This window comes from Arenibaculum pallidiluteum (assembly GCF_017355985.1).
Lineage (GTDB): Bacteria > Pseudomonadota > Alphaproteobacteria > Azospirillales > Azospirillaceae > Arenibaculum > Arenibaculum pallidiluteum.
The window spans coordinates 112,310-164,887 of record NZ_JAFIQU010000014.1; the positions used below are offsets into that span (position 1 = coordinate 112,310).

Consider the following 52,578-nt stretch of genomic DNA (forward strand, 5'->3'; position numbering starts at 1 on the left):
GACGCTCCTGCGCTCGCGCCTCGAGGCGAGCGAGCTTCAGGCGGCCGCGGTGCTGGGGCGGCACCTCCAGCAGCTGAAGGGATGGCGCCGGATGCTGGTGCGCTTCGCCGGCATCGACGCGTGAGCACGGCCGCGGCCGGGCGGACCGCGGTCCGCCCGGGCCGGCATCATGCGATCCGCGCCGGCGCAGCCGCCGGCTTGGCGGCGCGCAGGATCATCCCGAACAGGTCCCGCGGCTCGTCCGGGTCGGCCAGCATGTCCAGGTTCTCGTAGAGCCCGGTGCCCGCCACCTTGTCCCGGACATAGCGCAGGGCAGAGAAGTCCTCGACCGCGAAGCCGACGGAATCGAATAGGGTGATCTGCCGCGGGCTCCGCCGGCCGGGCGCCTGGCCCGTCATCACCTTCCAGAGCTCGGTCACGGGATGGTCGGATGCGAGTTGCTGGATCTCGCCCTCGATCCGCGTCTGGGGGGCGTATTCCACGAAGATGTCGGACCGCATCAGGATGTCCCGGTGCAGCTCCGTCTTCCCGGGGCAGTCCCCGCCGACCGCGTTGATGTGCACCCCCGCCCCGACCATGTTGTCGGTCAGGATCGTGGCATACTGCTTGTCCGCGGTGACCGTGGTGATGATGTCCGCGCCCTCGACCGCCTCCTCGGTCGAGCGGCAGGGGACGATGTCGAAGCCGCGGCCGCGCAGGTTGCGCATGCACTTCTCGGACGCGCCGGGATCGATGTCGTAGAGCCGAAGGCTGCGCACGCCGAGCAGGGCCCCGAAGGCGAGCGCCTGAAACTCCGACTGCGCGCCGTTGCCGATGATCGCCATGCACCGCGCACCGGGCGGCGCCAGGTGCCGGGCCGCCACGGCCGAGGTGGCGGCCGTGCGCAGCGCCGTCAGGATGGTCATCTCCGACATCAGCACGGGGTATCCGTTGCCGACATCGGACAGCACGCCGAAGGCCGCCACGGTCTGGCGTCCCTCGCGCGCGTTCTTGGGGTGGCCGTTGACGTATTTGAACCCATAGACACGGCCGTCGCTGGTGGGCATCAGCTCGATGACGCCCTCGGCGCTGTGGGTGGCGAGGCGGGGCGTCTTGTCGAAGGCCTCCCACCGGCGGAAGTCCTCCTCGACATAGTCGGCGAGCTCCGTGAGGAAGCGCTCCACCCCGATGTGCAGCACCAGCTTCATCATGTGGTCGACGCTGACGAAGGGGACGATGTTCAGGTTGGGGATCACGATCGGAAGCTCCTCGTGGGATAATCCAGGACGCGGCGGCCCATCAGGCTCGCCAGCAGGTCCACCATCAGGATCGCGGTGCGCCCGCGCTCGTCGAGGAAGGGGTTGAGCTCCACCAGCTCGACGCTGCTGACCAGCCCGCTCTCGTGCAGCATCTCCATCACGAGATGCGCCTCGCGGAAGGTGGCGCCGCCGGGCACGGTGGTGCCGACGCCGGGCGCGATGCCGGGGTCGAGGAAATCCACGTCCAGGCTGACATGCAGCAGGCCGTCGGCTTCCGCCACGCGCTGCAGGAAGGGGCGCAGCAGCGGCGCGATGCCGTGCTCGTCGATCCGGCGCATGTCGTGGACGGTGATCCCGGAATGCTCGAGCGCCCGCCGCTCCGCGGGATCGACGCTGCGGATCCCCAGCATGCAGACATTGGCGGGATCGAGGCATGCCGGCGGCCGCGGGAAAAAGCCGTCGAAGCCCGGGCGCCCGGTGGCATAGGCCATGGGAACGCCATGGAGGTTGCCGGTCTCCGACGTCTCCAGGGTGTGGAAGTCGGGATGGGCGTCGAGCCAAAGCACGAACAGCGGCCGGCGCATCTCCGCCGCCCGCAGCGCCAGCCCGGTCAGGGTACCGGCGGCAAGACAGTGATCGCCGCCCAGGAAGATCGGCATGGCGTCCCGGCCAGCGCTCGCCTCGTAGGCGTGGCGGGCCAGCGCGGCTGTCCATCCCGCGACCTCCGGAAGGAGCTTCAGCGCGCCGTTGCCATGGGTCATGGGCCGCAGCGGCACCGGCGCCACGTTGCCGAGGTCGGCGACCTCGTAGCCGAGATCGGCCAGGGACTTCGCGATCCCGGCGGCACGGAAGGCGCTCGGCCCCATCTCGCAGCCGGGACGTCCGGCGCCGTCCTGCACCGGAACGCCGATCAGGCGGCATTGCGTCACGTGTCGAAGGCTCATCTGAGGGTGTCTTCGGCTGTTCCGCCCGCCAACAGCAGACCACAGGCGCGCGGCGGATTGGACAGGCCAATTTGACAGGATTGTTGAAGTGGCTTAGCAAAATGCGTGGTTACGCTTCTCAGATCGGCGGAGGCGGCATGCAGACGGAGATGGACGCGCTCGACGAGCGGCTGGTCACCCTGCTGCGCCATGACGGGCGGAGCAGCATCTCCGAGCTCGCGGCGGCGCTTCGGGTGTCGCGGGCGACGGTGCGCGCGCGGATGGACCGGCTGCGGGATTCCGGCGTCATCCTGGGCTATACCGTGATCCTGCGCGCCGACACGGTGGAGGCGCCAGTCCGCGGGATCATGCTGATCGAGGTCGAGGGAGCGTCCGGCGACCGCGTCGTGCGGACCCTGAGCGGCTTTCCCGAGATCCTGGAGATCCACAGCACCAATGGCCGCTGGGACCTGATCGTGGAGCTGTCCGCCTCCAGCCTGCCGGAACTCGACGCGGTCCTGCGCAGGATCCGCCTGGTCCCGGGGATCACGAGCAGCGAGACGAACCTGCTCCTGAACACGCCGCGCAGCACCCGGGCCCGCCTGTAGGCCCCCGTCTGAAGGCCCGTCGCCCGCAAAAACTGTTCGCTTCCTTCGCAGTGGTCGGTATGGTTCCCGCAACCGCAGGTGACGCGGCAGGATCGGACGGATCATGGATCACCAGGGACGGCAGGAGCGGAGACGGCGCTGCATCGGCCTCGTGGCCGGCGCCCTCGCCTTCCTCGTGCAGGTGATCGCATGGTCCTGGTTCCCGGCCATGACGGCTTCGGCCGCCGAAACCGTTCCGATCTGCTCGGCGGACGGCATCACCTACCACGTGGTTCAGGTGGACCCGGACGCCCCGTCCGGCGAGCAGCCGGCGGGCAAGGGCGGGCACGGCTGCCCGCTGTGCCCGCTGGTCTCCGGCCTGTCGGTGCCGCCGCCCGACGCCGTTCTGGTCCTGCCCGCCGCCATGGTGCGGCAGGGCAGCATCGCCCTTCCCGGCGAGCGCATCGCGGCCGGCTGGTTCCTCTCGACCCTCCAGGCCCGCGCCCCGCCGACGGCGGCCTGACGCCGCCCGAGCTGCGCGCCCGAGGTTCCGGCGGGCACGGCGGCGATCCCCGACGCGGATCCGCGTTCGACCGGCGTGTCCCGCCGCGAACGCGTTCTCATCCATGCCACGCAGGTGCGCCCTCGGCGCACGTCCTCGCAGATGCGCCTCCGGCGCACGTCCTCGCAGATGCGCCTCCGGCGCACGGAGACAGCCATGCGATTCATCGCACGCCCCATCGCCGCGGCGGCCCTCGCCGCCTCGCTCGCAACCCTCCCCGCGCATGCCCGCGCCGCGGACATCGAGGTTCACCGGGCCTGGACCCGCGCGACCCCGCCGGGCGCCCCGACCGCTGGCGGCTACATGGTCGTGCGGAACACAGGTGCCACCGGCGATCGCATACTCGGCGGCTCGACGCCGATCGCCGAGAGGGTCGAGGTCCACGAGATGGCCGTCGTCGACGGCGTCATGAAGATGCGGGCCCTGGCCGACGGCCTCGCGGTCCCGGCCGGCGGCGAGGTGACCCTCGCGCCCGGCGGCCACCACCTCATGCTGATCGGCCTGAGGGATTCGCTGAAGGCCGGAACCACGGTTCCGCTGACGCTGACCTTCGAGAAGGCCGGCGATCTCCGGCTCGACCTCTCCGTCGCCGCGATCGGCGGCATGCCGGGTCACGGGGCCGCCGCCGCGGGAGGCCAGCCATGAAGCTCCGGTCCATCCTGCCGCTCCTGGCCGTCGCCTTCGTTCTGGTCCTCTCCGCGATCGCGGTGGTGGCGACCTTCGGCCTCGGGCAGCGCCCCGGGACCACTGCGCGGGACGCGGGCGTGGCCGATATCGGCGGCCCCTTCCGCATGCTCGACCAGAAGGGATCGGCCGTGACCGAGGCGGACCTGCTCGGCAAGCCGACGGTGATCTTCTTCGGCTTCACCTTCTGCCCCGAGGTGTGCCCGACAACGCTGCACGAGCTGACCACGGCCATCCAGGAGCTGGGGCCCGATGCCGATCGGCTCAACTTCGTCTTCGTGTCGGTCGACCCCGAGCGCGACACGCCGGAGCAACTCGCCCTGTATCTCTCGGCGTTCGATCCGCGCATCCGCGGCTTCACCGGCACGCAGGAGCAGGTGGACGGGATCGCCAAGGCCTATCGCGTCTATCACAGGCGCGTGCCGACCGGCGATGGCAGCTACACCATGGACCATACGGCGACCGTGTACCTGATGGACGCCGACGGCCGCTTCTCCGGCACCATCGCCTATGCCGAGAACCGCGACACCGCCCTGGGCAAGCTGCGCCGGCTCGCCGGCCTGAGGGCATGAGCGGCGCCATGGACGCAAAGCCGTCCGGCGCCGCGGGACGCAGGGCATGACCTTCCGGCGGCACGGGCGGGACCGGGGCGGCATCGGCCTTACGGCCGGCGCGCTCGCGTTCCTGTGCCAGATGATCGCCTGGGCCTGGTGCCCCATCGCGGGACCGGCGAACGTGGTCCTCGTTCCCTTTTGCACGCCGGACGGCATGGTCCATCGCGCCGTCTCGGCAGAAGACGGCAAGCCGGTCCCGGACGGCGGCGGGCCCGCCGGCAAACGGTCCGATGCGCCCGAATCCGGATGCCCGCTGGGGGCCCTGCTCTCGGGGCTTTCCGCTCCGCCCGCCAATATCACTCTCGTTCCGCCGGGCACCCCGCCCCGGCATGGCGCTCCCAGCCTGGCCGGCCAGACCGTCGCCACCGGCTGGTTCCTTTCGACGCTCCAGGCCCGGGCACCGCCCGCGGCCTGAGAGGCCGCATCGGCGCGGGCTTGCGGGTTCCACCCGCCCTCACCGCCCGTCCCGCAGTCGCTGCTCACCCATCCCCCGGACTTCAGCGCGCGCCGGCAGGCGCACGCGCCTCGTCACGACGGCTCCGTCCCGTTCCCCTGGCGTCCGCGCCGGAAACGGGCTTGCCGCTTCTCTGCCATCAGGCGGCTTCCATGCCGCCCTACCGAAGGTCCATGCCATGTCCACCCAGGCTCTCGACCAGGCCCGGCCCATTCAGGCGCCGGGCAGCGTGTCCGACCTCTATCGCGCCGTCTGGCGCTGGCATTTCTATGCGGGGCTGCTCGTCCTGCCCTTCCTGATCATCCTCGCGGCGACGGGCGCGCTCTATCTCTTCCGCGACGAGATCGACACCCTCGTGCATGCGGACCTGAAGCAGGTCCGGGAGCAGGCCGTTCAGCCGCTGCCGCCCATTGCCCTGGTGGAGAGGGCGCTGGCGGCGCATCCGGGAACGGCGGTCAAGTTCATGCCGGCGTCATCGCCCGCCAGCTCGGCGGAAGTCACCGTCGCGACGGAGGGGAATGCGCGGATCGCGGTCTATCTGAACCCCTATGACGGTCGCGTCCTGGGCAGCCTCCCGGACAGGGGGACGGTCATGTGGATCGTGCGCGAGATCCACAGCCTCGCCTTTCTCGGGCCGGTGGCCCAGGGCATGATCGAGATCGCGGGCGCCTGGTCGATCATGCTGGTGGGGACCGGCGTCTATCTCTGGTGGCCGCGCGGCCAGGCCGGCGGCGTGGTCAGCCTGCGCGGCACCCCGCGGCGGCGGGTCTTCTGGCGCGATCTCCATGCCGTGACTGGGGCCTTCGTCGGAGTGGTCCTCGTCTTCCTCGCGGCGACCGGCATGCCCTGGTCGGTGCTCTGGGGCGCCAAGGTCAACGAATGGGCCAACGGGCAAAACTTCGGGTATCCCGCGGGCGTCCGGGTCGCCGTGCCGATGTCGGACGAGCACCTGAACCACATCGCCCCGACGACCTGGTCGCTGGAGCAGGCGAAGGTGCCGGAATCGACGCCTCCCGGATCGACGGCCCCCACGGGCGAGCCGATCGGCCTCGACCGGGCCGTCGCGATCCTCGACGGCCTCGGCCTGCACGCGGGCTACGTCGTCAACCTGCCGCGCGGCCCGCGCGGGGTCTATACCGGCTCGGTCTACCCCGACGACCTGTCGCGCCAGCGGGTCGTCCATCTCGACCAGTACTCCGGCCGCCCGCTCATCGACATGAGCTATGCCGATTACGGCCCGCTGGGCAGGGGCCTCGAATGGGGCATCAACGTCCATCTCGGACGGGAGTTCGGGCTGGCCAACCAGCTCCTGCTGCTGGCGGCCTGCCTGGCGATCATCGTCCTTTCGGCCTCGGGGGCGGTCATGTGGTGGAAGCGGCGTCCCCGGGGATCCCTCGGCGTGCCGCCGGCGCCCGCCGACCGGGCCAAGCTGCGCGGGGTCGTCGCCATCCTGGCGGTCGGCGGCATCGTCTTCCCCCTGGCCGGCCTCTCGCTCGTCGCGATGCTCGCCCTGGACCGGCTGGTGACGGCACGCCGCCGGACGCGCACCGCCTGAGCGGCGGGGAGCCGGCGCGCGCTGCGCGCCGGCACGGCGATCACCGGTATCGGCCGGCCTCGATGGCAGAGGCCGGCCGACGCTGCCGGCACAAAGCGCAGCCCACTCATACGACGGTGTTCGGCCGCTGCCGGTGGCTCGAACGGGCCTGCGGAGGAGTCCAGCCTCTAGCAGAACGGCTCACGCTTCTGCGCTGCTGGCTGCGAGCGTTCGGGCATCCCGATCCCGGGCCGATCGAAGAAGTCGTCCCAGAGAGCATCGGCCGGCACGATGACTCGCCGGCTACCCTCGCGCAGGATCACGACTTCCTTGATGCCCTTCGGAAAGAACACGTCCTTCGGCAGGCTCACCGCTTGGCGGCGGTTTGACTGAAACAAGGTCGTTCGGACCGCCATACGGCACCTCTCGAGGCTTGTATGGCCGGCACATTCCGTGCCGGGGACGCACTGCGGCATCCAGAGTTACCACGCGTTCCAATGGGGCATCGCCGCCGCAATCCATCGCCCCTATCCACCGAAGCGCTCGGTCCGGATCGTGGCGGGGTCGAGGCCGAGATCGAGGAGAGGGGCGGTGACGGCCTCGACGAACGGGTTCGCCCCGCAGACGAAGGTCAGGCGGGGGGGACCGCCGAGGCGGGCGAGCGCGTCCCCGAGCATGGCGGCATCGACGCGCCGGCCGGCATCCTGCGGCCGGCGTGGCCGGTCCCGGGAAAGGGCGAGCACGAGATCGAAACCGGCTTCGGCCTCGTCGCGCCGCAGCAGCTCGTCGCGGGCGATGAGGTCGTCCCAGCCGCGGGCCGCGTAGAGGAGCAGCGCCGGCACGTCCGGCGCCGCGAGCGCGCGATGGCGCAGGATCGACAGGAGCGGGGCCACGCCCGAGCCGCCGCCGACCAGCAGGAGCGGCCCACCATCGGACGCCTGCCAGGCGAAGTGTCCGCCGAAAGGGCCCCGGATCTCGATGGCGTCGCCCGCCTCGGCGACATCATGGAAGTACGGGGAGACCTCGCCGTCGTCGAGCCGTTCGACCACCAGCTCGTAGACGCCCTCCTCGGCCGGCGCCGAGGCGACGGAGTAGCTGCGCTGGGCTTGATAGCCGTCGGGGGCCGTCAGGCGGATGTCGAGGTGCTGGCCCGGCGTGAAGGGACGCCAGTGCTGAGGGCGCAGGAAAAGGCTGCGGACGCGCGCGGTCTGCTGCGCAATCCGCTCGATCACCGCCTCCTGCCAGGGCACGGGACGGCCGGCATCCGCCGCGGCGTCCACCCTCAGTCGCCCGAGAAGCGCTGCTCGCGCCAGGGATCGCCGTAGATGTGATAGCCCCGCAGCTCCCAGAAGCCGGGCTCATCGCGTTCCGTGAACTGCAGGCCGTTGATCCACTTGGCCGATTTCCAGAAGTAGAGATGCGGCACGAGGAGCCGCGCCGGGCCTCCATGATCGGGAGTAAGCGGCCTGCCGTCGTAATGGGTCGCGACCATCGCCCTGCCGCCGACGAGATCGGCCACGGGCACGTTGGTCGCGTAGCCGTCGAAGGAATGGGCAAGGGTGAAGGGCGTCGGGGGCTCGATCCCCGCATCGGTGAGGAGGTCGTCGACGAGCACGCCCTGCCAGGGCGTGTCGAGCTTCGACCATTTCGTGACGCAGTGGATGTCCCTGGTGACGCTGGTCTGGGGCAGGGCGTTGAACGCCTCCCAGGTCCAGCGCTTCACCGGCCGCGGGCCGACCTTCAGCGTAAACGACCAGTCCTCCAGCGACACCCGCGGGGTCGGGCCGGCCGAGAGCACGGGGAAGTCCGCGGTGAGCGACTGGCCCGGGGGAATGCGGTCCGCCACCTCCGATGCGGGCCTACGGCCGGTGAAGCCTCGCGTGACCATGGGACGCCTCCGTGCTTCGTCACGTGCGAATTGAGGATCGATCGCCGGACTCTACCATCAACGCGGGCGAGCGGGCGATCCGTCCGACGGAGTTGCTCCCGGTCACCGATGCGTGGGTCGCGGCGGTCCGCCCGTCTACCCGGCCTCGTCCGGCGACGCGTCGCGCGGCCAGTGGCGGCGGAGCTTGGCCGCGCAGACGACGAGCGGGACGGACAGGGCGAACCAGCAGATCCCGTGCCAGTACCCATCGCCGAGGATGGCCGCGACGAGGCCGAGGAGGGACAGCACGGCGAGCGCCGTGGGCATGAGCCAGACGCCGCTCATGCCTGGCTCTCCGATGCGCCGCGCGCTGGGCTCCCGATCGGGGCCCGCCGCGTGCGCGGACGCTTCAGCCAGGCCACGAAGCCGGTGACCGTCACCGCCCCGACGATCACCGTGAAGAGCGCCCAGATGATCTGCAGCGGCAGGCCGCCGTAGTCGCCGAAATGGAAGGGCCCGGAGAACAGCAGCGCCGTGACGTACCAGGGCATGTCCGCCTTCTCGACCACGGCACCCGACCGGGCGTCGACCATGGCGACGCTGAGGATCTTCTCGGTGAGCTCGGTATGGCCGCGCACCATCACGCTGAAATGACGATCGCTGGAATAGGTGGTGCCGGGATAGGCGACGAAGGCGAGGTCCTTGCCGGGAAAGGCCGCCAGGCCCGCCTCGGCCGCCGCGTCGACGGTGATGGTCGCGCCGTCCATGGGGCCGGTGTGGCGGCCGGACATCGCGGCCAGCTCCGTCGCCTGCCAGTAGCCGATGATCAGGGGCGAGAAGGAGAGGATCGCTCCCGTCAGGCCGACCACGAAGGCCCAGACCAGGGTGGCGATCCCGAAGAGGTTGTGGAGGTCGATGTTGCTGATGCGCACCCCGCGGCCGAAGCGCAGGATCCCGAAGGCCAGCTTCTTCATGAAGGGCCCGTAGACGACCAGCCCGCTGACGGTGCTCGCGACGAACAGCAGGCCCATGACGCCGACGAACATCTGCCCGGCGAAGCCGGTGAACAGATCGACATGCAGCTTGAGAAAGAAGCCCGTCAGGGACTCCTCAGGCGGCTTCACCACCTGCGTCGCACCGGTGTAGCCGTTCAGCGCCACCCAGCGCCCGTCCTGGAAATCCCGGACGCCCGGAGCGCTGACGAAGACGTAGGTGAGGCCCGGCTCCTCGGGATCGAGCGAGACGAACTTGGGAAGAAGCGACGGGTCGGTTGCCTGCGCGGCGTCGGCCAGCGCACGCAGGGGCAGGCGGGGCTGCCCCTCCGCTGCGGTGGCGTCGAAATCGTCGCCCATGAGGTGTTCGATCTCGTGGTGGAACACCAGGATCAGCCCGGTGACGCAGAGCACGAGCAGGTTCAGGGAGCAGACGAGGCTGGTCCAGCGATGGACGAGGCGCCAGCCACGCAGGGTTCCAGGGGTCATGGCGGTGGTCCTTGCTTGGGGTGGAGCGGGGAAGCCGTCACCAGCGATAGCGCAGCCCGGCGGTCACCGTCCGCTCGTAGCCATAGGCGCACCAGTCGCCGAAATAGCAGGAGGCCACATGCTCGTTGTTGAGCAGGTTCTTGGCATTCAGCGCGACCTCGGCCCCCACGAGCTTCGGCGAGAGCAAGCCGAGATCGTAGGAGAGCGCCGCGTCGACCAGCGTGAAGGACGGCACCTTGAAGGTGTTCGCGTCATTCGTCGTGCTGCCGGTGTAGCGCAGGCCGCCGCCGATGCTCAGCCCGCCGAGCGCCGAGCCCTCGGGCATCCGGTACATGGCCCAGCCGGAGGCCTGGTGGCGCGGCACCGCCGCCAGCCGCTTGCCTTCCAGCCCGCCGTTGTCGCGGGTGTACTCGGTGTCGAGGTAGGTGTAGGTGCCGATGAGGTCGAGCCCCTGGGTCAGTCCCACCCGGGCCTCGAGCTCCACGCCGCGCGAGCGCGCCTCGCCGGTCTGGACCGAGAAGCCGGGATGGTCGGGATCGGCCGTCGTGAGGTTGCTGCGGGTGATCTCGAAGACGGCTGCCGTGAACAGGCTGTTGAGCCCCGGCGGCTGGTACTTGACGCCGATCTCGTATTGGGTGCCCTCCTCGGGCTCGAAGAGCCTGCCCGAGAAATCGGTCCCGCTCTGCGGCGTGAAGGACTGGGCGTAGCTGGCATAGGGTGCGATGCCGTTGTCGAAGACATAGGTCAAGCCGGCGCGGCCGGTCAGCGCCTCGTCGGACTGGCGGGTCGTGCCGAGTTCGTTGGTCCTCTTGGTCCTGACCCAGTCACTGCGGCCCGCGAGCGTCAGGATGAAGCGGTCGAGCCGAAGCTGGTCCTGCAAGTAGAGCCCGTACTGGTTGCCCTCGACATCCGTCCGGTTGGTCGGCGGCGGCGTGACGTCGATCCCGTAGACCGGCTCGAAGATGTCGAGCGACGGCGCGACGCCGAAGCCGGGCGCATAGTTGGCGTCCAGCCGTTGATAGTCGAAGCCGGCGAGCACTGTGTGCCGGACGGCACCCGTCGAGAAGCGCCCCTCGACCTGGTTGTCCAGGGCGTAGGAATCCCCCTCCTCGCGCGAGGTGGCGATGCCGCGGAACAGCGTCCGATTGTCGGGAGCCAGCCCGTTGGCATAGATGCTGTCATAGGCGACCTCGTTGTGCAGCCAGCGGCCGTTCAGGCGGACGCTCAGCGCGTCGTTGAGGCGCTTGTCGAAGGCATAGCCCAGCGAGGACATGCGGCGGTCGAATTTCTCGAAATTCGGGTCGCCGTCGTAGAAATCGACGGGGATCTTGCCGAGCGGGTTCTCGAGCACCGTGCCCTGCGGCGGGACGCCGCCATAGGAATTGCCCTCGGGGTCCCGCTGGTAGAGACCGAGGAGCGTCAGGCTGGTGTCGGCGTCGGGGCGCCAGGTGAAGGACGGCGCGATGGCGACCCGCTCGTTCTCGGTCATCCGGATCTGGCCGTCCTCGCTGAGGCCGACGGCGGTGAAGCGGTAGAGGAACCGGCCGCCCGCATCGATGGGCCCCGAGAAATCGGCGGTGCCGCGCAGGTGGTGGTTGTTGCCGATCTCGATCCCGACCTCGTTCTGGGGCGTGGCCGTCGGGCGCTTGCTGACCTGGTTGATCAGGCCGCCGGCCGGCGACTGGCCATAGAGGACGGAGGACGGTCCCTTCAGGACCTCGATCCGCTCCATCAGGAAGGGATCGAGCTGCGGCGCGGCGTACCAGATATCCTCGAGCTTGAGCCCGTTCCAGTAGGTGTCGGCGTCGAAGCCCCGGATCTTCAGCTGGTCGTAGCGGGTCGCGACGGCGCCGCGGGTCTCGGGCGTCACGCCCGCCGTGTAGCGCACCACCTGGTTCAGGGTCTGCGCGTTCTGGTCCCGGATCTGGTCGGCCGGGATGATCGAGACGGATTGCGGGGTCTCGAGCACGGGGGTGTCGGTCTTGGTGCCGGTCGCCTGCTGGTTGGCGACATAGCCCGTCACGGGCGACAGCGCCGTCTCGCCCTGGCCGGTCACCGTCAGGGTCGGCAGCTCGATCGCCTTCTCCGGCGCGCCGGCGGCGGCGTCCTGCGTATGGCCCGGACCGGGCGTGAAGACCCCGGCCAGCACGACGGCACCCAGCGCGCCCCTCCGAATCAGCTTGCCTTCCCCTGCCCCTGACCGCATATCGCCTCCGGTTTAAGCGAATGAGAATTGTTCGCGTTGCAAGGCTACTAATGCAAATAACTCGCATTAGCAATATGCTGCGCCGCGGATACTCCCTTCGACTTGGCCGACGCCCATGCGGCGTGCGGGGCCCGGGCCGCGGCCCGCGGGACGAAACCGCAGGGATTGGGCGGCAGGAGGCGCGTACCGGCATGGCCTGCCGGTCACCTGGCCAGCCGGTCCCTGGAGCATCCCGGCCGTCCGGGACACTGGGCGCGCGGCAAGGTCTGCAGTTCCGGATCCTGGCGCAGGCGGCGGAGTGATCGCGATGCGGGCGGGGTCGGACGGAGCGCCGGGGGCGTTCTACGGCGCTGGCTGCCCCTCCCGGTGTCGGGCGAGATAGACGCGGTCGTCGGCCGTCGAGAACAGCACGGCGAAGACGATGCCCAGGGCCACGCCGAGGATCGACTCGAGCGCTCGCTCCACCGGCATGCCGACCGCAGTGGCCGGTGCCGCGATGTAGGTCATGATCAGCGCCATGGGGGTCACGGTGATCTGACCGAGGGCGTAGTTGTAGCCGATCACCACTTCCGTGACGAACTGGAACAGGACGACCGCGGCGATCAGCCCCCACAGCGGCAGGTCCTGCGCCAGCACCGCCCAGGCGAGGAAGACGCCGACCAGTGTCCCCGCCATGCGCTGCAGGGCCCGGCTCATGGTCACATGCAGATGCGCCCCTTGCAGGACGGCCAGGGCGCCGATGGCGGCCCAGGAGGGATGCGGCCATCCGGCCGCCTGCGCAATCAGCGCCGCCGCCGCGGTCCCGGCCGCGATGCGGCCGGCCGCGATCACCTCGTGGCGGAAGGGCCGGTGCGGTGCCTGCGGCAGGACCAGCACCTCAAGCTCGGCGGAGCGCAGCCGGTCGGTGATCCGGCAGACCACCCAGGCCACGGCGCCGCCCGCGGCGGCGGCGAGGGTCTGCTCGGCCGCTGCGTGCCAGGAGGCGACCGGGCCCAGGGCGCCAGCCGACGCGAAGGTGACGATGATGGGCCCGGGCCCGCCGAGCCGCCAATGGGCGATGGCAAGCGTGGCACCTCCGGCAATGAGGGCGAGGAGCAGCAGCCGCTCCACCGGCGACGCCCCGGCCGAGGAGGCCAGAGACTGCAGGAGCACGCCGCCCGTCAGCAGCGCCGCGCAGATCGTCACGATCGTCATGCGTCGCTGCACGGGCGCGTAGCGGCCGAACAGGGATGCCAGCGCCCCCAGCGCCGGAAACGCGATCAGGTGCTGCCACGGGGTCGCGCAGATCAGCAGCGTCGCAGCCAGCGCGGACAGCGCCGCCTGCCCCCCGGCGATCAGCGCGATGCGCAGGGACGGCTGGGGCGTGAGGGCTATCACCTCGCACAACTGGCGCAGCGTCACCAGATGGCGCGCCGTCCTCCTCCGGGAGATGTCGTTCATCGTGTCGTCCATCGCGCACATGACCGCGTCCACAGCGGCGTGCCGAGGTAACCGCCGCAGGGCCGGTCTCGGCACGGCGGTGCGGGACGGCGAATGCGTTCACACGCGGGTCGTTGCGCCCGCTGGCGCGTTCCCATGGTGGCTGATTGCACGGATGCGCCGGTGCGGTGCTTCCCGCGCGGAGGAGCGTGGCCTTGATCATCCGGAAGCGCCCGTCGGCGTGGCGCCTGTTCTTCGTCGTCCGCGGCTCCATCGTCCCGCAGGTGAGCAGGCAGATCCTCGCGACCATGCTGACGGCGGCGCTGGTCACCTATTTCCACGACTCGATCGTCCGGCTGAACATGACCTTCACGGCCGTTCCGTTCACGATCATCGGCCTGGCGCTGTCGATCTTCCTGGGGTTCCGGAACAGCACGGCCTATGACCGCTACTGGGAAGGCCGCAGGCTGTGGGGCGAGCTGACCATCGCCTGCCGGAGCCTGGCCCGCCAGGTCCTCACCGCCGTGATGCCTGTTCCGGGGGACGACGCGCGATCCGCCGACCGCGTCCAGCGCGCCATGATCTACGACGCCATGGCCTTCGCCCACGCGCTTCGCCACCATCTCCGGGATTCTGATCCGCGCGCCGACCTGGCGCCGCTCCTGGGGGCGGAGGCGCTCGAGAGGGCGCTGGCCTCGGTCAACCCGCCCGAGGCCATCCTCCGCGACCTCGGGCAGGAGCTGCGCGACTGCCTGGCGAGCAGGCGCATCGCGGAGCCGCTGGCCGCGAACATCGATGACACCCTCGGCATCCTGGAACGCGTCCTCGCGAGCTGCGAGCGCATCAAGACGACGCCGGTCCCCTTCTCCTATACGCTGCTGCTCCACCGCACGGCGTATCTGTATTGCTTCCTGCTGCCCTTCGGCCTCGTCGACACCGTCGGGCTGGCGACGCCGATCGTCGTCGGCCTGGTCTCCTACACGTTCTTCGGCCTGGACGCCCTCGGCGACGAGATCGAGGAGCCGTTCGGAACCTCGCCGAACGACCTGCCGCTGTCGGCGCTCAGCCGGATCATCGAGATCAACCTGCGCGAGGCTCTGGGCGAAGCCGACCTTCCGGAGCCGCTGCTTCCCCGGGATTTCCATCTGAGCTGATGCCACCGCGAAAGCCGTCCGGCGCCTCCGCCGCGACGGATGCGGCCCGCCCTACCCCGCGCTGAAGCCGCCGTCCACGGTCAGGCTCGTCCCGTGGACCATGGCGGCCTCGTCGCTGAGCAGGAACGCGACCGCGGCCGCCACCTCGTCGGGCTGGGCGAAGCGCCCGAGCGGGATGCGCGCCAGCATCGGGCCGGATTTGGCGGGATCGCTCCACGCCTTCTCCGCCATGGGCGTCAGCGTCACCACCGGGTTCAGGCTGTTGACGCGGATCCCGTGACAGCCGAGCTCGCGCGCCATGACGCGCGTGATCGCGTCGAGCGCCGCCTTGGACGCGCAGTACGCCGTGTGCTCAGGCGTGCCCACCGTCGCGGCCAGGCTGGAGACGTTCACGACGGCGCCGGGCCTTCCCCGCCGGACGAGGTCGCGCGCGACCTCCTGCGCCAGGATCATGGGGGCGCGGGCGTTGACCGCCATGGTGCGGTCGAAGGATTCGACGCTGGCCTCCAGGAACGGCTCGAGCTCGACGATCCCCGCGCAGTTGACCAGGAGGTCGACGGGCAGCGCCTCGCGGACGGCCCGCCGCGCCGCCTCGGCATCGGCAAGGTCGACGGCGACGGTGGCGCAGCCGATCTCGGCCTTCAGCGCATCGAGGTCGGCCTGGCTCCGCGACAGGGCAACGACCGCCGCCCCGCGGGCGGCCAGGAGCCGCGCGACGGCGCGCCCGATTCCCTTCCCGGCCCCCGTGACGAGGACCCGCCTTCCCGAGAAGTCCATGAGCCCCCTATTCGAGATTCGTGTGCCGTTCCCGCATGGCGGCGGCGCTGATGCCGAGCCGCTCGCGCAGCCGCAGGACGAGGATTTCGAACATCACGTACTGCGCGCCCTCGAAGGCGCTGCCCATGGACAGGATGCGGCTCGCCCCGGCGCCGGTATCGTTCGCCATGGTCTGGGCCGGAAGGCACAGGACCAGGTCGGCCGCGCCGGCCGCCGCGCCGCCGGGCTGCGCCGTGACGACGGCGGTCCGCGCGCCGGCGTCCTTCGCCGTTCCCATCAGCGCCATGACGGTCGAGAAGGATCCGGGGCCGGCGCTCGCCACCAGGAGATCGCCCGCGCCGATCGGCGGCGTCGTCACGTCGCCCACCACATGGGCGTCGAGCCCGAGATGGAAGAGCCGCATGGTCAGCGCCCGCATCATCAGCCCTTCGCGCCCGACGCCGTAGAGCGCGATGCGCCGCGCCGAGGCCAGGGCGTCCACGAGCGCCCCCGCCTGCCCCTCGTCGACGCCGGCCAGCCCCGCCGCGATCTCGTGGCAGGCCTGCCGGGCCAGCTCCGCGATGCCCTCCGCCATGGCGCGCTCCATTTCGTCCCTCAGTCCGCGAGCAGCCTGCCCGCGCTGTCCTCGTCGGTGACCAGGACCTTCACATAGCCCCCGCGCAGCGCCGCCCGGGTGATCGCAAGCTTGCGCACCCCGCCCGAGACCAGCACCAGGCGCCGGATGCGCCGCAGGTCGGAAAGGCTGATCGCGACGGTGCGCCGGTTCATGGGGTGGTCGACCAGCGCGCCGCCGGCGTCGAGGAAATGGCCGAGCATGTCGCCGACGGCGCCCGCCGCCTTCAGCGCGTCCGCCTGGCCTGGCTCCGCAAGGCCGTAGCTGACCACCAGCGATTCGTCCATGTCGCCGACGGTCACCAAGGCGAGGTCGGCGGCGACGGCCTTCTCGTAGGTCTCGCGGATCGCGTCCTGCTCCAGGATCGTGTCGCGGGCCCCCTCGCTCGACGCGTAGATCGGCGCCGCGAAGAAGTACCGGTCCGCTCCGATCTTCTCGGCGAGCTGCCAGACGAGCTCGAAGGTGTTGATGCTGGAGCAGTGCGAGAGCCCGCCCTGGAGCGAGACCACCGCGGCCGAGGACAGGCGCTTCTTGGGAAAGGACCGGATCACGCTGCGCAGCGTGCGCCCCCATCCCATGGCGATGGTGTCGCCGTCCCTCAGCGCCTTGGCGAGCCAGGTGCCTGCGCCGACGCCGATCGCGTCGCGTACCAGCGCCTCGGTGTCGGGGGTCGGCACGACGACCGCGTCCTCGAGGCCGTAGTGGGCCACCAAGCCGCGCTCCAGCTCGACGCAGGACGAGATGGCGCTGTTGATGGTGATCTGCAGCAGCCCGGACTGGTGCCCCGCGGCGAGCAGCCGGTTCACGCGCGCACGCGTCAGGCCGAGGCGGTCCGCGATCTCCTGCTGGGTCAGGTTGCTGACGTAGTAGAACCAGGCCACGCGTGCCTGGAGGTCCGTCTCGGTGTCGGCGTCCCCGCGCGCGGCCGCCTGCCCGTCATGCATGTCCATCGGCCCCTCGGCTCCGCGGGTCGCCCCTACTTCACGGCGCCCATGGTCAGACCTTGCACGAGCCGCCCCGAGACGATCAACGCGAAGACGATCATCGGCAGGACGATCAGCGTGCCGGTCGCCATGATCTCGCCCCAGGGCAGCTCGTAGCCGCTCATGAAGCTCGTGGCGGCGACGGGCGCGGTGCGCGCTTGGCTGCGGGTCAGCACCAGCGCGAAGAGCAGCTCGTTCCACGAGAAGATGAAGGCGAAGATCGCGGAGACCGCGATGCCGGGCATCGCGAGCGGCAGGCTGATGCGCCGGAACACGGTGAAGCGAGAGGCGCCGTCGAGCAGGGCCGCCTCCTCCAGCTCGGGCGGGATGCCGCGGAACTGGTCCGTGCAGATCCAGACGACGATCGGCAGCGTGAAGGTCAGATAGAGGAGGATCAGGACCAGATGCGTGTCGATCAGGGACAGCGAACGCGCCACCAGGAAGAACGGCACCGCGAGCACGATCGGGCTGACCATCCGGTTGGAGATGAACCAGAACCACAGGTCGCGCTTGCCCCGGAACTCGAACCGAGCGAGCGCGTAGGCCGCGGGCGTGCCGAGCCCCACCGCCAGCACCGTCGTCGCGGTCCCCACGATCAGCGAGTTGACCAGCGTCGCGCCCACTTCCTTCGTGAAGAGCGCCGCCGCGTAGTGCTCCAGGGTCGGCGTGAAGAGCCACACCGGCGGGTTCGCCAGCGCGTCCGCCTGGCTCTTCAGGCTGGTCGTCACCATCCAGTAGAAGGGGAAGACCGAGAACACGAAGATCGCCGCCAGGGCCAGGAAGTGCCAGACCGTCGCGGCGACGGGCGCGCGGCCAGCCGCCTCGGTCTCCAGCCCGGCCGCGGTCGAGGACGCCGCCATGATCAGACCTCCCTGTAGACGAACTTGATGTACAGGCGCGAGAGCACGATCGTGATCACCAGCAGGATCACGGCCTGGGCCGATGCCAGGCCCTGGTCGAAGACGCGGAACGCGACGCGCTGGACGTAGATGCTGATCAGCTCGGTCGCCGTGCCGGGTCCGCCGCGCGTCATCACGAAGACCGCGTCGAAGAGCTTCAGCACGTCCGCCGTCCTGAGGATCAGGATCGCCGTGATGCCCGGCAGCAGGTACGGAAGCTGCAGGTGCCGGAAGATGCTCCAGGCGCTGGTGGTCTCCAGCCGGGCGGCCTCCTCGGTCTCGCGCGGGACCATGGTCAGCCCGGCCAGCAGGATCAGCGCGCAGAAGGGCGTCCATTGCCAGACGTCCATGATGGCGATCGCGACGAAGGCCAGCGTGGGATCGCCGAGCCAGTCCACCGGCGGCAGGCCGACCCAGGACAGCGCCTGGTTCGCGACGCCGAACTGCCGGTTGAAGATCAGCCGCCCGATCAGCCCGACGACCGCGTAGGTGGTGGCGATCGGGATCACCAGCGCGACGCGCGTCAGCGCCCGCATCAGCCCCAGCCCGGGACGGTGCAGCGCCAGCGCGAACAGCACGCCGAGAGCCAGCTCGGCCGGCAGGACGAGGGCCAGGAACGCGAAGGTCCGGCCGACCGCGCCCCAGAAGGACGGGTCCGACAGCACGGCCACATAGTTGTCGAGGCCGACGAAGGGCGTCGGCGCGTTGGGGCGGGCGAGGTTGTAGCGGTGGAGCGAGTTCACCACCGCGACGCCCAGCGGGTAGATCCCGACGGCGGCCAGCGCCAGCACGGCCGGAGCCAGGAACCAGACGGCGGGGGACAGCCGCATCCGGCCGGGCCGAGGGCCGGCCGCGCCCATGGGGTCCTCGGTGGGACCCTCGGCGGGCAGGGGGTCGACAGTCGTCGCCATCGCGCGGAAACCTCCGGATGGAAGGGGACGGCGCCCGAGCGCCGTCCCCGCTCTCAGGTCACTTCAGCAGGGGCTTCTTGCCCTCGTAGTAGCCGGCTTCCTGGAGGACGGCCTCCATGCGCTGGCCGATCGCCGCGGCCCCGTCCTTCACGGAGACCTCGTTCAGCATGATGCGCGTGCCCCATTCGGCCACGATCTCGGTGATCGAGGCCCATTCCGGGAAGCGCGGCCGGTAGTCCGGCACGCCGCCCTGCCAGGACGCGACCATGGGCTTCACGAACTGGTACTTGTCCTCAAGGCCCTTGTAGGCGTCGACGCGGCCGCTGACGCCGCCGGCCTCGATGTAGGGCACGGCCATCTTGGCCGAGGTCAGCCACTGGATCAGCAGCCAGGACGCAGCCTGCTTCGCGGCGGGCGACTGGGAGCTGACGGCCAGCGAGAAGCCACCGAGCGCCGGCTTCAGCCCGGCCGGGCCGGCGGGCTCCGTCGTGATGGCCAGGCAATCCTTCACCTTGGACTTGGTCGGGTCCATCAGTGTCGAATAGAAGGCCGACCACTCGGTGATCATGGCGACGTTGCCCTGCGCCAGGGCGTTGACGGCCTCGGCGTGGTCGTAGTCGACGATGCCGGGCGGCATGTACTTCATGAGCTGCTGGCGGAACTCCAGCCCTTTCTGGGATTCCGCGGACATCAGGTTCGAGCGGAACTTGTCGTTCAGCAGCGACCCGCCGAAGGGCCAGAGCACCCGCATGAAGCTGTCGGCGGACTGGGTCTCGCCGCGCCGCGACTGCAGCGCGAAGGCGTACTGGTTCTTCTCGGGCTTGGTCAGCTTGGGCCCGTAGGTGTTCAGCAGCTCGTCCCAGGTCTTCGGCGGCTCCTTGAACCCGGCCTCCTCCAGCATGCACTTGTTGTAGAACATCAGGCCGGAGTAGTTGTCGAAGGGCAGCCCGTAGACCTCCTTGTTCCAGGTCCCGAAGGACTCCAGCAGGATCGGGAAGAAGCCCTTCAGGTTCAGCTCGGGATCCGCGAGCTTGGGATCGGAGGTGAACTTGTTGATGGGGACCAGCCAGCCGTTGCTGGCGAACTCGCCGATCCAGACGACGTCCACCAGCGCGACGTCGACCTCGCCGCCCTGGCTCGCGAAGTTCAGGACCTGGCGTTCGCGCGAGCTCTCGTAGGGGATGACTTCCCAGGTGACCTTGATGCCGGTCTCCTGCTCGAACTGCGGGATCAGCTTCTGGGCCGCGGCATAGCCGGGGCGGTCCAGGAAGATCGCCTTGATGGTGGTGCCCTTGTAGGGAGCCGCGGCCTCCTTGAGGGTCCAGGCCGAGGCGCCGCCGGCGAAGGTCAGCACCGCGGCGGCCGCGAGGGACGTCAGGGTATGTCTCATGCGTTTCCTCCTTGGTTCTTGGACGCTTGCGCTTCTTGAGTTGCCCTCGTCTCGGTCCGGCCCCCCGGCCCCGCCCTCCTTTCCTGTCCCGGCGCCTGTTCCGCGCCCGGCCCGATCAGAACGGCGATTCGCCGTCCTCCGGGACGATGATGGATTTCAGCGCGCCGTCCCGGCAATCCGCCTGCAGGCTGAAGCCCTTGGCGGCATCCGCGAGATCGAAGCGGTGGGTGACGATGGAATCGACGTCCACCGCCCCTTCCGCCACCAGGCGGATGGCGCGCGGGTAGACGTGGCCCATGCGCCGCGAGAACTTGACGTTCAGGCCCTTGCGGCGGCACAGCGCCGCCGGAAGCGAATAGCGGTCCCCGTCGGGGATGCCGGCCAGCAGGACGCGGCCGCCGATCCGCGCGGCCTCGGCCGCGTGGTGGAAGCCATCGGGCGAGTTCGTCGCCTCGAGCACGAGATCGACGCCACGGCCATTGGTCCAGCCGGCCACGGCCTCGTAGCTGGGTGCGACGTCATGCGCGCCCAGCCGGCGCGCGGCTTCGGCCCGGTAGGCGACGGGATCGACCGCGAAGACGCGGTCCGCCCCCGCCAGCCGCGCGAGTTGGACGAGGCACAGGCCGATCGGCCCGCAGCCCAGCACCACGACCGTCTCCTGCAGACGCGGCTTGGCGAGGTCAATGGCGTGGATGGCCACGCCCAGCGGCTCGAGCATCACGGCCTTGCGCACCGAGAAGCCGCGCGGGACCGGCACGACCTGCTCGGGATGAACCGACAGGCGCTCGGTCATGCCCCCGTGGAAGGGCGGCGCGCCCAGGAACTCGACGAAGGGGCACAGGTTCACGTGGCCGCGCTGGCACCATTCGCAGCGCCCGCAGGCATGCGCGGGATCGACGGCGACGAGCTGCCCCATGGACAGGCCCAGCTCGGGATAATCCTGGACGACCCATCCCGCGAACTCGTGCCCGGGGACGAAGGGATCCCGGACCTGCGCCGAGCCGATGCCGCCCTCGAGGAAGTAGTGCAGGTCGCTGCCGCAGATGCCGCAGCCGGCGACCTTGACGGTTACCATGCCTTCGCGCGGCGGCGGCGCCTCGAACTCGCCGAGCCGGACGTCCCGGATACCGTGGATGAAGGTTGCGCGCACCGCCTCACTCCCCCTTTTCGCCACCTCGCCGGTACCCCGGCCGCGCCGAACTGAACAATTGTGCCGTCGCGATTCCAAATGTAATCTTCTCCGGAGATCGCTTGTCAACCCCACCTTCAGGGTTGCTGAGGAACGAGGAGCGGAGTGAGCCGATGACGGCTGTGCGCCTGAGCGGGATCGAGAAGCGCTACGGAGAGCTGACCGTGCTGCGCGACGTCCACATCGACATCGCCGATCGCGAGTTCGTGGTCTTCGTCGGCCCGTCGGGATGCGGAAAGTCGACGCTGCTGCGCTCGATCGCGGGGCTCGAGACCGTGCAGTCGGGCCGGATCGTGATCGGCGGCACGGACGTCACCCATGTCGAGCCGGCCCGCCGCGGCGTCGCCATGGTGTTCCAGAGCTACGCGCTCTACCCGCACATGACGGTCCGCGAGAACATCGCCTTCGGCCTGCGCATGGCGAAGCTGCCGGAGGCCGAGATCCGCGACCGGATCAATCGGGCCGCCGAGATCCTGAAGATCGGCGAGCTGATGGACCGCAAGCCGAAGGCCCTGTCGGGCGGCCAGCGCCAGCGCGTCGCGATCGGCCGCGCCATCGTGCGCGACCCCAAGGTCTTCCTGTTCGACGAGCCGCTGTCCAACCTGGACGCGGCGCTGCGCGTCCAGATGCGCCTGGAGCTGATCAAGCTGCACCGGACGCTGCGCGCCACGATGATCTACGTCACCCACGACCAGGTCGAGGCCATGACCATGGCGGACCGGATCGTCGTGCTGAACCAGGGCCGGGTCGAGCAGGTGGGATCGCCGCTCGAGCTCTACCGCACCCCCCGCAACCGATTCGTCGCGGGCTTCATCGGCTCGCCCGAGATGAACTTCCTGGAGGTCCCGGTCCTCGCCGCCTCGGCCGCGGGCGTCTCGGTCCGGCTCCCGGACGGCCAGGCGCTGCTGGTGCCGGCCGACGGCAGCGACCTTTCGGGACAGGCAAACCTGACGCTCGGCATCCGGCCCGAGCACATGCGCGAGGCCGGGACCGGCCCTGCCGATGTCTGGATCCGCGGCGAGGCCGGCGTGGTCGAGCATCTCGGCGGCGAGACGCTGGTCCATCTGCGGCTGCCCGACGGATCCCAGCTGAACGCGAAGGCATCCGGCGAGACCGGGATCGAGCCCGGCACCACCCCCGAGTTCGGGCTGCGCGCCGAGCTCTGCCACCTGTTCGACGCCGCGGGGCTCGCCCTGCCGCGCCTTGCCGGGCCATCCGCCGCGAACCCGGTCACGAACCCGGTAGCGTCCGCGACGGCCGCCAGAGGGGCGTGACGGGCGGACCCGCATGACGACCGCAGACCTCGTCCTCGGCATCGATCTCAGCACCACCGCCGCCAAGGCGGCCGCCTTCGATACGCAGGGGCGGATGGTGGCCCTGGGCCGCGCGCCGCTCGCACTGGCGCGTCCGGGCCCCGACCGGTTCGAGCAGGACCCCGGCGACTGGTGGACGGCGCTCTGCCGCGCCATCGCCGACGTGACCGCCGCGGTGAATCCCGCCCGCATCGCCGGCCTCGCCATCGCCCACCAGCGCGAGACCTTCGCCTGCCTCGATGCCGGGGGCCGGCCGCTGCGGCCCGCCATGCTGTGGCTGGACGGGCGGGCGCGCGGGCATCTGCCATCCCTCGTGCGCCGCATCGGGACCGACAGGCTGCGCGCGCTCTCGGGCAAGGCCGCCGATTTCGGCCCGGCGCTGCCCAAGATCGCCTGGCTTGCCGAGGAGGAGCCGGAGACCCACGCGCGCACCGCCCTCTTCTGCGACGTGCAGGCCTATCTGGTCCAGGGCCTGACCGGCCGGCCGCGCACGAGCTGGGCCAGCGCCGACCCGCTCGCGCTGTTCGACATCGGCGCGCGGCGCTGGTCGGACGAGCTCTGCCGCGCGGTCGGCATCGCGCCGGACCGGCTGCCGGAGGCCTGCGCGCCCGGAACCCCCCTGGGCGCCGTGACGCCGGAGGCCGCGGCTGCGACGGGCCTGCGGGCCGGCACGCCGGTCCTGGCGGGCGGTGGCGACGGGCAGATGGCCGGGCTCGGCGTCGATGCGCTGGATCCCCGGCGCGCCTATCTGAACCTCGGCACCGCCGTGGTCTTCGGCGTCTGGAGCCCCGAGCCTCGGCAGGACGAGGCCTGGCGGACCATGACCAGCGCGTCCGGTCGCGGCTACGTGCTGGAAAGCAGCCTGCGCAGCGGCGCGCTGCTGTCGGACTGGTTCCTGCGCCGGCTGCTGGAGGTCGAGCCCCGCGACGCCGGCATCATGGCGGCGCTCGAGGCCGAGGCCGCGGCCCTCCCGCCAGGCAGCGGCGGCCTGCTGCTGCTTCCCTACTGGGAGGGCGCCATGAACCCCCACTGGGATCCCGATGCGCGCGGCGCGATCCTCGGCCTGTCCGACGCGCATGGCCGGGCGCATGTCTACCGCGCGCTGATCGAGGGCGTCGCGCTGGAGCAGGCGCTGGTCCTCGACCTGATGCGCCGGCGGGCCGGCATCGAGGTCGCCGAGTTCGTGGCAGTCGGCGGGGTGGCCGCCAGCGATCTCTGGTGCGGGATCATGGCGGACGCGACGGGCGTCGCGATCCAGCGCTCCACCACGGTCGAGGCGGCCTGCCTCGGCGCCGCGATGTGCGCGGCCGCCGGCGCCGGCCTCGCGGGAAGCATCGAGGCGGCGGCGGGCGCCATGCGCGGCGCGGCCACGGCGACATTCCATCCGCGGTCCGCGGCGCGGCAGCGCTACGCGGCGCTGCTGGGGATCTACAGGGATGTCTACCCGCAGCTCTCCGGCCTGATGCGCCGGCTTTCGGACTTCGCGCGGGACCAGGCTCCCGCGGAGGGCAGGCCGGATTGATCAGGACCGCTCGGCAGGCCAGCCATCCCGGAACTCCGCTTTCCGCCCCGCCAGCGGAACGGCACCATGGGTGCCGCGGGGGGTGCCGCGGGGGGTGCCGCGGGGGAGGGACCTGATGGCGGCCGTCGCGGTGTTCGATCACGGCAAGACGAACCTGAAGCTGTCGGCGGTGGCGCCCGACGGGACGGTCCTCGGCGCCGTCTCGATGCCCACGCCCTCCCGGCCCGGTCCGCCCTACCGCCATGTCGATCTCGAGGCGATCGAGCGGTGGCTGCTGGCCTCGCTGCGCGGGCTCGGTGCCCGCCACGAGATCGCGGCGGTCGTCGCGACCGCCCACGGATCCGGCTGCGTCCTGGTGGACGGGGCGGGACCGGTGCTGCCGATGATCGACTACGAGGCGGAGCTGCCCGCGGAGGTGGACGCCGCCTACCGGGAGATCATGCCGCCCTTCGCGGTCTCGGGCAGCGGCATCCTCGGCGGGGCGACGCACTTGGCGCGGCAGCTCTTCTGGCTCGAGAGCGGCTGGCCGGAGGCGCTCGCGCGGGCGCGGCACCTGCTGCCCCTGCCGCAGTACTGGGCCTGGCGCCTGTCGGGCGTGGCGGCGCTGGAAGCGACCTCGCTGGGGGCTCAGTCCCATTTCTGGGACATGCGGGCGGGGCGGCTCGCGGACTTCGTCGCGGCGCGCGGCTGGACGCGCCTGATGCCGCCGCGGCGGCCCGCCTGGGACCGGCTCGGCCCCGTGACGGACGCGGTCCGCCGCGAGACGGGACTGCCATCGGGAACGCAGGTCCTCTGCGGCATCCATGACAGCAGCGCCAGCTTCTACCGCTGGCAGCGCGCCGGGCTCGGCAGCTTCACGCTGCTCTCGACGGGGACCTGGATCGTCGGCCTGCGTGCCGGCCTGCCGGCCGAGGCGCTGGACGGAACTCGGTCCATGACGGCGAACCTGGACGTACGCGGCGATCCCGTGGCCTGCGTTCTGACCATGACCGGGCGCGAGCGGTCGATCCTGGCCGGAGAGGATGGCGGGCCGGCGGATCCCGCGTCCCTCTCGGCCCTCGTCGCCTCCGATACCATGGCGCTGCCCTCCTTCGTGCCCTTCGCCGGGATCTTCCCGGGCAGCGCGGGGCACGGGCGCATCGCCGGGCCGCAGCCCGCGGAGCCGCAGGGGCGCGCGGCGCTGGCGACGCTCTACGCCGCCCTGGTCGCGGATGCCTGCCTGGACCTGCTGCTTGCCGGCGAGGGGACCGTGGTGCTGGACGGCGGCCTGCTGGCCGACCCGGCCTTCGGGTCGCTTGTCGCGGCGCTGCGCCCCGGGGCCGAGGTGCTGGTGGACGTCAGGGGCAACGGGACGACCCTGGGTGCCGCCCTGCTCTGGACTCATGGCGGGGCCGGCGCCGGCCGCGACACGCTGCAGGCCGCCATCCCCGCCGCGATTCCGGGCCTTTCGGACTACAGGGACCGCTGGCGCGCCGCCGCCGGGCATCAGGCGCCGGAACCGGTCGGGACCACATGAGGGAGAAGGACGCGTGAGCACGCTGGACCACGAAGCCCTGCGCAAGGCCGTCGTCGAGACCTGCCGCAAGATGAACGATCTCGGCATCAACCAGGGCACCTCCGGCAACCTGTCGGTCCGGATCCCCGGGGGGCTGCTGATCACGCCGACCTCGCTGCCCTACGAGCGCATGGAGCCCGAGGACGTCGTCGAACTCGGCTTCGACGGGACCTATCAGGGGCGCCACCGCCCCTCCTCGGAATGGCGCTTCCACCGCGACATCCTGCGCGCCCGCGAGGACGTCGACGTGGTCCTGCACTGCCATTCGACCTTCGCGACGGTGCTGGCGGTGCACCACAAGGAGATCCCCGCCTTCCACTACATGACCGCGGTCGCAGGCGGCACAACCATCCGCTGCGCCCCCTATGCGACCTTCGGCACCCAGGCGCTGTCGGACCATGCCATCGCGGCTCTGCAGGACCGGCAGGCCTGCCTGCTGGCGCAGCACGGGGCTATCGTCGTCGCCAAGACCTTCGAGCGCGCGCTGTGGCTGGCCGTGGAGCTCGAGACCCTGGCCAAGATGTATGTCCATGCCCTGACGCTGGGCCAGCCGCCGATCCTCTCCGACGAGGAGATGGGCCGCGTAATGGACCAGATGCGGCGCATGAGCTACGGGCAGGCGCCGGACCCGGAGGGCACCAACGACGTCCCGCGCCCCCGGCCCTCCTGAGTTGCGACGGACAGGCGCCGAATCCCTGCCGGCTGTGGTATGCTACCATACCAATGCCCGAGCGGCCTTAGGCGCTTTGTCCGAGGTGACAGAACCCGGCGCAGGCGAGATCGTAGCCGCCGAGCCTCGCCACTCGGATTAACCCCAATGGGGTGTGCGTGGGTGGGCCTCGGAGCCTTCGCCGTCCCGGGCTGCCGTGCCGTCGTGGACCGAAGGCACAACGTCGAAAGCGGTCATGACCATGGAAGCGTCGCTGGAATTGCTCGGCCTGTTCGAAAGTCTGGTCCAGACCTGCACCGCCCTGAGGGCGACTGCGGCGGCCGCCCTGGTCGAGACGACCGATGCCCTTCGGTTCGTCGCGGACTGCGCGGCGGCGATGGAACTCGACGACATCGACGAGATGGTGCTGCGGCGGGATGAGCTCGCGAGCCGTCTGGCCGCGAGCCCGTAACGCCGGGCTTCCGCGGCCGCGGCCGGAAGGGCGGCTCTTCAGCCCCTGATTGGCGCCTGATGGCGCCTCAATGACTGGCGTAGACGCGCATCGTCCCGTCGGGCGTCCCGAAGAGAACGACCTGGAAGGGCTCGCCGGTGCCCATGTCCATGCCCGGCGCATCCTGCGGCATGCCGGGAACCGAGAGACCCGTGGCATTCGGACGCTCGGCCAGCAGGCGCTTCACGTCCCCCGCCGGGACGTGACCCTCGACGACATAGCCGTCGACGACGGCGGTGTGGCACGAGTGCAGCGGTCCGGGGACGCCACTCTTCTCCTTGACTGGCTCGACGTCCTCGACCTCGTGCACCTTCACGGCGAAGCCGGCGGCCATCATGTGCCTGATCCAGCCCTCGCAGCACTCGCAGGTCGCGGCCTTCCAGACATCGACCATCGGCCCGGCGGCTGCAGTGCCTCCCGATGCGATGCCGCCGAGCGCGAGCGCGCCGAGCACGGCCGCTCCGGCGAGGGAAGGGATGGCTTTTCTGGTCTTCGCGAACATGGTCCGCTCCTCGTGCTGCCTTCCCGTCCCCCGATGGTCCGGACGGGCGTCCTGGGACGGTAACCTACGGCGTGGGCGCCGGGCGCGCCTTGATCGAGATCAGCTTCTCCCGAAGACGCCGCACGCTCTGGATTGGCGGATGCAGACGAGGGCCAGAAGCAGTCCGGTGATCCTGCGCCGCTTCCCGGCGCCGGGCCTGCGGGCCGGGAGCGCCGGCTCGGGATCGATGGGAATGTCGGCGAGCTGCGCGAGCGAGAGCCCCGACAAGGGATCCTCGGCGGCCGGGAGGGCGGAAGGCGGCCATCCACTGCGACTCATCGTCCGTCCTCCCCGCTTTCGCGGCAGGATGAAGGGCGACGGCCCCGTGCTCCACGAATGAGTTATTCACCGCGGGTGCAGACATGACGGCACGCGGGAGGGCACGCCGTCACCGGATAGCGATCGTCCACCTCCCGTCGCTCCTCGTCGCGACCAACTCGATCTCCTGCTGCCGGCTTTCCGGATCGGGCAGGACCGCCGGACGGCCGAGATGGTCGAGGACCAGGCCCCGCAGGGCGGCGTCGGCGTCGGGCCGGACCGGATCGTCGATGGATTCCCAATGCGCGACCTCGGCGGCGTCGGTCCCGAGTCGGACCGCCAGCTCGGCGCGGGAAAGGCCGAGCAGGCCCCGCAGGAAGTCCACCTCCGAGAAGGCCAGGTGCCGCTTCCGGCGGAGGACGACCTCGGCGATCGCGCGATCGAGCTCCGATGCGTGCTCGACCACGACCTTGGGTCCGTAGGACGTCCTCTCGACCCGGAACCCGTTCTTCAGCCAGGCGTAGTCCAACCCGCACTCGGTGTAGTGGTGCATCTCTCGCGCGGCCATCGTCGCTCCCCGGTCTCGGCCCAATCCAGGACGGCGACGACTTGCCACGATCCGGCGGCGGCGCACAAGCGCCGGCCGGCAGGGACAGCGCAAGAGAAGCGGCGAAGGCGGGCACCGAAAGCTGGTATTCCGAGCCCGCACGCTCAGGCCTCCTGGTCGGCCAGCGCCTCCAGGATCGCGACCATTGCGGCGCAGCCGGGATCCACGCGACCCTCGGTGCGCTCGCCCACCCAGCCAGCCCGGCCGATGCGGTTGCGCAGCGGGGTGACCTCGTCCATGCCGCGGCGGGCCGCCTCGGCCATCCGCCGGGCCGCCTCCTGCAGGGGGGCCCCGGCCTCGATCGCGGCGGCGAAGGCCTCGGCCGCGGGATGCAGCGCATCCACCACGGTCTTGTCGCCGGGCTTGGCCTTGCCGCGCTCCTGGATGCCCTGGTCCGCCGCGCGCAGCATGGCCGCGAGATCGCCGGGCTCCAGCGCGGCCTTGCCGGAAGCGGCCTTGCCGGCGCGCATCAGGGCGGTCGCCAGCAGTGTCCCCATGGTCGACGAGGCGACCCGGTTCACCGCCATGCCGGCCTGGGCCACGTACTTCCCGAGATCCTCGCCCGGCTCCTGGTCCGCATAGGCCGCCAGCGCCTGGCCGGCCTTGGACGCGGTGATTCCCAGGTCGCCGTCGCCGACCGCCTGGTCCAGCTCGGTCAGCGTGTCCTTGCGCGCCTCCAGCGCCGCCGCGACGCGCCGCATGGCCGCCGCCACCGCGGCGCCATCGATCCCGCCCGCCATGGCTACCCCCTCAGACCTGGACGAAGAAGGGCGAGCGGGCCGGCGCGTCCAGCAGGGAGGCCAGCTCCTCGTCGAGGCGGAAGACGGTGATGGACGCGCCCGCCATCTCCATGGAGGTCGCGAACTCGCCGACATAGGCGCGATGGACCCGGACGTCCCGCTCGGCCAGAAGGTCGTGGACACGCCGGTAGAGGATGTAGAGCTCCTCGGGCGGGGTCGCTCCCAGCCCGTTGACCATCACCGCGACCCGGTCGCCGCCCCGCGTCTGCAGGTCGTCGAGGATCGCGCCCAGCATCCGCTCGGCGATCCGGTCGGCGCTCTGCAGCTCTTCGCGCTTCATGCCGGGCTCGCCATGGATGCCCATGCCGATCTCCATCTCGTCCTCGCCGATGCTGAAGGTCGGCCGGCCGGCCCGGGGCACGGTGCAGGGCGAGAGCGCGACGCCCATGGTGCGGATGTTGGCCAGCGCCTTCTCGGCCACGGCCGCGACCTCGTCCAGGGAGCCGCCGCGGTCGGCCAGTGCGCCCGCGACCTTGAAGGCGAAGACCATGCCGGCGACGCCGCGCCGCCGCTCCTGCTCGGCGGCCGGGGCCGAGGCCACGTCGTCGCGCACCAGCACGGTGCGGACGGGGATGTCCTCCATCTCGGCCATCTCGGCGGCCATGTCGAAGTTCATCACGTCGCCGCCGTAGTTCCCGTAGATGTAGACGACGCCCTTGCCGCCGTTGATCCGGCGCGTCACCGCCAGCATCTGCTCGGCCGAGGGGGAGCTGAAGACATCGCCCACCGCGCAGCCGTCCAGCAGCCCCTTCCCGACATAGCCCAGGAAGACCGGCAGGTGGCCGGACCCGCCGCCGGTGGCGAGCGCCACCTTCCCCTGCACCGGCGCGTCGGCGCGCACGATGGCGTGGATCTCCTCGGCGAAGGCGAGCTGGTCGGGATGGGCCTTCAGCAGCCCGTCGAGCATCTCGGGAACGAAATCCTCGACCCGGTTCAGGATCTTCTTCATGGCGCTCACTCCCTGTTCTGGTTCGTCGGGGACTCGGCGCCGGCGGGTCGCGCGGGCCGCCCGAACTTCATGCCGTTGACCACCATCACCACCAGCAGCAGCACGCCCCAGATGAACTCCTTCGCGAAGTTGCTGAATTGGAGCATGTTGAAGCCGCTCGACAGGAACTGAAGGGCGAGCACGGCCAGCACGAGCCCGCCGACCCGGCCGAAGCCGCCATAGGGATTGATGCCTCCGAGCACCGCGATCAGGATCGAGAGCAGCAGGTACGAGGTGCCGTAGTCCGCCTTGGCGGAATTGGCCCGCGACATCAGCACCACGCCCGCGATGGCGGCCAGCGTGCCGCTCAGCAGGTAGGTGCGGACGGTCAGCCCGGCATTGTCGATGCCGGCGAAGCGCGCGGCCATGGGGTTCGTCCCCATCAGGTAGAGCCTGAGCCCGAAGGCCGTGCGGTTCAGCAGCAGCGCGACCAGCACAGCCAACGCGGCGAAGATCAGCAGGGGCACGGGGATCCAGGCGATGCTGCCGTTGCCGATCACGCTGAACTCCGCGGGGAAGCCCAGCAGCGCGTAGCCGTTCGTGATCACGATGGCGATGCCCGTGAACATCAGGCCGGTGCCCAGCGTCGCGAGGATCGGCGGGATGCCGAGATGGGCGATGCACAGGCCGTTGAGCAGCCCGCCCGCGGCGCCGGTCGCCACCGCCACGCAGATCGCCAGCGCGATCACGCCGAGCACCGTTCCCGTCCCCGCGGCGGCGGGCGCCAGGGCGCCCAGCACCAGCGCCGCCAGGATCGCCGACAGGTTCATGAGGCCGATCACCGACAGGTCGATGCCGCCCGTCAGCATCGCCAGCATCATCGCCAAGGACAGGATCGCGAATTCCGGGAACTGGAAGGCCATGGAGCTGAAGTTGCCCCAGGTGAAGAACAGCTCGGGCCGGAGCAGGCTCATCACCACGAAGATCGCAACCGTGATCGCGAGGAGCCGCAGCAGGTTCGCGTTCGCCGCGAGCACGCGGCGCAGCTCGGGCCGGCGCGAGCCGGCCGGTGCGGGCGCGACGGCATGGGGCGGCATGCGAAGTCCCTCCATCCTTCTTCCCCCTCAGGCAGCGGCGGCCGCGCGCCGGCGCGCCTGCCAGGCCGGCACGCCGGTCCCCAGCAGGATCAGGAAGCCGATCACGACGTTCTGCCAGGTCGACGGGATGCCGAGCATGATCAGGCTGTTGTTGATCAGCACGATCAGCGCCACGCCCAGCAGCGTGCCCGTGATGGTGCCGTGGCCGCCCGTGAGACGCGCGCCGCCCAGCACCACGGCCGCGATCACCGAGAGCTCGAGCCCGACGAGGTCGAAGGGGTTGGCGACGCGCGCCAGCGAGGCGTGGACGATCCCCGCCAGGCCCGAGAGCACGCCGACATAGCCGTAGACGAAGAACTGGATCGCCCGCACGTTCACGCCGACCCGGGCCGCCGCCTCGCGCGAGCCGCCCATGGCCACGATGCTGCGGCCGAGCATGGTCCGGTTCAGGATGAACCAGGTGACCAGCACCGCGCCCACCAGGAACAGGACGGCCGTCGGCAGCGCGAAGAAGGCGCCGTCGGCCGTCGTGCCGCGGAAAAGCATGCTGCGCGAGAAGGCGCGCATGCCCGGCGGCACGTTGGTGATGAGCTGGCTGCCCACGAAGGTCAGGAGAAAGCCCCGGAAGGCCGTCAGCGTGCCGAGCGTCACGATCAGCGTCGGCAGGCCGAGCCAGCCGATGAACACGGCGTTGACCAGCCCCAGCGTCAGCCCCAGCAGCGCTGAGACCAGGAAGGCCACCAGCATCTGGTCGCCGACGCCCCAGGCGACCATCAGCTTCGTCGCGGAATACATGCTGAAGGCCGCGACGGCGGTGAAGGACACGTCGATCCCGCCCGAGACCAGCACCAGCATGACGCCGATCGCGAACATGCCGATCACGATCCCGTTCCGGATCAGGTCGGTCAGCGTCGTCACAGACAGGAAGCGCGGGTCGACGGCCGCCGTCATGGCGCAGAAGGCCAGTATGATGAGGGCGACCAGCGTCTCGTTGCGCGTCAGGAGGCTGCGCATCGCGATTCCTCCTCAGCTCGCCAGCCGGTGGGCGAGCTGGTCCTCGCTCGCCTCGTCGCGCGCGACCTCCTCGACGATGCGCCCGTCGCGCATCACCAGGATCCGGTGGCATGCGGCAAGCACCTCGGGCAGGTCGTCCGAGATCACGACGACGCCGAGCCCGTCGCGGGCGAGGCCAGCGATGATCGCGTGGATGTCCGCCTTGGAACCGACATCGACGCCCACCGTCGGGCCGTTCAGGATCAGGATCCGCGGCCGCGTCGCGAGCCAGCGCGCCAGCACCACGCGCTGCTGGTTGCCGCCCGAGAGGCTCTGGACCGGCAGGGCCGTGGAAGGGGTCGCGACCTTCAGCCGCCGCACCCAGTCCTCGACATGCCCCTCCAGCGCCGGGCGGTCGAGCGCGCCGCCCCGGCCGGCGAAACGGTCGAGGATGCCGACGGCGGCGTTGCGGCCGATGGACTGGGGCAGGAACAGCCCCTCGGTCAGCCGGTCCTCGGGGACGTAGCCGATGCCCTGTTCCATGGCGTCGCGCACGCTGCGGATCGCGGCCTCGCGGCCCTCCACCAGGATCCGGCCGCGATCGGCCGGGGCCAAGCCGAACAGCGCCTTGGCGAGCTCGGTCCGCCCGGAGCCCAGCAGCCCGGTGATGCCGAGCACCTCGCCCGCGCGCAGGCAGAAGGAGACGCCGTCGAACTCGCGCCCCCGGCCCAGCCCCTCGACGCGCAGCAGCTCAGGAGCGCCGGGGCCGGCGGGGGGCGGCAGGTCGACGGCCTCCAGCGTGCGGCCGGTCATGTGGAAGGTCAGCGAGCCCAGGTCGAACTCCGACGCGGGCCCGGCCGCGACCTTCCGGCCGTTGCGCAGCACGACGATCTTCTCGCAGACCGCGAAGATCTCCTTGAGCTTGTGGCTGACGAAGAGGACGGCCACGCCGTCGCGCTGGAGCTTGCGGATGATGTCCAGCAGCGAGCGCACCTCGCGCTCGGTCAGCGCGGTCGTCGGCTCGTCCATCACGATCAGCCGCGCGTCGTGCAGCAGCGCGCGCGCGATGGCGACGAGCTGCTTGTCGGCGACGGGCAGGGTCTCGACCCGGCGGTCGAGGTCGATCCGCACGCCGATGCGCTCCAGGGCCTCGCGCGCGATGCGGCGCACCAGGCGCCAGTTCACCAGCCTGCGCCCGTGGGAAAGCTGGTGGTTGAAGGCGATGTTCTCGGCCACCGTCAGGTTCGGGAACAGCGAGAAGTCCTGGTAGATCACCTGGATCCCGGCTCGCACCGCCTCGATCGGGTGCAGGGCGCGGTGCTCGCGCCCGTCGATCGCGATGGTGCCGGCGTCGGCGTCCTGCGCCCCCGCCAGGATCTTGATCAGGGTCGACTTGCCGCTGCCGTTCTCGCCGGCCAGGCAGACGATCTCGCCCCGGCGGATCTCCAGGTCCACGTCGCGCAGCGCGTGGACGCCCGCGAAGGATTTCGAGATCCCGGACAGACGGACAAGGGGCTGTTCGCTGGGCGCTTCGCTCATGGGCATCCCGCGGAGGTCGTGGAGGTGCCCCCGCCTGCGGCCGGCGGGGGCACCGGTGACTGCGTCAGAACGGGAACTGCTTCATGTTCGTCTTGTCGACGAGCTTGTAGGCCTGGCCGTAGATGACCTTGCCCTCGAGCTTCACGTTCTCGTAGCCGGACACGCCCAGGTTCGCGCCTTCCTTCACCTGCTCGCCACCGAGCACCATCGTCGCGACCTTGTTCATCACGACCGCCGCGTCGGCGGGATCCCAGAAGCCGATGGCATCGACCGCCCCGCTCTCGAGGTACTGGCCCGCGATAGAGGGCAGGCTGGTGCCCGCGACGCAGGTCTGGTCCTCGCGGCCGCGCTCCTCGATGGCGAGGCCGATGCCGGCCACGTCGGTCGAGGCGCTGCCCTGGAAGCCCTTCACGTTGGGGAAGGCGCGCATGACCTCCTGCGCCTTGGCGTAGGCCTGCTGCTGGTCGTCGTAGGTCTCGTTCTTCGAGCCCACGAGCGTCATCTTCGGGTACTTCTCCTTCTGCCGGGCGATCGCGCCGTCGACCCACTGGTTGTGGGTCTTCGAGGTCAGGCTGCCGACGAAGACCGCGTACTCGCCCTGCTCGCCCATGCACTTGGCGAGGCGGTCCATGAGCTGCGCGCCGAAGTCCTCGTTCTTGAAGGCCTCGATGTCGTAGTCGACGTTCTGGATCGTCGAGGCCTCGTGGGCGACAACTTTGATCCCCTGGTCGCGGGCCTTCTTCAGCACGGGCTCCAGCGCCTCGGGCGAGAACGGCACCACGGTGATCGCATCGACCTTCTGGGCGATCATGTCCTCCAGGATCTGCACCTGGAGCTGGGCGTCGGCCTTTGCGGGCCCGACCTGGTAGGCGTTGTGCTTGGTCTCGCCGGCGAAGCGCTTGACGCCCTCCTCCATGCGGTTGAACCACTGGATGCCCGAGATCTTCACGACGGTCGGGATCTTGTAGACCTTGCCCTGGGCGATGGCGTCCGTCGCCACGGCCGCGCCCACCGCCGCGGCCACGGCGAGGGCGGAGACACCGAGCAGCTTCCTCATGGTCGTTCCTCCGTCACTGCCTGCTTCGGGGTCCCGGCCTGGGGCAGGCGTCCTTCGGCCGGGTTCGTCGGATCCGGCCGCCTTCAGTCGGGCAGGCCCGCCATCCGGAAGAGCATCTTGTGAAGGCCCGAGGCGTTGAGTTCGCCCAGCCCTTCGTTCTTCGCGGCCTGGTAGAGCTCCGCGATGGCCGAGGTCGCCGGCAGCGGGACGGCCAGGTCCTCGGCCAGGGCGCCGATCAGGCGCGCGTCCTTCAGCATGTGCTTGAGGTAGAAATGCGGGCCGAAGTCGCCGGCGAGGCTCGCCCGCCCGACGCCCCGGATCAGTGCCGAGCTGTAGTCCGTCACGTCCAGCACGCCCATCACCGCCGTCCCCTCGAGCCCGGCCTTGCGCGCCAGCGCCAGCGCCTCGCCGAGCGAGGCCATCTGCGCCGCCACCAGCAGGTTGCCGATCAGCTTCATGGTGGCTCCGGCCGCCGTGCCGCCGAGATGGTGGATGCTCGCGGCCATCGGCTCCAGCAGCGGGCGGAAGCGGTCGAAGGCGTCCCGGGGCCCGCCGCACACGAAGTCCAGCCGGCCCTCCCAGGCCTCGTTGCGGCTGCCGAAGACGGGGGTGTCGAGATATGTGGCGCCGGCGCCTTCGACCGCCGCGGCCAGCGCGCGCGTCAGCCTGGGATCCGTGCTGGTCGCGTCGGCGACGATGGCGCCGGCCGAGAGGGACCGGACCAGGCCGCCTCCCCCGCCGTCCTCGCCCCCCTCTCCCAGGATCACGGCGCGCTGCGCCTCGGGCCCGGTCAGGCACAGCATCACCCGCTCGCGGCCGCTGACCGCCTCGGCGACCGAGGCTGCGCGCATGCAGCCCTTCAGGTCCTCGGGCAGGTCGCGGGTGGTCCTGTTCCACACGGTGACCGAATGGCCGGCCCGCAGCAGGTTGCGGACCATGCCGGTGCCCATGATCCCGAGCCCCAGGAAGGCAATGTCGGTCACCCTTCTCTCCATCTCATTGCGGCCTCACTGCGGGGGATGGGCCAGCACCGCGGCGACCGCCTCGGCCTGGTCCCAATGGGGCATGTGCCCGGCCCGCTCGAACAGGTGCAGCGCAACGCGCCCGGGCGCCGCCAGCGCATGGCGCCAGGGCACGATGGAATCCTCGCGGCCCCACAGGACGCGCACGGGGCAGCTCAGGCCGGCGAGGCGCGGCGCCACGTGGAGCTGCTGCACCCCGTCCCGCGCCAGATGCGCCGCGATGGCGCGCAGCCGGCGGTTCCGCTCGGGCGCGCGCAGCCGCTCGACCGCCAGCGCCAGGAGATCGTCCGAGATCGCGACCGGCACGTAGGACAGCTTGGCGATCTCGCGTGCCAGCGCCTGGGGCGTCGCGGCGCCGAGCATGCCGTCCAGGAAGACCTGGTCGATCTCGGTCCCGAACCCCGCCGGCGCCAGGAGGGACAGGCCGAGGATCCGGTCCGCCATGGCCTCGGCCGCCATCACGGCCAGCGCACCGCCCATGGAATGGCCGACCAGGTGCACCCGCTGGAGGCCGAGCGTAGCCACCGCCGCGCACAGCGCCTCGACCAGCGCGTCCGGCGTCTCTCCGGGCGCCTCGCTGAAACCGTGGCCGGGCAGGTCCAGCGCCACGACCTCGCAGCCCGAGCGCTGCAGCAGGGCCGCGAGGCCGGACCAGGTCAGCAGGTCGCCCGTGAAGCCGTGCACCAGGACGACCGTGGGGCCGCCCGCGCCCGCCCAGGACCTGACGTTCAGGCGCCCGCCGGGGATCGCCAGCATCGAGCCCTGCACCGCCGTGACGGGAGGATCGCCGCCCGCCGCGCGCATCACGTCCTCCCGCGTGATCCGGCCGAGCCGGCCGGTGCCGCGGACCGTGTCCAGCGCGATGCCCTCGCGCCGCGCGAGCCGCCGCGCCCCGGGCGCGCTGCGCGGCCCCGCGGCACCGCCGGAGGGCGGGGCGTCGGCAGCCGGGGCGGAGGCAGGCCTGGCGGGGGCAGATGTGTTGGGGGCCGCCGTCTCCGCACGCGCAGGCGCCAGGTGGCCCTCGCCCCGGATCTCCGCGATCGGGGCGTCCACCGCGACCATCTCGCCGGGCGCGACCAGCGTGCGCAGCAGGACGCCGTCCGCCAGCGCCGGGACCTCAACCACGGTCTTGTCGGTCTCGACCTCCAGCAGCGTCTCGCCGCGGCGGAAGCCTTCGCCGGGGCTCTTGGTCCAGGCGACGACCCGCCCCTCCTCCATGGTCTCGCCGAGGCGCGGCAGGGTGAGGATGGCCGCGGATCCGGAATCGGTCATGGCAGCATCATCCGCACGGCATCGGCGATCAGCGGCGCGCCGGGGATCGACGCCGCCTCGAGGCCGGGCGAAACGGGGATGGGCACGTCCTCGCCCGCGACCCGGATCACCGGCTCCTCGAGCCAGTCGAAGCAGTCCTCCTGGATGCGGGCGGCAATCTCGGCGGCGACGCCGCCGGTCAGGCAGGCCTCGCTGACCACGACCGCGCGGCCGGTCCGCGTCACCGACGCGGCCACGGTCTCCATGTCCAACGGGTTCAGCGTGCGCAGGTCGATCACCTCGGCCTCGATGCCCGCCTCGGCGAGCGCCGCGGCGGCCTCCAGGGCCGAATGGACCATGCGCGAATAGGCCACCAGCGTGACGTTGCGGCCCGGACGGCGCACCACGGCCCGTCCCCAGGGGGCGTCCGGCGCGGCGGGATCGAGCCCGCCCTTGCGGGTATAGAGCGCCTTGTGCTCGATGAAGACGACGGGATCGGGCAGGGTCAGCGCGTGCCGCAGCAGGTGGTAGGCGTCCGACACGGTGGCCGGCATGGCGACGCGCAGTCCTGGCGTATGGACCGACCAGGCCTCCAGGCTCTGGGAATGCTGAGCGCCGGCCGACCGGCCGGTGCCGCCCTGGGTACGCAGCACCATGGGTACGCCGACCTGGCCGCCGAACATGTAGCGGATCTTGGCCGCCTGGTTCGCGAGCTGGTCCATGGCGAGGCCCAGGAAGTCCACATACATCAGCTCGGCGACCGGGCGCAGCCCGGTCATGGCGGCGCCCACGGCGGCGCCGACGATCGCGGCCTCGGAGATCGGCGCGTCGATCACCCGGTCCGCGCCGTGGCGCTCGATCAGTCCCTTGGTGACGCCGTAGGCGCCGCCGTAGCGGCCGACCTCCTCGCCCAGCACGACGATGGTGGAATCGGCGCCCATGGCATCGTCGAGCGCCTGGCGCAGGGCGTCCCGGTATGTCGTCTCGGACATGCCCGTCATCGCGCCACCCCTCCGCCCAGGATCGTCTCGATGCGCCGGCGCACCGGCAGGGGCGCGGGCTGGTCCGGGCCGTAGACGTCCTCGAACAGCTCGCCGGGCTCGGGACGGGGGGCCGCCACGGCGAAGTCGACCGCTGCGTCCATCTCGCGGCCCGCCGCCTCGACGATCGTGTCCAGCTCCGCCTCGCGGGCGTCCCCGGCCAGGAGGTCCGCGCGCAGCCGCGCGATCGGGTCGCGCGCGCGGCCCTCCTCCTCCTCCTCGGGCGTGCGGTAGGGGCTCTTGTCCATGCGGGCATGCCCGTAGAAGCGGTAGCACGAGACCGCGAGGAAGCCCGGCCGCCCCTCGCGCGCGGCCGCCAGAAGCCGCTCCGCCGCCCCACGGACCTCCATCACGTCGACGCCGTCGGCGTTCTCGGCCTCGAGCCCGAAGCTGCGCGCGCGCAGGTCCCAGGCGAGGTTGGCCGAGGCGCGGTCGATTCGCGTGCCCATGCCGTACTGGTTGTTGATGCACACGAAGAGGACCGGCAGCCGCCAGAGCGCCGCCATGTTCATGCTCTCGTAGAGGATGCCCTGCTGCATGGCCCCGTCGCCGAAGAATGCGACCGAGACCGCGTCCTTCTTCAGCCGGCGGTAGCTGAGCCCGGCACCGACGACGGCGGGGATGCCGCCGCCCACGATGGCGTTGGCGCCGAGATGGCCGAGCCCCATGTCGGCGATGTGCATGGAGCCGCCCTTGCCCCGACAGTAGCCCGTCCGCTTGCCGGCGATCTCGGCCATCATGCGGTCGGGCTGGCCGCCCCGGGCCAGGAAGATGCCGTGGCCGCGGTGATGGGTCGTGAAGCTGTCGCCGGCCCGCATGGCCGAACCGATCCCGGCCGCCGCGCCCTCCTCGCCGATGGACAGGTGCAGCATGCTGCCCGCCGTCTCCTGCCGCACGAAGAGCTCGCCCACCCGCTCCTCGAAGGCGCGGATCCGGCACATGGTCCGGTAGAGCTCGAAGGGAAGGCGGTCGGTCGGGGCAGGCATCCGGCGTTCCTGTGCTGCGGGCGTCTGTGCTGCGGCTGTCCGTGCTCTGGCCGTCAGGCCCGGTCCTCGCGAACCGGCTTCAGGGCGGCGTAAAGCTCCCGGTAGCGCTCATAGACCGGCTGGTAGGCGGCGTGGCGCTCGGGATCCGGCTCAACCACGGCGCGCACCCGCACCATCGCGGCGATGGCCTCGTCGATCCCGGGATGGGCGCCCGTGGCGACGGTCGCGAGGATCGCGGACCCCAGGGCGCAGGCATCCGGCACCTCGGTCCGCGCCAGCGGCACCCCGGCCACGTCGGCATGGATCTGCAGCCAGAGTGGCGAGTTGGTGGCGCCGCCCGCGACCGTGATCCGCTCGGCCCGGAAGCCGCCCGCGGCCATGGTATCGAGGATCAGGCGGGTCCCCATGCAGATCCCCTCGACGATGGCGCGGAAGACATGTGCGGGGGTGTGCGCAAGGGTAAGCCCGGTGATGGCCCCGCGCGAGCGTGCGTCGGTGTAGGGCGTCCGGTTCCCCTGGAAATGGTCGAGCACCAGAAGGCCTTCCGCCCCTGGCGGCAGGGCTGCGGCGTCGCGGTTCAGGTCCTCGTAGCTCAGCGACTGGGCGAAACGGGACTTGAACCAGTTCACGATGGACCCTGTCGAGGTCTGGCCGCCCTCGACGATGTAGCGGTTCGGATAGACCGCCTCGGCATAGGTGCCCCAGATGCCGGGCGCGTGGAACGCCCGGTCGGACACGCCGAGCTGGAGATGCGAGGAGCCCGTGACCAGGGCGACCTGCCCCGGCGCGTTGACCCCGAGCCCGATCATGCCGATGAAGGCATCGGCGCCACCCTGCGCGACGGGCAGCCCCTCGGGCAGGCCGAGATGGGCGGCGGCCTCGGCCGTCAGCGTGCCCACGGTCTCGCCGGGCCGGACGATGTCGCGGGGCCATTTCGCGGCGAGGTCCGAAAGGTTCACGCGATCGAGCAGCGAGAGGGGCAGCCCGCCATGCTCGGCCTGGTAGTGCCAGCGCATGGAGATGTTGTTGAAGCTGGCCGCCACGCGCCCGGTGAGGCGCAGGTTCACGTAGTCCTGGAACTCGCAGATCACCGCGGCCCGGGACCAGGTCTCGGGCTCGTTGCGCTTGAGCCAGAGCGCCTTGGGGATCATCCATTCCGCCGAGACCGGCGAGCCGCCCGCCCCGTTGATCCGCAGGGCCGGATCGCCGCAGGCCGCGACGTCCTCGGCCTCGCGCGCCGCGCGCACATCCATCCAGATCAGGGCCGGGCGCAGCGGCGCCAGGTCGCGCCCGAGGGCCAGGACGGTGCAGCTCGTCGTGTCGACGCCGAGCCCGATCACCTCGCCGGGGCGGATCCCGGCCCGGTCCAGCGCCCCCCGCACGGCGACGGCGACCGCCGACCACCAGTCGTCGGGATCCTGCTCCGCCCAGGCAGGCTGGGGAAAGCGCGTCGGATAGGGCCCGGCGGTCGAGCCGAGCGGCCGGCCGTCCAGGCCGAAGACATGGGCCCGCACGCTCTCGGTGCCGAAATCGATGCCGACGACGCAGTCCATGCGGCGTGACCTCCTCCCCCGGCGGGCCGGCTGCTTGGGCCGGGCCTCCTGTGGTCTGGCGCGGGTTTTTCGCTTGCTCCGCGCCGGGACGCGATTATTGTTCTATGAACAAACGTTCAGCCCTTGAACATTATAAGTCAACCTACCCCTTCGGGGTTATCGGCGGCATCACCTCTCCAGAAGGGCCGCAGGCGCGATGGCCTTCTCGATCGAGCCGTACCAGGACGAGGACCAGGACCTGGCCGTGCGCGCGGCCTGGCTCTACTACGTCGCCTCCCACAACCAGGAGGAGACGGCGGCGATCCTCGGCGTCTCGCGCATCAAGGTGAACCGGCTGCTGGCCCTGGCGCGCGAATCCGGCATCGTCACCATCTCCGTCGACCACCGCCTGGCCGCCATGGCCGAGGTGGAGGAGACGATCCGGCGACACCACGGCCTGCGCTTCTGCCTAGCGACGCCGCCGCTGGGGATTGCCGAAAGCCCCGGCGGGCCCGGCCTGGCCGAGGCGGCGGACCAGCTCGCGCGACGGGCGGTGGGCGTCGCCGCCGCGCGCTGGCTGCGCGGACGCCTGCTGGCCGAGGACGACCTCACGGTCGGCGTCGGCTGGGGCCGGACCCTCGCGGCCATGGCCGAGCAGCTTCCCTCGCTGCGCCGGCCCGGCACGCGCTTCGTCTCTCTGATGGGATCGCTGCCCCGCAACGCCGCCGCGAACCCGTTCGAGGTCGTCCAGCAGCTCGCCGCGCGCACGGGGGGCGAGGGCCATTTCCTTCCGGTCCCGTTCGTCGCGGATTCCGAGGCCGACCGGCGCGTCCTGATGTCCCAGCGCTTCGTGCAGGAGACGCTGGCGCTGGCCCGGCGCGCGGCCTTCTACGTCGTGAGCCTGGGCGAGTGCGACGCCGGCTCCTCGATCTACCGGAACGGGCTGATCACGGAAGGCGATCTCGACGCGCTGCGCCGGGCCGGGGCCGTCGGCGACACGATCGGGAAGTTCTTCGATGCCGACGGGCGCCTCGTCGAGGCCGACCTGAACGAGCGCACCCTGGCGGTCGATCTGCAGGATCTGCAGCGCCACGAGCTGGTGCTGCTCGCCGCCGGCCCCGGCAAGCTTGCGGCGGCCCGCGCCATGCTGGCGAGCGGTCTCGTGGACGGGCTGATCGTCGACGGCGACACGGCCCTGGCGCTGGTCCGGCGCTGAGGCCGAACGGGAACGGGAACGGGAACGGGCAGGAAACCGGGGGAGGAATCATGGACGAGACCGTGGCGACGCAGACCCGATATCGGGCCATGTCGGACACCCCGCTGCGGCAGTACCTGGCGGGGCTGCCGGAGGTACGTGCGCTGCTGGGCGGCGGACCGGAGGCCTGGACCGTGCGCGAGGTCGGCGACGGCAACCTGAACCTCGTCTTCATCGTGTCCGGGCCGGCGGGCGGCGTCGCGGTGAAGCAGGCGCTGCCCTATGTCCGGCTGGTCGGCGAATCCTGGCCGCTGCCGCTGACCCGCGCCTTCTTCGAGCACGAGGCGCTGTCCGAGCAGGCCCGCTGGGTCCCGGACCTGGTGCCCCGCGTCCTGCATTTCGACGCGGATCTGGCGCTGATCGTGATGAGCTACCTGACGCCGCACGTGATCCTGCGCAAGGGCCTGATCCACGGCACGCGGTATCCGCGCATGGCGGAGGACATGGCACGCTTCCTGGCCGAGACGCTGTTCCGGACCTCGGACCTCCATTGCCCCGCGGCGGAGAAGAAGGCGCGCATGGCCCTTTTCTGCGGGAACACGGCCCTGTGCCGGATCACCGAGGACCTGGTCTTCACAGACCCCTACCGCGAGGCGCCGCTGAACCGCTGGACGCGGCCCCAGCTCGACGGCGACGCGGCCGCGCTCAGGGCCGACGGCGATCTGCGCGCGGCGGCGCAGCGCCTGAAGCTGAAGTTTCTGACCTCGGCCGAGGCGCTGGTCCATGGGGACCTGCACACGGGCTCGGTCATGGCGACCGATGCGGACACCCGCGTGATCGACCCGGAATTCGCGTTCTACGGCCCCATGGGCTTCGATGTCGGGGCCTTCCTCGCGAACCTCCTGCTCGCCTTCCTGGCGCAGTCCGGCCACGAGGAGCGTCGGGGCGAGCGCGACGACCACCGCGCCTGGCTGCTCGACCAGGTGGAGGCCGTCTGGACGGGGTTCGAGGCGCGGTTCAGGGAGCTCTGGCTCCGTGTGGGCGGCGGCGATGCCTTCGATCCGGGCCTGTTCGCGGACGAGGGCGGCAGCGCCGCCCTGGCCGCCGCGCAGGACGCCTACATGGCGGGTCTGCTGGCGGACTCGCTGGGGTTCGCCGGCTGCAAGATGATCCGCCGCATCCTGGGCCTTGCCCATGTCGAAGACATGGAGAGCATCGCCGACCCGGACCGGCGGGCCGCCTGCGAGCGCCAGGCGCTGGCGCTCGGCCGGTTGCTGGTGGTGCGGGGAGGTGAGCTCGGCTCCATCCGGGCGGCGCGGCAGGCGGCGGAACGGATCGCGGAGGGCAGGACGCCATGAGGATCGACGGCAGGCACTACCGCACCATCTGGCCGTCCGAGGACGGCAGGACGGTGGAGGTGATCGACCAGACGAAGCTCCCGCATGACTTCGGCACCGTCACGCTGCGCGGGCTCGACGATGCGGTCGCGGCGATCCGGGATATGGTGGTCCGCGGGGCGCCGCTGATCGGGGCCACCGGCGCCTACGGTCTTGCGTTGGCACTGGCCGACGATCCCCGCGACGCGGCGCTGGAGGCCGCCCATGCGCGCCTGTTCGAGGCGCGGCCGACGGCCGTGAACCTGCGCTGGGGGCTCGAGGAGGTCCGCCGCGCGGTCGCTGGGCTGCCGGAGGCCGAGCGTGCCACGGCGGCCTTCCGCCGGGCCGCCGAGATCTGCGACGAGGACGTGGAGATCTGCCGCGCCATCGGCCGGCACGGCATGGAGCTGATCGCCGAGGCCCATGCGCGGGCGGGGCGGTCGCGCCCCGTCAACATCCTGACCCATTGCAACGCCGGCTGGCTCGCCACCGTCGACTGGGGCACGGCCCTCGCGCCGATCTACATGGCGCACGAGGCGGGGATCCCGGTCCATGTCTGGGTCGACGAGACCCGCCCGCGCAACCAGGGCGCCAGCCTGACCGCCTGGGAGTTGAACCATCATGGGGTGCCGCACACCGTAATCCCCGACAATGTCGGCGGGCACCTGATGCAGCACGGCATGGTGGACCTCTGCATCGTCGGTACCGACCGCACCACCGCGACCGGAGACGTCTGCAACAAGATCGGCACCTATCTGAAGGCGCTGGCGGCGCACGACAACGGCGTGCCGTTCTACGTGGCACTGCCCTCGCCCACCATCGACTGGGGCATGAGCAACGGGATCCGGGAGATCCCCATCGAGCAGCGCGGCGGCCACGAGGTCTCGCACATCACCGGCCGGACCGCCGATGGCGGGATCGCGACCGTGATGGTGACGCCGGAAGGCAGCCCCGTGGCGAACTACGCCTTCGACGTGACGCCCGCGCGGCTGGTCACCGGGCTGATCACCGAACGGGGCACCTGCCCCGCCTCGCGCGAGGGGCTCTCCCGCCTGTTCCCCGACGGGGCGGCGGCCAGGGCGATCTGAGGTTCGCCTGAACCCCAGATTGCGACGGGTGCCGGGAATGGAGCGGTTTCGGATCGCGTGCGCATGCGCCCGGCGCACCGGTCGGAGCGAATGACAATCCCGCCCGGAACCACGGAAGACAGAGACTAAAGTCTATATAATTACCATTAAGTCTCAATAAAATTCTTGATCGGTGCATATTTATCGTTCAACTAGACACGCACGTCTAAAAAATGTGCGACGGACACGATGAGTTCGAAACCGAACCCCATCGCAATACCTTGATATTCCTTGGAATGCCCTCGCCGGAGTACTGGCGCAGATCTTGCTCCTCGGCTGGAAGGCCGATTCGGCTCAGCCATTTGCCGATGCGGCAAAGTGCTTCCGCCACATGGGGAGGATCACGATGTCGGCGCATGTCAGCGAAACCCGGATCATCAAGGGCGCCTGCCCGCAGGACTGCCCGGACACCTGCGCGTTCCTCTACCACGTCGAGGATGGGAGGCTCGTCGATGTGACCGGAAATCCGGAGCATCCCATGACGCGCGGCGGTCTCTGCGTGAAGCTGAAGGACTATGCGGAGCATCACTACAACCCCGGCCGCATCCTCTATCCCATGAGGCGCACGGGGCCGAAGGGCAGCGGGGAGTTCGAACGCATCACGTGGGACGAGGCCCTGTCCGAGATCAAGCGGCGCTGGGACGGCATCATCTCGTCATACGGAGCCCAGGCGATCATGCCCCACGCCTATCTCGGGCATCAGGGCACGCTGAACGGGCTGACCTGCGGCGACGCCTTCTTCAATCGCCTGGGCGCCACCGTCGCCGAGAAGACCTACTGCGAGTCCGGAAGCTCGACGGCCTGGGTCATGACGGTCGGGCCGACCGGAGGCCTGGATCTCGAGAGCCTTGCCTACGCGAAGTACATCGTCGTGTGGGGCATGAACATGATCAGCACGAACCTGCACGCCTGGCCCTTCATCCTCGAGGCCCGGCAGAAGGGTGCCAAGATCGTCGTCATCGACCCGGTCAGGACGCGCACCGCCAAGCAGGCCGACTGGCACATCCCCATCCGGCCCGGGACCGACGCCGCTCTCGCTCTCGGCATGATGAACGTCATCATCGGCGAGGATCTGGTCGACCATGACTATGTCGCGCGGTACACGCTCGGCTTCGAGGAGCTGAAGGCTCGGGCTGCCGAGTATCCGCCCGAGCTGGTCGCGGAGATAACCGGCGTGCCGGCTGACGACGTCCGCAAGCTGGCGCGGGAATATGCGGCCACCCAGCCTTCCGCGATCCGCCAAGGCGTGGCGCTCGAAAGAAGCCGCGGCGGCGGGCAGGCCATCCGGGCCATCACATGCCTGCCGGCGCTCGTCGGTGCCTGGCGCCACGTCGGCGGCGGCGCCGTCGAGATGCCCATCTGGGAATTCCCGATCAAGTTCGACCGGATCTGCCGGCCCGACTGGATCAAGCCCGGAACGCGTGTCGTCAACGAGCTCGACCTGGGGGCGGCCCTAACCGGTGAGCTGGCGCTCGACCCGCCGATCAAGTCCCTGTTCGTCTACAACTCCAACCCGGTCTCCCAGGCGCCGGCCCAATCCAAGATCGTCGCAGGCCTGATGCGGGAGGACCTCTTCACGGTCGTCAGCGAGCTCTTCGTCACGGACACCGCGCGGTACGCCGATATCCTCCTGCCAGCGACCATGCAGGCCGAGCAGTACGACCTCATGGTCACCTGGGGGCACCTCTACATGATGCTGAACCAGCCAGCGATCGCCCCGCCCGGCGAGTGCGTCCCCAACGTTGAGCTCTTCCGCCGCCTTGCCCGGACCATGGGATTCGATGATCCCTATTGGAAGATGACCGACGACGAGATGCTGACGGAGTTCTACGACTGGGACTCTCCTGCGCTGGAAGGGATCACCCTGGATCTTTTGAAAGGCGAGGGTTTCAAGCGCCTCAATGTCGGCATGCCCGACCAACGGGCGCCCCATGCCGAGGGGAACTTCAAGACGCCGTCCGGGAAATGCGAGTTCAAGGCGAGCGTCGCCGAGGGCGGCAACTTCGTGGTTCCGGTCTGGCGCTCGATGTACGAAGCCATGCAGCCCGGAGACCCCGTCGATCCCCTGCCCGACTACATCGCGCCTTATGAGGCTCCTCAGTCGAATCCCGAGCTCGCCAGGCGCTTTCCGCTCAGCATCGTGTCGCCGAAGCCGCATGCCTTCCTGAACACGCAGTATGGGAACGAGGCGGTCCAGCAGCGGCGCCAGGGCGAGCAGACGGTGCTCGTCCACCCGAAGGACGCGGCCCAGCGCGGCATCGCCAATGGCGACTTCGTGCGCGTCTTCAACGAGCGTGGCGCCTTCGAGGGGCGTGCCGAGATCAGCTTCGACGTGATGCCGGGATTGGTCCTGGCCAATGTCGGGTATTGGCCCAGCCTGAACCGGGGCGGCACCTCGGTGAACGCCATCAGCGCCGACAGGCATTGCAGTCTCGGGCAGGCCGGAACCTACTCCGACAACCTCGTGGAGGTCGTCCGCGTCTGATCGGCCCCGGCGCGAAGCCCCGGATCCGCTTCCGGATCCGGGGCGCGCTTAAGGGCGCTTGCCCTAGCTTATGGCATCGAGCTCGGCGAACAGCCCCCGCATGCCGATGGCCTGGCGCACCTTCGCCGCCTTCGCCTCGAGCACGTGGCGGACCTCCCTGGACCGCCGGCCCTTGCTGCCGATCAGCCGCCAGTCGCACCAGACATCGGGGCTTCCCAGAATGCTGGCGCAGGCGCGGTTCCGGATCGCCTCGAAGCTCATTTGGCCTTCCGGCTGCAGCTCGTACCTGACGAGGCGGTTGTCGCCCCGCATCACGCAGCTCCAGATCCGGGCGAGCAGGTTGCTTCCATAATAGCCCCCGCCGTCATGGACATCGACGATGCGCCAGCTCATTCCCGTGACGTCGACGAGCAGCGCATCTTTGAACTCCTTCTCGCGGATCTCCCCGCGGCTGGACCTCTTGAAGGACTCCGCATCGCCGAACCATGCGAGGTCCTCGCGTCCCGCCTTGCGGCGCCCGAAATACGGGTGCCGGAACAGCAGGACGGGAGCTTGCGGCTGAGGCTCGGTCATTGCTCCCTCCCGCCCGTCTCGACGGCCAGGGATCCGTGGCCGCCCGTAGAAACGGTCGCCGCCTTCGACACATGCGGCGTTCCGTGCCAATACCGGAGCGTGTATCCGAACCTGGGCATTCCGCGCCATTTGTTATGAACCCGCATATGAATTTCATCGCTCGGCATCGCCTTGATGTTGAACGGATGGTTCTTAATCGAGTTCGGCACGTATTTCCCCCATCTGTTGTTCGGTATCAGCCAATGATGACCGTGCTGTCCTTTTTCCAGCATTCCAAGATTACGCATGTGACGGCTGATGTTATCCCAGTCCGTTGCCCCGCCTTTCCAGATCGGCCCTAGAAGCGCATAGGCGCCGCCCTTGAGGCCGCCCTTGCCCATGGCCTTGCCGACAGCCTTGGCGAGGGTGCCGGCGACAAAGAGATCCGATGCCGCGAGTCCGGCATTAAGGGCCGCGCCGAGATAGTTGCCCTCCTGGAAGTCGGCGATGGCCTCCCGGCCCGAGCCCCAGACGGGAATGAAGGACTCGGCGAGGCCGGGGCGCCCGATCGAGCTGGTGGGGGGCGGAACCTCCGGATCGGCGGGGCCGGGCTCGTCCCCCGACGGTTGCGGCATCGCCAGCGCCACATCCGGCAGCGCGTCGCTATCCGGCGGCGGCTCCGCCCCTGGCTCGTCCGCGTCCCCAAGGGCGCCGCCGTAGAGCAGCAGGTCGCCGGGCTGGACGAGCTGGAGGTCCCGACCCGTCCTGATGGAATCGCGATAGGCCTCGTGGGCGGCAGCGTAGGCGGCGGCCCTGGCACCGGGGCCATACTTCGCCGCTTCCAGACGCCTGCGCGCCATGAATGCATCAATACCCTCGTCTCCGTCGCGACGCGACGGCTGCCTGCCGGTCATGCCGAGCTCTCCGATTTTCGTGGGTGCGCGCCGGACCCGGCGCCCAGCGCACGCATCTCGGCGAGAATGAAATCCTGACCCAAGCAAGGCGGATTCAAAAGAACAAAGAGAGAACTTTCCGCCGGCGCAATATTCGGCTTGCCGCCTTGAGGCGGGAGCCCAACCGGCTTTCCGGGGTCGCGGCGCCATCCCCGGTCGATGTCTTGCAGGGCCTCGGCCGAGCTCCCGGAGGTGGGGATCGCCCGGCCCGATGCTTCGGAATAGAGGACGTGCAAAGGAATCGGGGCAGGGGTTTCTGCCCGATGCGCGGGGATCAGGCGGGGCTCAGCCCACTGGATGCCGCGTCGGCCGATCGGCCTTCACATGCAGCCCTCGCCGGTCCGGCAGATGTCCCCGCGACCGGCCCCCGCGTCCAGCTCCCGGAGGCCAGCCCACGAAGCCGTCGCCGAGGGAACCGGCCGCCCCTAGCACGCGATCAGGCGAGCCAGAGGTTCAGCCTTGCCAGCAGATCGGCCCAGCCGGCGATATCCTGGGACGGGACGGCGCTCAGGACCCGGTCGCCTTCCAGCGGGTTGAAGTCGACGATTTCGTCATCGGAGTCGATGAAGAGATCGGGTCCCGCCCCTCCGATCAGGATGTCCTGTCCGCGGCCACCGACCAAGAGGTCCGCGCCATTCCCCCCGCGCAGGGTGTCGTCGCCGGCTTGGCCGAAGAGAAGATCGGTCCCGTTCCCGCCGTCGAGCAGGTCCCGGCCGCGGCCGCCATCGAGGAGATCGAGGCCCCGGCCGCCGAACAGACGATCATCCCCACCCAGCCCGCGAAGGGAGTCGTTACCGCTGGCGCCGTTCAGATGGTCGGCGCCGCCGCCGCCCCAGCCGACCTCGTCGGATGCCGTCCCGGCCAGGGTGCGGACGCCGGGCTCGTCGAGATAGGCCACGAAGACATCGAAGGCTCCGTTGGTATCGCCGGAAACGAGGTTGGCGGCATTGCTCGTGAATGCGACGGCGCTGCCGTCCGCGGAGAGATCCTCGATGTAGGATTCGCCCTCGGCCCGCACGCCGTCCGGCGCGACGTTGATCTGCCAGATCTCCCCCGTCGACAGGTCCTTGACGAACAGGTCCTCGGTCCCGTCGTCATCGCCGGGAACGAGGTTTCCGCCGTCGGTCTGGAACGCCACCCTGTTCCCGTCGGACGAGATCGCGGCGACGAAGGCGAATCCGTCCCCGGTCATCTGCGCGCCCGTCTCGGAGACGCTGGCGCGTACGATCTCGCCGGTGAGGAGATCCTTGACGAACACGTCGTCGCGGCCATTCGTGTCGCCGGGGACCAGGCTGTCGTCCGAGCTCGTGAACACCAGCCTCGTGCCGTCGGCGGCGAGCCTGAAGTTGGGTACGTCACCGGCGATCCGGGTGATTGCGCCCGTCTCCAGGTCCTTCAGGAAGATCCCGGACTCTTCGGGAATTTCGAAGTTGGAGCCCGCGAAGGCCACCAGCGTTCCGTCGGCCGAAAGCTGCGGCGTGGACGTGTTGGTGTCTGCGAGCGGGTTTCCATCCGCGTCCGTGTCGGCACGAACGACGCGGCCGCTCCGCAGGTCGTCCACGTAGATCCCGCCCTCCACGGCCTCGACGGCCACGGCCGAGCCATCGGCGGAGATGTCGTGGCTGCCCGCGTCCGTCGACTGCCGGACACGCACGATGGCTCCGGTCCCGGGGGCCGCGACGAAAACGTCATCGGCGCCGTTGTCGTCCCCGGGCACCAGGCTGCCGGAACTGCTCCGGAACGCGACCCTGCTGCCGTCGGCAGAGATTTCGGGATACAGGCCCCGACCGAAGTCATCGCTCCGGTCGCCGTCCGGGGGCTCCGTGCTGACCTGGACCAGTTCGCCGGTCGAGAGATCCTTCACGAAGGCGTCGTAGCTTCCGGCGGTGTCGCCCCGCGCGAACTCGGACGCGATGCTGTGGAAGGCCACCTTGGTTCCGTCGGCCGAGAGCGTAGCGCTCAGGGCCAGGTCCCGGTCGCCGAAGCCTTCCGTGCCGTCACGCCCGACGCTGGCGCGGATGATCCTCATGTTCCGCCCCTCCAGGCGCCCCGTTATCCAGGAGATCCTACAGCCTTCGGTGGAACATTCCGCTCGAAAACACCCATACCGATGGGAGAAGAAGCCTACCGGCTCGATGCCTTGTCAATCTCCGGGCCGCCGCGGCAGCCACCAACCCATTGATAAGGAGGCGGCATCGCCGCTTCCGTGCGCCTCGATGATAGGCCTTCTGCGCATCGCAACCACAGCGCGAATGCCGACGGACCAGACGGGGCACCGCGGGTCCGGGAAGGCGATCGGGATCAGCGCATGGCGTCGAGCGCAGCGATCAGCTCGCGCATGCTGGTGGCTTGGCGGACTTTCGCCGCCTTTGCGTCGAGCATCGCCCTGGCCTCCGGGGACCAGGGCCCCTTGTCGGCGAGCAGCTTCTGGTCGCACCAGATGAAGGGGCTGCTGGAGATCGAGGCGCAGACACGCTCCCGCACGGATTCGAAGGGAATTCTCCCTTCCTCCTCCAGCTCGTAGCCGATGCGGTGATGGTCACCCTGCCAGAACGCGATCCCGAGGCTGAGCAGGAGGTTGGCGCGGCGCCCCGCATCGAACATGTCGAGGACGCGCCAGCTCATTCCCGTGGCGTCGACGAGCAGCGCGCCCTTGAGCATCTTCCAGCCGATCTCCTTGGGGCTGCCCCTCGTGAAGAAATCGGGGTCGTCGTACCACGCGAAGACTTCGCGGGCCGGCCTGTCGCCATGGGACGGCAGCTGCCGGAACACGATGATCGGGAACTCCAGCGGCAGGTCGGTCATCCGCGCCCCCCGGCCGCATCGCTGCCGGGCCCGCCATTTCGGGCCGAGGACTCGGCTCCAAGCGGCGCTCCTATGGAATGATCCCTGCTCGCTTCCGGCATGTCCCTTCTCCACATCTTTCGCGAAGGAAATCCTGCCTCAGAGAAGGTCGCCCGAAAAGAACAAATACAGAACTTTCCGCCGCCGCAACATTCGGCGCACCGCGCAGCAGACTTCGACTGGCCGTTCAGGACAATGAGATCGCCGGGTGCCCGAGGGCACGCTCCTCGATACCGCCAAAGATCGCTTCCGGAGCGCAGCCGGCGACGGGATCATCGCCACCTGCGACAGCTTGGCGGGACGCCCACACTCCAGGACGCCGCTCGTCGAAGGGAGGAAGTAGCCAATGATGCGGAACTTCGCGCGTGCGTGCCTCTCGATCCTGCTGCTGGCGATGGCCGTACCGGCGCAGGCGCAGGTCGACAGCTTCGCGGGGCCGCTGAGCCCCGGGAACTGGATGTCCACCTTCAACATGGACCCGCTGGGCCAGCTCGCGGATCAGGAGCGTCGCAAAGCCGGAGCGTCCCCTGCCCCGGCACCGGGCCCCTCGGCATCCACGGCGGTGCCGATTTCGGGCCTGAGCTTCACGCCATCGGCGGAACGGCGCAGGGCCAATCTCGCGTCATTCGTCGAGAAGACCCGCGCGCAGGATCCCGCCGGGGCGAACCAGCTCTCCGCCCTGTTCGCATCCGGAGACATCATCGCGCGCATGGGACAGGAACTTGCCAAGGTGGGGCTGCGCACCGACAACCTGGCCGATGCCTATACCGTGTGGTGGATCAATTGCTGGTCGGCCGTCCACGCCGATTTCTCGACGCCCGACCGCGCCACCGTCGAGGCGGTGAGGGCGCAGGCCGGCCGTGCTCTCGTGGCCGGCGGGAAGACGGCGACCGCCTCCGACGCCCTCAAGCAGCAATTCGCGGAGGCGATGCTCGTCCAGGGGCTGCTGCTCGATGCCGCGCTCCAGCAATCGAAGGGCGATCCCGCGCAGCTCAAGGCCCTGGCCGTGGCCGCCAATCAGGGCGCGAAGGGGATGGGCATCGACCTGAGAACGATGAAGCTGACGCCGCGAGGGTTCGCTCCGGCGAGATGAGCCGCCCCTCGGCCACCGGCGCGGGCCAGGAGCGGACAAGGTGCATTACGCCTGTAGCCCGCCCGACTCGTTCTGACACACTCGGCAAATCTGCGTAAGCGAGCATTCCCTGGGCGGATCGGGCGGTTCGTCCGATCCGTGATGGCAGGAGAGGCAATGCTCGACGTGACTCCGATGACGCGCGTTCAGGCTCTGCTGGCGCGGTTCGATGCGGCGCTGGCCGCGGGCGACATCGAGACGGCCGTGGGGCTGTTCGCGGACGAGTGC

At 70.4% G+C, this 52,578-nt stretch carries 52 protein-coding genes (1 of these 52 running past the window's edge); 18 read left to right on the forward strand and 34 right to left on the reverse strand.

Annotation, left to right across the window (positions count from 1 at the left end; genetic code table 11):
• Positions 1 to 124, forward strand: the 3' portion of a protein-coding gene (locus tag JUB13_RS22815) for a hypothetical protein (protein ID WP_207482998.1). The gene continues 341 nt to the left of window position 1, outside the view; the window shows 124 of its 465 coding nt (coding positions 342–465); its start codon lies beyond the left edge, outside the window; it ends in the stop codon at positions 122 to 124.
• 43 nt (positions 125 to 167) lie between these two features.
• Here the strand turns inward: JUB13_RS22815 and JUB13_RS22820 are convergent, their stop codons facing one another.
• Both JUB13_RS22820 and rocF read right to left on the reverse strand, forming a co-directional pair.
• Positions 168 to 1,235 carry an ornithine cyclodeaminase gene (locus tag JUB13_RS22820; RefSeq protein WP_207483000.1) on the reverse strand — a complete coding sequence of 356 codons (1,068 nt, stop codon included), beginning with the start codon at positions 1,233 to 1,235 and terminating at the stop codon, positions 168 to 170.
• Positions 1,232 to 2,182: an arginase gene (gene rocF / locus JUB13_RS22825; protein ID WP_207483002.1), complete on the reverse strand. Its 951-nt coding sequence runs from the start codon at positions 2,180 to 2,182 to the stop codon at positions 1,232 to 1,234. The genes JUB13_RS22820 and rocF overlap by 4 nt, the downstream gene beginning before the upstream one ends.
• A gap of 137 nt (positions 2,183 to 2,319) precedes the next feature.
• Between rocF and JUB13_RS22830 the strand changes: the two genes are divergently transcribed.
• From JUB13_RS22830 to JUB13_RS22855, 6 genes are all read left to right on the forward strand, one after another.
• Positions 2,320 to 2,769, forward strand: a complete 450-nt coding sequence (locus tag JUB13_RS22830; protein WP_236025154.1) for an Lrp/AsnC family transcriptional regulator — start codon at positions 2,320 to 2,322, stop codon at positions 2,767 to 2,769.
• A gap of 103 nt (positions 2,770 to 2,872) precedes the next feature.
• Positions 2,873 to 3,271 (forward strand): DUF2946 family protein, encoded by a 399-nt coding sequence (locus JUB13_RS22835; RefSeq protein ID WP_207483004.1) that lies wholly within the window; start codon positions 2,873 to 2,875, stop codon positions 3,269 to 3,271.
• Positions 3,272 to 3,466: 195 nt separating this feature from the next.
• Complete coding sequence (locus JUB13_RS22840) at positions 3,467 to 3,955, forward strand: copper chaperone PCu(A)C (RefSeq protein WP_207483006.1); 489 nt, start codon at positions 3,467 to 3,469, stop codon at positions 3,953 to 3,955.
• A complete protein-coding gene (locus JUB13_RS22845; RefSeq protein ID WP_207483008.1) occupies positions 3,952 to 4,566 on the forward strand; it encodes an SCO family protein in 615 nt (204 codons plus the stop codon). The genes JUB13_RS22840 and JUB13_RS22845 overlap by 4 nt, the downstream gene beginning before the upstream one ends.
• Before the next feature lie 46 nt (positions 4,567 to 4,612).
• Entirely contained in the window at positions 4,613 to 5,023 is a 411-nt protein-coding gene (locus tag JUB13_RS22850) for a DUF2946 family protein (protein WP_207483010.1), read from the forward strand.
• Between the two features lie 217 nt (positions 5,024 to 5,240).
• The gene (locus JUB13_RS22855; protein ID WP_207483012.1) at positions 5,241 to 6,617 is read left to right on the forward strand and encodes a PepSY-associated TM helix domain-containing protein; all 1,377 of its coding nucleotides are present in this window, start codon (positions 5,241 to 5,243) and stop codon (positions 6,615 to 6,617) included.
• 167 nt (positions 6,618 to 6,784) lie between these two features.
• Here the strand turns inward: JUB13_RS22855 and vapB are convergent, their stop codons facing one another.
• The 7 genes from vapB to JUB13_RS22890 all read right to left on the reverse strand — a co-directional run bounded on the left by vapB (position 6,785) and on the right by JUB13_RS22890 (position 13,590).
• A complete protein-coding gene (vapB, locus tag JUB13_RS22860; RefSeq protein ID WP_207483013.1) occupies positions 6,785 to 7,012 on the reverse strand; it encodes a type II toxin-antitoxin system VapB family antitoxin in 228 nt (75 codons plus the stop codon).
• A gap of 111 nt (positions 7,013 to 7,123) precedes the next feature.
• On the reverse strand, positions 7,124 to 7,876 hold the full coding sequence (locus JUB13_RS22865; protein WP_207483015.1) for an FAD-binding oxidoreductase: 753 nt from the start codon (positions 7,874 to 7,876) through the stop codon (positions 7,124 to 7,126).
• A gap of 2 nt (positions 7,877 to 7,878) precedes the next feature.
• Positions 7,879 to 8,484, reverse strand: coding sequence for a sulfite oxidase-like oxidoreductase (locus JUB13_RS22870; protein WP_207483017.1), 606 nt, complete (start codon positions 8,482 to 8,484; stop codon positions 7,879 to 7,881).
• 135 nt (positions 8,485 to 8,619) lie between these two features.
• On the reverse strand, positions 8,620 to 8,808 hold the full coding sequence (locus tag JUB13_RS22875; protein ID WP_207483019.1) for a hypothetical protein: 189 nt from the start codon (positions 8,806 to 8,808) through the stop codon (positions 8,620 to 8,622).
• Positions 8,805 to 9,944: a PepSY-associated TM helix domain-containing protein gene (locus JUB13_RS22880; RefSeq protein WP_207483021.1), complete on the reverse strand. Its 1,140-nt coding sequence runs from the start codon at positions 9,942 to 9,944 to the stop codon at positions 8,805 to 8,807. Before JUB13_RS22880 ends, JUB13_RS22875 begins: the two co-directional genes overlap by 4 nt.
• Positions 9,945 to 9,981: 37 nt before the next feature.
• Positions 9,982 to 12,150 (reverse strand): TonB-dependent siderophore receptor, encoded by a 2,169-nt coding sequence (locus tag JUB13_RS22885; protein WP_207483023.1) that lies wholly within the window; start codon positions 12,148 to 12,150, stop codon positions 9,982 to 9,984.
• A 342-nt stretch (positions 12,151 to 12,492) separates the two neighbouring features.
• Positions 12,493 to 13,590 (reverse strand): FUSC family protein, encoded by a 1,098-nt coding sequence (locus JUB13_RS22890; RefSeq protein ID WP_207483024.1) that lies wholly within the window; start codon positions 13,588 to 13,590, stop codon positions 12,493 to 12,495.
• Between the two features lie 194 nt (positions 13,591 to 13,784).
• Between JUB13_RS22890 and JUB13_RS22895 the strand changes: the two genes are divergently transcribed.
• Positions 13,785 to 14,723: a bestrophin family protein gene (locus tag JUB13_RS22895; RefSeq protein WP_207483026.1), complete on the forward strand. Its 939-nt coding sequence runs from the start codon at positions 13,785 to 13,787 to the stop codon at positions 14,721 to 14,723.
• 51 nt (positions 14,724 to 14,774) lie between these two features.
• Here the strand turns inward: JUB13_RS22895 and JUB13_RS22900 are convergent, their stop codons facing one another.
• The 7 genes from JUB13_RS22900 to JUB13_RS22930 all read right to left on the reverse strand — a co-directional run bounded on the left by JUB13_RS22900 (position 14,775) and on the right by JUB13_RS22930 (position 21,446).
• Entirely contained in the window at positions 14,775 to 15,500 is a 726-nt protein-coding gene (locus JUB13_RS22900) for an SDR family oxidoreductase (protein ID WP_207483028.1), read from the reverse strand.
• 7 nt (positions 15,501 to 15,507) lie between these two features.
• Positions 15,508 to 16,074 carry an SIS domain-containing protein gene (locus JUB13_RS22905; protein WP_207483030.1) on the reverse strand — a complete coding sequence of 189 codons (567 nt, stop codon included), beginning with the start codon at positions 16,072 to 16,074 and terminating at the stop codon, positions 15,508 to 15,510.
• A 20-nt stretch (positions 16,075 to 16,094) separates the two neighbouring features.
• On the reverse strand, positions 16,095 to 17,063 hold the full coding sequence (locus JUB13_RS22910) for a sugar-binding transcriptional regulator (RefSeq protein ID WP_207483032.1): 969 nt from the start codon (positions 17,061 to 17,063) through the stop codon (positions 16,095 to 16,097).
• A 26-nt stretch (positions 17,064 to 17,089) separates the two neighbouring features.
• The gene (locus JUB13_RS22915; protein WP_207483034.1) at positions 17,090 to 17,956 is read right to left on the reverse strand and encodes a carbohydrate ABC transporter permease; all 867 of its coding nucleotides are present in this window, start codon (positions 17,954 to 17,956) and stop codon (positions 17,090 to 17,092) included.
• 2 nt (positions 17,957 to 17,958) lie between these two features.
• Complete coding sequence (locus JUB13_RS22920) at positions 17,959 to 18,906, reverse strand: carbohydrate ABC transporter permease (RefSeq protein WP_207483036.1); 948 nt, start codon at positions 18,904 to 18,906, stop codon at positions 17,959 to 17,961.
• A 58-nt stretch (positions 18,907 to 18,964) separates the two neighbouring features.
• Complete coding sequence (locus JUB13_RS22925) at positions 18,965 to 20,296, reverse strand: ABC transporter substrate-binding protein (RefSeq protein WP_207483038.1); 1,332 nt, start codon at positions 20,294 to 20,296, stop codon at positions 18,965 to 18,967.
• A gap of 115 nt (positions 20,297 to 20,411) precedes the next feature.
• Positions 20,412 to 21,446 carry a zinc-dependent alcohol dehydrogenase gene (locus tag JUB13_RS22930; protein ID WP_207483040.1) on the reverse strand — a complete coding sequence of 345 codons (1,035 nt, stop codon included), beginning with the start codon at positions 21,444 to 21,446 and terminating at the stop codon, positions 20,412 to 20,414.
• Between the two features lie 152 nt (positions 21,447 to 21,598).
• Between JUB13_RS22930 and JUB13_RS22935 the strand changes: the two genes are divergently transcribed.
• The 5 genes from JUB13_RS22935 to JUB13_RS22950 all read left to right on the forward strand — a co-directional run bounded on the left by JUB13_RS22935 (position 21,599) and on the right by JUB13_RS22950 (position 26,996).
• Positions 21,599 to 22,759, forward strand: a complete 1,161-nt coding sequence (locus JUB13_RS22935; protein WP_207483042.1) for an ABC transporter ATP-binding protein — start codon at positions 21,599 to 21,601, stop codon at positions 22,757 to 22,759.
• 13 nt (positions 22,760 to 22,772) lie between these two features.
• Positions 22,773 to 24,320, forward strand: a complete 1,548-nt coding sequence (locus tag JUB13_RS22940) for a xylulokinase (RefSeq protein WP_207483044.1) — start codon at positions 22,773 to 22,775, stop codon at positions 24,318 to 24,320.
• Positions 24,321 to 24,435: 115 nt separating this feature from the next.
• Positions 24,436 to 25,836 (forward strand): FGGY-family carbohydrate kinase, encoded by a 1,401-nt coding sequence (locus JUB13_RS31545; protein ID WP_236025155.1) that lies wholly within the window; start codon positions 24,436 to 24,438, stop codon positions 25,834 to 25,836.
• 13 nt (positions 25,837 to 25,849) lie between these two features.
• On the forward strand, positions 25,850 to 26,545 hold the full coding sequence (locus JUB13_RS22945; protein WP_328702990.1) for a class II aldolase/adducin family protein: 696 nt from the start codon (positions 25,850 to 25,852) through the stop codon (positions 26,543 to 26,545).
• Between the two features lie 235 nt (positions 26,546 to 26,780).
• Entirely contained in the window at positions 26,781 to 26,996 is a 216-nt protein-coding gene (locus JUB13_RS22950) for a hypothetical protein (protein WP_207483048.1), read from the forward strand.
• Positions 26,997 to 27,063: 67 nt separating this feature from the next.
• On the opposite strand, the gene JUB13_RS22955 is transcribed toward JUB13_RS22950, so the two are convergent.
• From JUB13_RS22955 to JUB13_RS23020, 14 genes are all read right to left on the reverse strand, one after another.
• The gene (locus JUB13_RS22955) at positions 27,064 to 27,537 is read right to left on the reverse strand and encodes a DUF411 domain-containing protein (RefSeq protein WP_207483050.1); all 474 of its coding nucleotides are present in this window, start codon (positions 27,535 to 27,537) and stop codon (positions 27,064 to 27,066) included.
• Positions 27,538 to 27,636: 99 nt separating this feature from the next.
• Positions 27,637 to 27,855 carry a hypothetical protein gene (locus JUB13_RS22960; RefSeq protein WP_207483053.1) on the reverse strand — a complete coding sequence of 73 codons (219 nt, stop codon included), beginning with the start codon at positions 27,853 to 27,855 and terminating at the stop codon, positions 27,637 to 27,639.
• A gap of 109 nt (positions 27,856 to 27,964) precedes the next feature.
• On the reverse strand, positions 27,965 to 28,402 hold the full coding sequence (locus JUB13_RS22965; protein ID WP_207483055.1) for a helix-turn-helix domain-containing protein: 438 nt from the start codon (positions 28,400 to 28,402) through the stop codon (positions 27,965 to 27,967).
• 143 nt (positions 28,403 to 28,545) lie between these two features.
• Positions 28,546 to 29,181 carry a dihydroxyacetone kinase subunit L gene (locus JUB13_RS22970; RefSeq protein ID WP_207483057.1) on the reverse strand — a complete coding sequence of 212 codons (636 nt, stop codon included), beginning with the start codon at positions 29,179 to 29,181 and terminating at the stop codon, positions 28,546 to 28,548.
• A gap of 10 nt (positions 29,182 to 29,191) precedes the next feature.
• Positions 29,192 to 30,190 carry a dihydroxyacetone kinase subunit DhaK gene (dhaK, locus tag JUB13_RS22975; protein WP_207483059.1) on the reverse strand — a complete coding sequence of 333 codons (999 nt, stop codon included), beginning with the start codon at positions 30,188 to 30,190 and terminating at the stop codon, positions 29,192 to 29,194.
• A gap of 5 nt (positions 30,191 to 30,195) precedes the next feature.
• On the reverse strand, positions 30,196 to 31,281 hold the full coding sequence (locus JUB13_RS22980) for an ABC transporter permease (RefSeq protein ID WP_236025156.1): 1,086 nt from the start codon (positions 31,279 to 31,281) through the stop codon (positions 30,196 to 30,198).
• A gap of 12 nt (positions 31,282 to 31,293) precedes the next feature.
• The gene (locus tag JUB13_RS22985; protein ID WP_207483061.1) at positions 31,294 to 32,280 is read right to left on the reverse strand and encodes an ABC transporter permease; all 987 of its coding nucleotides are present in this window, start codon (positions 32,278 to 32,280) and stop codon (positions 31,294 to 31,296) included.
• A gap of 12 nt (positions 32,281 to 32,292) precedes the next feature.
• On the reverse strand, positions 32,293 to 33,798 hold the full coding sequence (locus tag JUB13_RS22990) for a sugar ABC transporter ATP-binding protein (protein WP_207483063.1): 1,506 nt from the start codon (positions 33,796 to 33,798) through the stop codon (positions 32,293 to 32,295).
• A gap of 64 nt (positions 33,799 to 33,862) precedes the next feature.
• A complete protein-coding gene (locus JUB13_RS22995) occupies positions 33,863 to 34,855 on the reverse strand; it encodes an autoinducer 2 ABC transporter substrate-binding protein (RefSeq protein WP_207483065.1) in 993 nt (330 codons plus the stop codon).
• A gap of 83 nt (positions 34,856 to 34,938) precedes the next feature.
• Positions 34,939 to 35,838, reverse strand: a complete 900-nt coding sequence (locus JUB13_RS23000; RefSeq protein ID WP_207483067.1) for an NAD(P)-dependent oxidoreductase — start codon at positions 35,836 to 35,838, stop codon at positions 34,939 to 34,941.
• Positions 35,839 to 35,862: 24 nt separating this feature from the next.
• A complete protein-coding gene (locus JUB13_RS23005; protein WP_207483069.1) occupies positions 35,863 to 37,149 on the reverse strand; it encodes an acetoin dehydrogenase dihydrolipoyllysine-residue acetyltransferase subunit in 1,287 nt (428 codons plus the stop codon).
• Complete coding sequence (locus JUB13_RS23010) at positions 37,146 to 38,120, reverse strand: alpha-ketoacid dehydrogenase subunit beta (protein ID WP_207483071.1); 975 nt, start codon at positions 38,118 to 38,120, stop codon at positions 37,146 to 37,148. Before JUB13_RS23010 ends, JUB13_RS23005 begins: the two co-directional genes overlap by 4 nt.
• A gap of 5 nt (positions 38,121 to 38,125) precedes the next feature.
• A complete protein-coding gene (locus tag JUB13_RS23015; protein ID WP_207483073.1) occupies positions 38,126 to 39,154 on the reverse strand; it encodes a thiamine pyrophosphate-dependent dehydrogenase E1 component subunit alpha in 1,029 nt (342 codons plus the stop codon).
• 53 nt (positions 39,155 to 39,207) lie between these two features.
• The gene (locus JUB13_RS23020; RefSeq protein ID WP_207483075.1) at positions 39,208 to 40,707 is read right to left on the reverse strand and encodes an FGGY-family carbohydrate kinase; all 1,500 of its coding nucleotides are present in this window, start codon (positions 40,705 to 40,707) and stop codon (positions 39,208 to 39,210) included.
• A gap of 196 nt (positions 40,708 to 40,903) precedes the next feature.
• Here JUB13_RS23020 and JUB13_RS23025 point away from each other — a divergent pair, with 196 nt between their 5' ends.
• The 4 genes from JUB13_RS23025 to JUB13_RS23040 all read left to right on the forward strand — a co-directional run bounded on the left by JUB13_RS23025 (position 40,904) and on the right by JUB13_RS23040 (position 46,869).
• Positions 40,904 to 41,902, forward strand: coding sequence for a sugar-binding transcriptional regulator (locus JUB13_RS23025; RefSeq protein ID WP_207483078.1), 999 nt, complete (start codon positions 40,904 to 40,906; stop codon positions 41,900 to 41,902).
• 50 nt (positions 41,903 to 41,952) lie between these two features.
• A complete protein-coding gene (gene mtnK / locus JUB13_RS23030) occupies positions 41,953 to 43,239 on the forward strand; it encodes an S-methyl-5-thioribose kinase (protein ID WP_207483080.1) in 1,287 nt (428 codons plus the stop codon).
• A complete protein-coding gene (gene mtnA / locus JUB13_RS23035; protein ID WP_207483082.1) occupies positions 43,236 to 44,345 on the forward strand; it encodes an S-methyl-5-thioribose-1-phosphate isomerase in 1,110 nt (369 codons plus the stop codon). The genes mtnK and mtnA overlap by 4 nt, the downstream gene beginning before the upstream one ends.
• Positions 44,346 to 44,730: 385 nt before the next feature.
• Entirely contained in the window at positions 44,731 to 46,869 is a 2,139-nt protein-coding gene (locus JUB13_RS23040; RefSeq protein WP_207483084.1) for a molybdopterin-containing oxidoreductase family protein, read from the forward strand.
• Positions 46,870 to 46,932: 63 nt separating this feature from the next.
• Here the strand turns inward: JUB13_RS23040 and JUB13_RS23045 are convergent, their stop codons facing one another.
• From JUB13_RS23045 to JUB13_RS23060, 4 genes are all read right to left on the reverse strand, one after another.
• Positions 46,933 to 47,442, reverse strand: coding sequence for a hypothetical protein (locus JUB13_RS23045; RefSeq protein ID WP_207483086.1), 510 nt, complete (start codon positions 47,440 to 47,442; stop codon positions 46,933 to 46,935).
• A complete protein-coding gene (locus JUB13_RS23050) occupies positions 47,439 to 48,335 on the reverse strand; it encodes a hypothetical protein (RefSeq protein ID WP_207483088.1) in 897 nt (298 codons plus the stop codon). Before JUB13_RS23050 ends, JUB13_RS23045 begins: the two co-directional genes overlap by 4 nt.
• Positions 48,336 to 48,810: 475 nt before the next feature.
• Entirely contained in the window at positions 48,811 to 50,403 is a 1,593-nt protein-coding gene (locus JUB13_RS23055; RefSeq protein WP_207483090.1) for a hypothetical protein, read from the reverse strand.
• A gap of 272 nt (positions 50,404 to 50,675) precedes the next feature.
• Positions 50,676 to 51,179, reverse strand: a complete 504-nt coding sequence (locus tag JUB13_RS23060; RefSeq protein WP_207483092.1) for a hypothetical protein — start codon at positions 51,177 to 51,179, stop codon at positions 50,676 to 50,678.
• 385 nt (positions 51,180 to 51,564) lie between these two features.
• Between JUB13_RS23060 and JUB13_RS23065 the strand changes: the two genes are divergently transcribed.
• Positions 51,565 to 52,311, forward strand: a complete 747-nt coding sequence (locus JUB13_RS23065) for a DUF6683 family protein (RefSeq protein WP_207483094.1) — start codon at positions 51,565 to 51,567, stop codon at positions 52,309 to 52,311.
• Positions 52,312 to 52,578: the final 267 nt, after the last annotated feature.

Coding starts and splice junctions, on each gene's coding strand:
- JUB13_RS23025 (WP_207483078.1), top strand. CDS start 40,904: ATGGCCTTCTCGATCGAGCCGTACCAGGACGAGGACCAGGACCTGGCC.
- JUB13_RS22900 (WP_207483028.1), bottom strand. CDS start 15,500: ATGGACTTCTCGGGAAGGCGGGTCCTCGTCACGGGGGCCGGGAAGGGA.
- JUB13_RS31545 (WP_236025155.1), top strand. CDS start 24,436: ATGGCGGCCGTCGCGGTGTTCGATCACGGCAAGACGAACCTGAAGCTG.
- JUB13_RS22995 (WP_207483065.1), bottom strand. CDS start 34,855: ATGAGGAAGCTGCTCGGTGTCTCCGCCCTCGCCGTGGCCGCGGCGGTG.
- JUB13_RS23005 (WP_207483069.1), bottom strand. CDS start 37,149: ATGACCGATTCCGGATCCGCGGCCATCCTCACCCTGCCGCGCCTCGGC.
- JUB13_RS22980 (WP_236025156.1), bottom strand. CDS start 31,281: ATGGAGGGACTTCGCATGCCGCCCCATGCCGTCGCGCCCGCACCGGCC.
- JUB13_RS22915 (WP_207483034.1), bottom strand. CDS start 17,956: ATGGCGGCGTCCTCGACCGCGGCCGGGCTGGAGACCGAGGCGGCTGGC.
- JUB13_RS23050 (WP_207483088.1), bottom strand. CDS start 48,335: ATGACCGGCAGGCAGCCGTCGCGTCGCGACGGAGACGAGGGTATTGAT.
- JUB13_RS22955 (WP_207483050.1), bottom strand. CDS start 27,537: ATGTTCGCGAAGACCAGAAAAGCCATCCCTTCCCTCGCCGGAGCGGCC.
- JUB13_RS22835 (WP_207483004.1), top strand. CDS start 2,873: ATGGATCACCAGGGACGGCAGGAGCGGAGACGGCGCTGCATCGGCCTC.
- JUB13_RS22885 (WP_207483023.1), bottom strand. CDS start 12,150: ATGCGGTCAGGGGCAGGGGAAGGCAAGCTGATTCGGAGGGGCGCGCTG.
- JUB13_RS22985 (WP_207483061.1), bottom strand. CDS start 32,280: ATGCGCAGCCTCCTGACGCGCAACGAGACGCTGGTCGCCCTCATCATA.
- JUB13_RS23060 (WP_207483092.1), bottom strand. CDS start 51,179: ATGACCGACCTGCCGCTGGAGTTCCCGATCATCGTGTTCCGGCAGCTG.
- JUB13_RS22910 (WP_207483032.1), bottom strand. CDS start 17,063: ATGGACATGCATGACGGGCAGGCGGCCGCGCGCGGGGACGCCGACACC.
- JUB13_RS23015 (WP_207483073.1), bottom strand. CDS start 39,154: ATGCCTGCCCCGACCGACCGCCTTCCCTTCGAGCTCTACCGGACCATG.
- JUB13_RS23065 (WP_207483094.1), top strand. CDS start 51,565: ATGATGCGGAACTTCGCGCGTGCGTGCCTCTCGATCCTGCTGCTGGCG.
- JUB13_RS22850 (WP_207483010.1), top strand. CDS start 4,613: ATGACCTTCCGGCGGCACGGGCGGGACCGGGGCGGCATCGGCCTTACG.
- JUB13_RS22855 (WP_207483012.1), top strand. CDS start 5,241: ATGTCCACCCAGGCTCTCGACCAGGCCCGGCCCATTCAGGCGCCGGGC.
- JUB13_RS22870 (WP_207483017.1), bottom strand. CDS start 8,484: ATGGTCACGCGAGGCTTCACCGGCCGTAGGCCCGCATCGGAGGTGGCG.
- JUB13_RS22830 (WP_236025154.1), top strand. CDS start 2,320: ATGCAGACGGAGATGGACGCGCTCGACGAGCGGCTGGTCACCCTGCTG.
- JUB13_RS22845 (WP_207483008.1), top strand. CDS start 3,952: ATGAAGCTCCGGTCCATCCTGCCGCTCCTGGCCGTCGCCTTCGTTCTG.
- JUB13_RS23020 (WP_207483075.1), bottom strand. CDS start 40,707: ATGGACTGCGTCGTCGGCATCGATTTCGGCACCGAGAGCGTGCGGGCC.
- JUB13_RS22920 (WP_207483036.1), bottom strand. CDS start 18,906: ATGGCGACGACTGTCGACCCCCTGCCCGCCGAGGGTCCCACCGAGGAC.
- JUB13_RS23055 (WP_207483090.1), bottom strand. CDS start 50,403: ATGAGGATCATCCGCGCCAGCGTCGGGCGTGACGGCACGGAAGGCTTC.
- mtnK (WP_207483080.1), top strand. CDS start 41,953: ATGGACGAGACCGTGGCGACGCAGACCCGATATCGGGCCATGTCGGAC.
- rocF (WP_207483002.1), bottom strand. CDS start 2,182: ATGAGCCTTCGACACGTGACGCAATGCCGCCTGATCGGCGTTCCGGTG.
- JUB13_RS22950 (WP_207483048.1), top strand. CDS start 26,781: ATGACCATGGAAGCGTCGCTGGAATTGCTCGGCCTGTTCGAAAGTCTG.
- JUB13_RS22905 (WP_207483030.1), bottom strand. CDS start 16,074: ATGGCGGAGGGCATCGCGGAGCTGGCCCGGCAGGCCTGCCACGAGATC.
- vapB (WP_207483013.1), bottom strand. CDS start 7,012: ATGGCGGTCCGAACGACCTTGTTTCAGTCAAACCGCCGCCAAGCGGTG.
- JUB13_RS22960 (WP_207483053.1), bottom strand. CDS start 27,855: ATGAGTCGCAGTGGATGGCCGCCTTCCGCCCTCCCGGCCGCCGAGGAT.
- JUB13_RS22965 (WP_207483055.1), bottom strand. CDS start 28,402: ATGGCCGCGCGAGAGATGCACCACTACACCGAGTGCGGGTTGGACTAC.
- JUB13_RS22840 (WP_207483006.1), top strand. CDS start 3,467: ATGCGATTCATCGCACGCCCCATCGCCGCGGCGGCCCTCGCCGCCTCG.
- JUB13_RS22940 (WP_207483044.1), top strand. CDS start 22,773: ATGACGACCGCAGACCTCGTCCTCGGCATCGATCTCAGCACCACCGCC.
- JUB13_RS22970 (WP_207483057.1), bottom strand. CDS start 29,181: ATGGCGGGCGGGATCGATGGCGCCGCGGTGGCGGCGGCCATGCGGCGC.
- JUB13_RS22880 (WP_207483021.1), bottom strand. CDS start 9,944: ATGACCCCTGGAACCCTGCGTGGCTGGCGCCTCGTCCATCGCTGGACC.
- JUB13_RS22925 (WP_207483038.1), bottom strand. CDS start 20,296: ATGAGACATACCCTGACGTCCCTCGCGGCCGCCGCGGTGCTGACCTTC.
- JUB13_RS22890 (WP_207483024.1), bottom strand. CDS start 13,590: ATGAACGACATCTCCCGGAGGAGGACGGCGCGCCATCTGGTGACGCTG.
- JUB13_RS23010 (WP_207483071.1), bottom strand. CDS start 38,120: ATGTCCGAGACGACATACCGGGACGCCCTGCGCCAGGCGCTCGACGAT.
- JUB13_RS22935 (WP_207483042.1), top strand. CDS start 21,599: ATGACGGCTGTGCGCCTGAGCGGGATCGAGAAGCGCTACGGAGAGCTG.
- JUB13_RS23040 (WP_207483084.1), top strand. CDS start 44,731: ATGTCGGCGCATGTCAGCGAAACCCGGATCATCAAGGGCGCCTGCCCG.
- JUB13_RS23045 (WP_207483086.1), bottom strand. CDS start 47,442: ATGACCGAGCCTCAGCCGCAAGCTCCCGTCCTGCTGTTCCGGCACCCG.
- dhaK (WP_207483059.1), bottom strand. CDS start 30,190: ATGAAGAAGATCCTGAACCGGGTCGAGGATTTCGTTCCCGAGATGCTC.
- JUB13_RS22875 (WP_207483019.1), bottom strand. CDS start 8,808: ATGAGCGGCGTCTGGCTCATGCCCACGGCGCTCGCCGTGCTGTCCCTC.
- JUB13_RS22990 (WP_207483063.1), bottom strand. CDS start 33,798: ATGAGCGAAGCGCCCAGCGAACAGCCCCTTGTCCGTCTGTCCGGGATC.
- mtnA (WP_207483082.1), top strand. CDS start 43,236: ATGAGGATCGACGGCAGGCACTACCGCACCATCTGGCCGTCCGAGGAC.